This is a genomic window from Delftia sp. UME58 (genome assembly GCF_014170385.1).
GTDB classification, from domain to species: Bacteria; Pseudomonadota; Gammaproteobacteria; order Burkholderiales; family Burkholderiaceae_C; genus Comamonas; species Comamonas acidovorans.
The window spans coordinates 114,314-157,312 of sequence record NZ_LZZV01000017.1 but is presented as its reverse complement, the minus strand read 5'-3'; the positions used below and the strand labels follow the sequence as shown (position 1 = coordinate 157,312).

At 67.0% G+C, this 42,999-nt stretch carries 38 protein-coding genes, 1 tRNA gene and 1 pseudogene (1 of these 40 running past the window's edge); 19 read left to right on the top strand and 21 right to left on the bottom strand.

What is annotated here, in order from left to right; all coding sequences use genetic code 11:
* Positions 1-195: 195 nt before the first annotated feature.
* The 6 genes from A9976_RS07190 to A9976_RS07165 all read right to left on the bottom strand — a co-directional run bounded on the left by A9976_RS07190 (position 196) and on the right by A9976_RS07165 (position 6,816).
* The gene (locus A9976_RS07190; protein WP_183018430.1) at positions 196-1,344 is read right to left on the bottom strand and encodes a YhcG family protein; all 1,149 of its coding nucleotides are present in this window, start codon (positions 1,342-1,344) and stop codon (positions 196-198) included.
* Positions 1,345-1,818: 474 nt separating this feature from the next.
* Positions 1,819-3,312: a class I adenylate-forming enzyme family protein gene (locus tag A9976_RS07185; protein ID WP_183018429.1), complete on the bottom strand. Its 1,494-nt coding sequence runs from the start codon at positions 3,310-3,312 to the stop codon at positions 1,819-1,821.
* 23 nt (positions 3,313-3,335) lie between these two features.
* Positions 3,336-4,070, bottom strand: coding sequence for a CoA-transferase subunit beta (locus A9976_RS07180; RefSeq protein ID WP_183018428.1), 735 nt, complete (start codon positions 4,068-4,070; stop codon positions 3,336-3,338).
* Entirely contained in the window at positions 4,067-4,906 is an 840-nt protein-coding gene (locus A9976_RS07175) for a CoA transferase subunit A (protein ID WP_065347412.1), read from the bottom strand. The genes A9976_RS07180 and A9976_RS07175 overlap by 4 nt, the downstream gene beginning before the upstream one ends.
* A 27-nt stretch (positions 4,907-4,933) precedes the next feature.
* The gene (locus A9976_RS07170; protein ID WP_183018427.1) at positions 4,934-5,653 is read right to left on the bottom strand and encodes an enoyl-CoA hydratase/isomerase family protein; all 720 of its coding nucleotides are present in this window, start codon (positions 5,651-5,653) and stop codon (positions 4,934-4,936) included.
* Positions 5,650-6,816, bottom strand: a complete 1,167-nt coding sequence (locus A9976_RS07165; protein ID WP_183018426.1) for a CaiB/BaiF CoA-transferase family protein — start codon at positions 6,814-6,816, stop codon at positions 5,650-5,652. Before A9976_RS07165 ends, A9976_RS07170 begins: the two co-directional genes overlap by 4 nt.
* Before the next feature lie 213 nt (positions 6,817-7,029).
* Here A9976_RS07165 and A9976_RS07160 point away from each other — a divergent pair, with 213 nt between their 5' ends.
* From A9976_RS07160 to A9976_RS07150, 3 genes are all read left to right on the top strand, one after another.
* Complete coding sequence (locus A9976_RS07160) at positions 7,030-7,995, top strand: tripartite tricarboxylate transporter substrate binding protein (RefSeq protein ID WP_183018425.1); 966 nt, start codon at positions 7,030-7,032, stop codon at positions 7,993-7,995.
* The gene (locus A9976_RS07155; protein WP_310889374.1) at positions 7,901-9,553 is read left to right on the top strand and encodes an FAD/NAD(P)-binding protein; all 1,653 of its coding nucleotides are present in this window, start codon (positions 7,901-7,903) and stop codon (positions 9,551-9,553) included. The genes A9976_RS07160 and A9976_RS07155 overlap by 95 nt, the downstream gene beginning before the upstream one ends.
* Before the next feature lie 97 nt (positions 9,554-9,650).
* Positions 9,651-10,421, top strand: coding sequence for an IclR family transcriptional regulator (locus tag A9976_RS07150; protein WP_065347416.1), 771 nt, complete (start codon positions 9,651-9,653; stop codon positions 10,419-10,421).
* A 142-nt stretch (positions 10,422-10,563) separates the two neighbouring features.
* Here the strand turns inward: A9976_RS07150 and A9976_RS07145 are convergent, their stop codons facing one another.
* The 6 genes and pseudogenes from A9976_RS07145 to A9976_RS07120 all read right to left on the bottom strand — a co-directional run bounded on the left by A9976_RS07145 (position 10,564) and on the right by A9976_RS07120 (position 15,031).
* Positions 10,564-11,439, bottom strand: a complete 876-nt coding sequence (locus tag A9976_RS07145; protein ID WP_183018423.1) for an SMI1/KNR4 family protein — start codon at positions 11,437-11,439, stop codon at positions 10,564-10,566.
* Positions 11,440-11,444: 5 nt separating this feature from the next.
* Positions 11,445-11,977: pseudogene (locus A9976_RS07140) on the bottom strand (CbrC family protein).
* Between the two features lie 118 nt (positions 11,978-12,095).
* The gene (locus tag A9976_RS07135) at positions 12,096-12,413 is read right to left on the bottom strand and encodes a DNA-binding transcriptional regulator (RefSeq protein WP_183018422.1); all 318 of its coding nucleotides are present in this window, start codon (positions 12,411-12,413) and stop codon (positions 12,096-12,098) included.
* Positions 12,391-12,780 (bottom strand): type II toxin-antitoxin system RelE/ParE family toxin, encoded by a 390-nt coding sequence (locus A9976_RS07130; protein ID WP_043780869.1) that lies wholly within the window; start codon positions 12,778-12,780, stop codon positions 12,391-12,393. Before A9976_RS07130 ends, A9976_RS07135 begins: the two co-directional genes overlap by 23 nt.
* A gap of 220 nt (positions 12,781-13,000) precedes the next feature.
* Positions 13,001-14,095, bottom strand: a complete 1,095-nt coding sequence (gene ychF / locus A9976_RS07125; protein ID WP_183018421.1) for a redox-regulated ATPase YchF — start codon at positions 14,093-14,095, stop codon at positions 13,001-13,003.
* A 69-nt stretch (positions 14,096-14,164) separates the two neighbouring features.
* Positions 14,165-15,031 carry an MOSC domain-containing protein gene (locus A9976_RS07120; protein WP_183018420.1) on the bottom strand — a complete coding sequence of 289 codons (867 nt, stop codon included), beginning with the start codon at positions 15,029-15,031 and terminating at the stop codon, positions 14,165-14,167.
* Positions 15,032-15,205: 174 nt separating this feature from the next.
* On the opposite strand from A9976_RS07120, the gene A9976_RS07115 reads away from it, so the two are divergent.
* The 5 genes from A9976_RS07115 (at position 15,206) to A9976_RS07095 (ending at position 20,330) form a co-directional block, all read left to right on the top strand.
* Positions 15,206-16,351, top strand: coding sequence for an FAD-dependent monooxygenase (locus A9976_RS07115; protein ID WP_172642969.1), 1,146 nt, complete (start codon positions 15,206-15,208; stop codon positions 16,349-16,351).
* Positions 16,352-16,497: 146 nt separating this feature from the next.
* Complete coding sequence (locus A9976_RS07110; protein WP_034390564.1) at positions 16,498-17,214, top strand: DsbC family protein; 717 nt, start codon at positions 16,498-16,500, stop codon at positions 17,212-17,214.
* A 130-nt stretch (positions 17,215-17,344) separates the two neighbouring features.
* Positions 17,345-19,270 carry a M61 family metallopeptidase gene (locus tag A9976_RS07105; protein ID WP_183018419.1) on the top strand — a complete coding sequence of 642 codons (1,926 nt, stop codon included), beginning with the start codon at positions 17,345-17,347 and terminating at the stop codon, positions 19,268-19,270.
* Between the two features lie 74 nt (positions 19,271-19,344).
* A complete protein-coding gene (locus A9976_RS07100; RefSeq protein ID WP_183018418.1) occupies positions 19,345-20,124 on the top strand; it encodes an enoyl-CoA hydratase in 780 nt (259 codons plus the stop codon).
* A 129-nt stretch (positions 20,125-20,253) separates the two neighbouring features.
* Positions 20,254-20,330 (top strand) — tRNA-Met (locus tag A9976_RS07095).
* 94 nt (positions 20,331-20,424) lie between these two features.
* Here A9976_RS07095 and A9976_RS07090 read toward each other — a convergent pair.
* From A9976_RS07090 to A9976_RS07075, 4 genes are all read right to left on the bottom strand, one after another.
* Positions 20,425-21,627, bottom strand: a complete 1,203-nt coding sequence (locus A9976_RS07090; RefSeq protein WP_183018417.1) for a DUF1513 domain-containing protein — start codon at positions 21,625-21,627, stop codon at positions 20,425-20,427.
* Positions 21,611-22,696 carry an imelysin family protein gene (locus A9976_RS07085; RefSeq protein ID WP_183018416.1) on the bottom strand — a complete coding sequence of 362 codons (1,086 nt, stop codon included), beginning with the start codon at positions 22,694-22,696 and terminating at the stop codon, positions 21,611-21,613. Before A9976_RS07085 ends, A9976_RS07090 begins: the two co-directional genes overlap by 17 nt.
* Complete coding sequence (locus A9976_RS07080; protein WP_183018415.1) at positions 22,696-24,207, bottom strand: di-heme oxidoredictase family protein; 1,512 nt, start codon at positions 24,205-24,207, stop codon at positions 22,696-22,698. Before A9976_RS07080 ends, A9976_RS07085 begins: the two co-directional genes overlap by 1 nt.
* A 104-nt stretch (positions 24,208-24,311) precedes the next feature.
* Positions 24,312-25,508, bottom strand: a complete 1,197-nt coding sequence (locus A9976_RS07075) for an imelysin family protein (protein WP_183018414.1) — start codon at positions 25,506-25,508, stop codon at positions 24,312-24,314.
* Between the two features lie 726 nt (positions 25,509-26,234).
* Between A9976_RS07075 and A9976_RS07070 the strand changes: the two genes are divergently transcribed.
* Entirely contained in the window at positions 26,235-27,392 is a 1,158-nt protein-coding gene (locus A9976_RS07070) for an MFS transporter (RefSeq protein WP_259649132.1), read from the top strand.
* A gap of 94 nt (positions 27,393-27,486) precedes the next feature.
* Here A9976_RS07070 and A9976_RS07065 read toward each other — a convergent pair whose 3' ends face one another.
* The 3 genes from A9976_RS07065 to A9976_RS07055 form a co-directional block, all read right to left on the bottom strand.
* Positions 27,487-27,897 (bottom strand): hypothetical protein, encoded by a 411-nt coding sequence (locus A9976_RS07065; RefSeq protein WP_183018413.1) that lies wholly within the window; start codon positions 27,895-27,897, stop codon positions 27,487-27,489.
* A 101-nt stretch (positions 27,898-27,998) separates the two neighbouring features.
* A complete protein-coding gene (locus A9976_RS07060) occupies positions 27,999-28,274 on the bottom strand; it encodes a hypothetical protein (RefSeq protein ID WP_183018412.1) in 276 nt (91 codons plus the stop codon).
* 181 nt (positions 28,275-28,455) lie between these two features.
* Positions 28,456-29,283 carry a TOBE domain-containing protein gene (locus tag A9976_RS07055; RefSeq protein ID WP_183018435.1) on the bottom strand — a complete coding sequence of 276 codons (828 nt, stop codon included), beginning with the start codon at positions 29,281-29,283 and terminating at the stop codon, positions 28,456-28,458.
* Positions 29,284-29,386: 103 nt separating this feature from the next.
* On the opposite strand from A9976_RS07055, the gene modA reads away from it, so the two are divergent.
* From modA to A9976_RS07010, 9 genes are all read left to right on the top strand, one after another.
* Complete coding sequence (modA, locus tag A9976_RS07050; protein WP_183018411.1) at positions 29,387-30,148, top strand: molybdate ABC transporter substrate-binding protein; 762 nt, start codon at positions 29,387-29,389, stop codon at positions 30,146-30,148.
* Between the two features lie 151 nt (positions 30,149-30,299).
* A complete protein-coding gene (gene modB / locus A9976_RS07045; protein WP_013804076.1) occupies positions 30,300-30,980 on the top strand; it encodes a molybdate ABC transporter permease subunit in 681 nt (226 codons plus the stop codon).
* Complete coding sequence (modC, locus tag A9976_RS07040) at positions 30,977-32,107, top strand: molybdenum ABC transporter ATP-binding protein (protein WP_183018410.1); 1,131 nt, start codon at positions 30,977-30,979, stop codon at positions 32,105-32,107. The genes modB and modC overlap by 4 nt, the downstream gene beginning before the upstream one ends.
* Before the next feature lie 52 nt (positions 32,108-32,159).
* Positions 32,160-33,092: a formate dehydrogenase accessory sulfurtransferase FdhD gene (fdhD, locus tag A9976_RS07035; protein WP_183018409.1), complete on the top strand. Its 933-nt coding sequence runs from the start codon at positions 32,160-32,162 to the stop codon at positions 33,090-33,092.
* A 73-nt stretch (positions 33,093-33,165) separates the two neighbouring features.
* Entirely contained in the window at positions 33,166-33,564 is a 399-nt protein-coding gene (locus A9976_RS07030; RefSeq protein WP_183018408.1) for a hypothetical protein, read from the top strand.
* A 153-nt stretch (positions 33,565-33,717) separates the two neighbouring features.
* Positions 33,718-35,046, top strand: coding sequence for a tRNA (N6-isopentenyl adenosine(37)-C2)-methylthiotransferase MiaB (gene miaB, locus A9976_RS07025; RefSeq protein WP_183018407.1), 1,329 nt, complete (start codon positions 33,718-33,720; stop codon positions 35,044-35,046).
* 203 nt (positions 35,047-35,249) lie between these two features.
* Entirely contained in the window at positions 35,250-37,538 is a 2,289-nt protein-coding gene (locus A9976_RS07020; protein ID WP_183018406.1) for a tetratricopeptide repeat protein, read from the top strand.
* Positions 37,535-38,764, top strand: coding sequence for a hypothetical protein (locus A9976_RS07015; protein WP_183018434.1), 1,230 nt, complete (start codon positions 37,535-37,537; stop codon positions 38,762-38,764). The genes A9976_RS07020 and A9976_RS07015 overlap by 4 nt, the downstream gene beginning before the upstream one ends.
* On the top strand, positions 38,761-39,435 hold the full coding sequence (locus tag A9976_RS07010) for a DUF1266 domain-containing protein (RefSeq protein ID WP_183018405.1): 675 nt from the start codon (positions 38,761-38,763) through the stop codon (positions 39,433-39,435). The genes A9976_RS07015 and A9976_RS07010 overlap by 4 nt, the downstream gene beginning before the upstream one ends.
* 313 nt (positions 39,436-39,748) lie before the next feature.
* Here A9976_RS07010 and A9976_RS07000 read toward each other — a convergent pair whose 3' ends face one another.
* Together A9976_RS07000 and ffh are read right to left on the bottom strand one after the other, a co-directional pair.
* Complete coding sequence (locus A9976_RS07000) at positions 39,749-40,303, bottom strand: C40 family peptidase (protein ID WP_183018404.1); 555 nt, start codon at positions 40,301-40,303, stop codon at positions 39,749-39,751.
* Between the two features lie 106 nt (positions 40,304-40,409).
* Entirely contained in the window at positions 40,410-41,804 is a 1,395-nt protein-coding gene (gene ffh / locus A9976_RS06995) for a signal recognition particle protein (protein ID WP_012203439.1), read from the bottom strand.
* 255 nt (positions 41,805-42,059) lie between these two features.
* Between ffh and A9976_RS06990 the strand changes: the two genes are divergently transcribed.
* Positions 42,060-42,999, top strand: the 5' portion of a protein-coding gene (locus A9976_RS06990) for a response regulator (RefSeq protein ID WP_183018403.1). Its footprint extends 3,032 nt past the window's final position; 940 of the gene's 3,972 nt are visible here — the first part of the coding sequence; the start codon lies at positions 42,060-42,062; its stop codon lies off the right edge, out of view.

The following is a 42,999-nucleotide window of genomic DNA, read 5'->3' as shown; positions in this document are numbered from 1 at the left end:
GGTGGGGGCGGTCGGTTGGCGGGATGGGTGATTATGGTGGGTTGCAGGGGCAGCTTCGAGCCCGGCACAGCAGACCGCCACGGGCCATCAGACGGTCAAATTCAACCTGTTGAGCGCTGGCGGGTTTTTCTATCGCATGACTACCCGCGGCGTTCGAGCTGTCGCAGGTACTTTTCCAGCAGTTCGACGGTGTGCTCATTCATGCCCGCCGCCCAGCTCGCGCTCGATCTGTTCGATGCTGGGCAGGCTGCTTTGCAGGGTTTCCGGCAAGGCACGGGTGAGCTCGAAACCGGAAACGCCGATGGGCTTGTCCACGCCGCGCAGCGCATACTCGGCCAGCACGTGATTGGGTTTCTGGCACAGGATCAAACCGATGGTGGGTTGGTCGGTTGCGTGTCGCAACCTGTCGTCCACAACGTTGCAGTAGAAGTTCATCTTGCCCGCGTATTCAGGCTTGAAATCGCCCCGCTTGAGGTCGATGACCTCGTAACAACGCAGCTTGAGATGGTAGAACAGCAGGTCTATGTAGAAATCGTCTCCGGCAAGGTCCAGGTGATATTGGCGCCCCACAAAGGCGAAGCCCTGGCCCAGCTCCAGGAGAAATTTTTCCAGATGGGTGATCAGACCGGTTTCCAACTCACGCTCATGGAAACCTGATTCCAGCGTCAGGAAGTCGAACAGGTAAGGGTCCTTGAGCGTTTGCAGTACCAGATCGGAATCCGGCGGAGGCAGGCGCAAGGCGAAGTTGCTGGCAGCTCTGCCTTGTCGCAGGTGCGCGGCTGTTTCGATCTGCATCAGCAGGACACTTCGGCTCCATCCGTTTTCGATGGCTGCGCACATGTACCAATGGCGTGCGCCCGGCCCCTTGACCTTGGCGATCAGCTCGGCATGGTGGCCCCACGGCAGGGACAGCAGAACATCAGCAGCAAACACCTGTGCGCCATCTGCCGCCACCCCCGGTGTCTGGCGGCTTTGTGCCACAGCCTGTGGCACTTTTTCGCTGGGGGCAAGTTGTGCCACGGCCTGTGGCACTTTCTCTGTGCTCCCGGCTGTGGCAGCCAGAGAGGGATACTCGCGATAAAAAGCCAGCATTCGCTTGATGTTGCGCTCGGAAAAACCTTTTTCCTCCGGCAGTTCGTTGTGCAGATCCTTGGCCAGCCGAGGGATGACTGCGGCACCCCAACCTTCCCGTTTCTGGCGCTGGTCGATCAGTGCCCCGATATCCCAATACAGGCGGATCAATTCGGCATTGACCGCCAGCATGGCCCGCGTCTGGGCATGGCGGACACGCTGCTTGATATCGGCCAGCAGCGCCGGATAGTCGGCGGGCAGGTGGGTAGTCATACTTCGCCCCCGCTGGTGGCCCTGAGTGCGTCCGGAGGGAATTCTTCGCGCACCTCGGTCCGGGCGTCACATCCAGCCTTTTCCATAGCCTGCGTGATGAGCTTGGTACAGATATCGCGTTCGCCAAGCGCCTGCTTATCCATAGGACGTGATTCCTTTCTTGCTGGCGTTACCTTGCTCGGGCCTGTCTTTTCACCCTGCCGGGGTGACCACGGGTCATCTTACGGCGCTCGCTCCGAAACAGCCTGTGCCTCTGCAGAGCGATCCGGCACGATCGGAAGCTCAATGTCCAGGCACCCTGCGGGACATCTGCCTTGCATTCCCGCAGAAGAGTTCGGCACGGATGGGAGGGGCTGCAGGGCTGGTGGGGTGGGGCACGAAGGTGAGGGCAGTCTGTTGGCGGGATGGGTGACTATGGTGGGTTGCCACCGCTGCGGCCAGCTGTCGCGCTGCCCGCCCTGCTCACCCGGCCACTCAGGCCAGCGCGGCCTTGAGGATCTTCCTGTCCACCTTCCCTACGGAATTTTCCGGAAGGGCGTCAACGTAGTGGTAAGCGACGGGTGCATGCATCCGCGAGAGCTCGCCCAGCACCGCAGCGGCCAGGTGCTGTTCCGTGAGTGCACGTCCCGTTTCGTCGCCGGTTCTCACGACGAAGGCGCACGGAACCTCGCCCAGGTCGGCATCGGGCCGGCCCACGACACAGCAGGCGCGTACGCCCGGCACTTTCGCAAGCACACCTTCGATGAGGTTGGGAGACAGGTTCTCGCCGCCGCGGATGATCACGTCCTTGATGCGGCCCGTGATGTACAGATACCCCTGGGCATCGAAGCGCCCCAGGTCTCCGGTGCGCAGTGCCGGCCCGGGGGCGGCGGGCGCGCCTGCGGTCCCCTCCTCGAGATAGCCCAGCATGAGGGTGGGTCCGCTGATGCAGATTTCTCCTTCTTGCAGGGGATCTTCGATCTCGGCACCGCCCGGCCTGGCAAGAAAGACCCGCTGTCCCGGCAGCACCGTGCCCACGGAGCCCACCCTGCGCGCGAGCGGAGGATTCATCGTGGAGGTGCAGGTCGCTTCGGAGAGCCCGTACGACACGACCAGGGGCACGCCCAACTTTTCCTCGACCCGCCTGTGCAGCTCCTCGGTGATGGGGGCCGAGCCGCAGCGCGCCATGCGCAAGGCGGCCAGCGAGGCTGGCGGAAACTCGAACGCGAGCATGCGCGAGTACATGGTCGGCACTCCCGTGATCACGGTGGGCCGATGCTGCTCCATCAGCGCCGGCATGTCCTGCGCCTTGAAGCGCTCCGCCAGCACGACGGCCGAGCCCGCCAGCAGTGGGGCCAGCAATTGGTTGTTGACGCCATTGGTGTGGTGCAGCGGCATGGTGTGCAGCAGCCGGTCCTGCGGGCCGAGCCCCGTGTGCCGGACGATGCCGTCCGCGTTGACGCGCAGCCCGAGGTGGCTTTGCAGCACGCCCTTGGGCTTGCCGCTGCTGCCGGAAGTGAACAGCAGGTAGGCACAGTCCCGGGGACCCGATGTGCAAGCCCAGTACGGCCGCGCATCGGGAGCAAGGCTTTCCAATGCAATGCGCCGTACCTGCGCAACGGCCGCCAGACAGGGGTCGTCATGGTGGCTCCGGTCATGCACCAGCCAGGTCATGGCCGTCGCCGCAAAACGCCTTGCGGTCTCCTCGGCGCCAAGCCCGGGCTCCAGCACGCAGGGACAGGCGCCGGCCACCAGGGTCGCAAGCAGTGCGCAGGCCAGGTCCAGCGACCGCGGCACGGCAATGGCCACGCGGTCGCCCTCGCGTATCCCGGCAGCCCGCAGGCCACCGGCCAGCACGCCCACCCGCTGCGCGAGGGCTCCGTAGCTCAGGACACCGCCCTGCGCCACCAGGGCCGGCCTTGCGGCCCACCCTGGCGACTGCCAGCGGCGATGAAAGGCCGCGACCAGGGATTCGAATTCGTCGGTCATTGGCAGCTCCTGTCCGGTGCGGCTCAGCGCAGGCTCACGCGTGCATCGCGCTCGAACTGCCCGTCTGGGTCCAGCGAGGCCAGGGCCTGGAGCTCGCGCTGCGTTGGCAGGTCGGTGGGATGCGCCGTGCTGGCGTCAAACTCGAAACCCGTGCGCTCGCGCACTTCTTCGAGGGATGCCTGCGGGTGCCATGAATCCAGCGCCAGGCGTCCGTCGCGCTTGATGAAGGTCGCGATCGGAGTGACCACTCCATGAAAGCCTCCCCACGAGGTGCGAAAGTCGAGCTTGTTCACCAGGGTGCGCGTCGAATGCTCGGTACGCCAAGTGCACGCGCGCAAGGCGGTGGGAAGCATGACGGCGCCGCCGCCTCCACCGGGAAGGCGCACCTTGGGCCTGTGCCAGTCGCCGATCGCCGAGTTGTTGGCGCACCCCTCGCCGTCGATCTGCGCCGCGCCAAGAAACGTCAAATCCATGCGCCCGCGGCAGCACAGGTCGTAGAAGTCCTCGTTGGCGAAGATGGACGCGCTGCGCTGCGCGAGCACGGGGTCCGAGCTCGACAGCGGGACGCTGGACGGCTCGGGGTCCACGCCGCCCGCGACGTTGATGTAGATGAAGTCCTCATCCAGCGTCTTTTTGGCCAGCAGGCAGGCCAGCATGGGCAGTGTCGAATTGACGCCGCTGAACGTGATCTCGCCGGGCCGGATGAACCGGGCCAGGTTGATGGCGATGTATGAAAAACCGGACCAGTTCGCGCTCATCGTGCCTTCTCCTGTGTTGCTGCCTCGGGTGCTTTCGCCAAGTGCGCGGCCAGAGCTTCGTCGCCCTCGGCCAGATAGCTTTCGACTGCGGGGTAGTCGATCGGATAGCTGGGCCAGCATGAGCCTGGCCAGGCGCCGCCGGGGACGACGGAGAAGGCTTCGACCATGAAATACGGCACGACGGTGGACTCCGGGTTGTCCTGGAATACCTGCGTGTCCACCAGCTTTTCCGCCACCACCAGCACACTGCGTGAGGCACGGCTCATGATCCGGTCCCAATGCGGCGTGCCCGCAATGCGCACGTTCCCCTGCCGGTCGATCTCCGAGGCAAGCAGCACCGCATAGTCCGGCTCGATGGCCGGGATGGCGTACACCGGTGCGCGATCCGAGTACGGGTCCGGCAGGCTCACCCAGCCGTTCAAGGCGGGCAGGTCGCTTCCGTGCAAGCCCGCGCACGGCTGAAAGGGGATGCCGTACGCCGCCGCGCGCAGCCCGGCGGTCAGGCTCGCGCAGGCATGCTCTTCGAGAACGACTTCCTGGCGCTCGACGGCCCGGCGGTACCAGGGCGCCAGGCCGAAGTTGCCCTCCATCGCGACGATGCCGGCCCGCACCTTTCTGACGGCCCCGGCCCGGCAAAGAATGTCGATGTCGTAGCCGGGCGACTGCTTGATGATTTCAAGGCCGGTCCTGCCCTGGCGGATCAGTTCGCGCACGAAGGCGAACGGGCCACGGTGAAGAAAGCTCCCGCCGATGGCCAGGGAAGCCCCATCCGGCACGCGCGAGACGAGTTCCTGCAGGGGAACACATTTGTTTTTTCCGACGAATCCAGAAGGCATGGGTTGGTCCTTTTGAAAATTGCTCCACTACTGGCCCAGATACTTGCGCAGCCGGTCTTTCAACCCTGGCCGCGCGGCGGAACGCACCAGATGCGCCAGGTCGGCATCCGCCTGTACCGTATCGAGCGCGCGATACAGCGAGGCCCGGGCCTCGTCCTCGAGTTCAACGACCAGCGCTTCGCATTCCTGCACCACGCCCGGCCAATCCTCCTGGGCCAGGACCTGCTGGACGAATCCCATCTGCACGGCCTCGTCCGTGGAAAACGACCGGCTTGCGCCGAGGATGTCCAAGGCCTTCTGCGTTCCCACCAGGTCGGCGAAGCGCCGGGTTCCGAGCACCAGGCCGAACTTCAGGCCGGGCATGCGGAACATGCCCTGCTCACTGGCAATACGCCGGCGGCATGCGGCGAACAGGTCGACACCCGCCCCGTACACCTTGCCATGCGCCAGGGCAACGGTGTATGCCGGCGACGTTGCAAGCGCCTGGAGCAGCTGTTCGATGCGGATGAAGCGCAGGACCAGATCGCCTTCGCTCTGTGCCTCCAGGTCGGACAGATCGAAGCCGGCGCACAGGCTCTTTCCAGCGCCGCGCAGGACCAGCAGGCGAGCCCCCTGGGCATGGGCATGCCGTACCCCCTCCAGTAGTGCGTCGACCAGCTCCGCGTTGAGGGCATTGAGCTTGTCGGGGCGGTTGAGGGTGAAAGTCCAGCGGTGGCCGTTGACCTGGATATCCAGGACGCCGCTCATACCGTCTCCTTTGCGCCATCGCGCAGCGGACCCAGCACCTGCTCGTTGTGCTCGCCCAGAGAAGGCGGCCGCAGCCGCACCGCCAGCGTGCGGTCGTCGAAGCGGACGGGCGAAACAAAGGTCCTGGTCTTCACGCCGTTGGGCAGCTCCAGCGGCTGCACCCACTGCATGTGTTCGACCTGCGGGTCGGCGAGCACATCCGAGTACCGGTTGATGGGAGCGCACGGAACCCCTGCGTCGCGAAAGCGCTGCAGCCAGGTGGCCGTGTCGGCGCCCACGAACACCTCTTCGAGGATCTCCAGCAGTGCATCCTGGTGCTGGGCACGCAGCGGCGGCGTCAGGAAACGGGCGTCGTCCAGCAGCTCCATCTTGCCGACCACCTCGCAGACCGAACGCCACAGCGCGTTGTTGCCGGCGGCCATGCCGAAGTAGCCGTCGCAGGAGCGAAATACGCGGTACGGCGCGTTGCGGGGATGGGCCGAGCCCAGCGCGCGCGGGTCACGACCGCTGCCGAAGTACTCCGATGTCTGTAGCGCCGCGATACCCAGCGTGGCGCCCAGCATCGGCACATCCAGGTGCACGCCCTGTCCGCTTGCCTGCGCCGCGCGCAATGCAGCCGCAATGGAGAACGCGGCATACAGGCCGGCGGAGAAGTCGGCCAGCGGCACGCCGCATTTCACTGGCGCGCCGCCCTCCTCCCCGGTGATGCTCATGATGCCGCTCATGGCCTGGACGGTGAGATCGAACCCGCCTTCCCCGGACCGCGGCCCCGACTGTCCGTAGGCCGAGATGGAGCAGTAGACCAGGCGCCGGTTCAGGGCCTGCAGGTCTTTGTAGCCCAGCCCCAGGCGGTCCATGACACCGGGGCGATTGTTCTCGATGAGCACATCGGCACCCCGGACCAGCTCACGCAGCAGTTGCACATCGCCGGCCTCCTTGAGGTTGAGGGTGACCGACTTCTTGTTGCGATTGAGCGAGGCGAAGTTCTCGCTGTAACCGTCACTGATGGGAGGCCAGCTGCGCAGGGTGTCACCGCCTTGCGGGTTCTCCACCTTGATCAGCTCGGCCCCCAGGTCCGCCAGAAGCATTCCGCAAAAAGGCCCGGCCGCCACGTTGCAGATCTCGATCACTTTGATGCCGTCCAGCGGCAGTTGATGGCTCATGTTGTCTCCAGAAACGATGGGCGTGGTCCGCATGCGCGGCTGGTCGGGGATATCTCCAAGGTGTTGCCGCGTTGACAAATCCTACCAGCGGCGCCCATGATGTCAACAAATTATGAGATATCAATCCTAATTTTTAGGATTACAAGAAAAAGCCGACTTCAGATCGGCAGCGATCGGAAACCCACCGGCCCCAAGGGCAGAAGGAGACAAAAGATGATCCAAAGACGCCAAATCCTGGCAGGCCTCGCAGGCATGGCCTGCTCGGGTCCGCTGCTCGCACAGCAATGGCCGGCAAAGCCCGTGCGCGTCGTCACGCCCTACCCGCCCGGCGGCGCGACCGACATCACGGCACGCGTCTATGCGCAGTACCTGGGTCAATGGCTGGGCCAGCCCTTCGTCATCGAAAACCGTGCAGGCGCCGGAGGCGAGATCGGCGCCACGGCTGTGGCCAACAGTGCCGGCGACGGCTACAGCCTGCTATTCGGAGCGATTGGCAGCCTGGCCATCCACGCGGTCATCCCCACGCAAAAGCCTCCCTACGACCTGATGACGGCATTCACCGGCATCTCCATGGGCAGCTCGGTGCCTCTGGCCATCGCGGTGCGCAGCGATCTGCCCGCCCATTCCGTGGCCGAGCTGGTCAAGCTCGGCAAGGCCGGCGGCAAAGGCCTGACCTATGGTTCCGCGGGCAATGGTTCCACCCAGCACATGACGGGGGAGTACTTCCAGCAGACGGCCGGCATGAAACTGGTGCACATCCCCTACAAGGGAAGCGCGCCCGCTGTCGCCGATCTGCTGGGTGGCCAGATCGACCTGGTCTTCGAGACGCTGCCGGCACTGGCCTCGCAGATCGGCAGTGGCAAGCTGCGCATCCTGGCCGTGACCAGCGCCAGGCGCAGCGACATGCTGCCCGACGTGCCCACGCTCAAGGAATCGGGCTTCCCGGATTTCGAAGTCACGACCTACTACGGGCTGCTCGCGCCCAAGGCCACACCACCGGCCATCGTGGGCCAGCTCTCGAAGGCCATGCAGGAGATCGCAAAGATGCGCGAAGTACGCCAGACGCTGCAAAAGCAGGGCGCCGATGCCTACGCAAGCAGTCCCGAACACACCACCCGGCTCATCGAGGCCGAGCTGGCCAAGTGGGGCCAGGTTCAAAAGACTGCCCAGGTGCAGTGAACGCAACGGCACCCTCATGCAAAGCATGCGAATTGCCGTCGTGGGAGGTGGCTCCGTGGCCACATCCTTCCTGTTCCATCTGGTGCGTGCGCGAGTGCAGGCACAAAGCGCCCTCCCTCGGCTGCAGGTGCTGGTCTTCGAGCCGGCCCCTGCCGTCGGCCGTGGAGCGGCCTATGCCGACGACGCACCCACCAATCTTCTGAACGTCACGGCCGGCAGCATGTCCGTCGCCGAAGATGACCGGCAACACTTTCTGCGCTGGCTCCACCGCCAGGCAATCACCCATTTCCAGGGCGAGCAGATCACGCACGACTCGTTTCTGCCTCGCCCCCTTTTCGGCCGCTATCTGGAGGATGTGTACCGCGAAACCTGTGCCACCGGGGCCACGTTGGGCGTGGACATCCGCCACGTCCGGGAGGCCGTGCACGATGTCAGGGCGGACCCGCCGGCCGGCTACCGGCTCGTGACACAGCAGGCGGAGCATCTTGCACAACGGGTGATCCTCGCGATCGGCAACCTGGGCTCGGCCGCGTTCAAAGACCTGCACGGCCACGCCGGCTACTTCGACAGCCCGTACCCGGTCCGGGCGCTGGCCTGCGGCATCCCCCGCGATGCGACGGTGTGCGTGCTGGGCACGAGCCTGAGCGCCATCGACGCCGTGGTGGCGCTTGCCGATGTCGGCCACACTGGGCCGATGTACTGCATGTCCCGCAATGGCAGGCTTCCGTCGGTCAGGGGCCTGAAGAACCGCCCCGTCACACTGAGTCCGCGCCTTGTGGCCACCCTTGCCGAAGGGGTCGCCCAAGGCCACCGCCTGACACTGCGACAGGCAATGGGTCTGCTCGCAGACGAACTGGCGCACCAGGGCATAGCGTTCGACGAGGTCCTGGACCTGCAGGCTGCACCGCCCCCTGCCACGGACTATCTGCAAGAGGAAATCACGCTGTCCTCATCGCGCCCACGGCAATGGCAGTCGCTGGGCAATGCGCTCAACGCCGTCGTGGACGCCATCTGGCAGCAGCTCGACGAAGCCGGGCGCGAGCGCTTCGACGCCACGCTGCGCAGCATCTGGATGGCTCGCCGCGTGACCTTCCCCATCGAGAATGCACGCAGGCTGCAGGCACTGCTTCGTGCGGGGCGCCTGCAGGTGATGCCGGGCCTGCAGTCTGTAGCCCCGGTCCCCGGCCAGCACCACCGGTTCCGCATCCAGGCCCGGGACAGGGCCGAGCTGCAAGCGGACGTGGTCATCAATGCCACGAGCTTTTCCGCGGACGCCAGGCACTCGGACCTGCCATTGCTGCGCAACCTGCTGGACCGGGGCGAGGCCTGCCCTCACCGCTTCGGCGGCTTGTGCGTGGATTTCGCGACCGGAAATCTGATGCGGTCCGACGGCAGCATCAATGCGGACATCAGCGTGCTGGGAACCATGGCGGCAGGAACCTACTTCTGGACCAACTCCATGGATGTCAACGCACGGCTCGCACGGGGAGTGGCCGGCCGACTGGTCCAGGAGTTGTGCGCATCGGAAACTCGGGCCGAGCGCACCTGCCCCATCTGATCCCCGAGCACGGCGCGAGCGGGCTCGCAAAGATGCTGTCCGGGCCATGAGCGACGCCATGCGTGCTAAGCTCATCCCAACATTTGGGATTCATTGCATGGACAAAACGCTACTCAAGGGCCTGGCAGTGCTGGAGGCCATTGCAGAGATGCAGGGCGAGGCACGCGTCATCGACGACGTGGCGGCCCGCGTGGGCCTCACCCGAAGCAATGCGCACAGGACACTGCAGACCCTCATCCACGCCGGATACGTGGAGCGCGACCCGGCAGGCGGGGGCTTTCGCAGCACGACCAAGATGTATGCACTGGGCGTGCGCCAGCTGGGACAGCTCGACCTGCGCAAGATCGCCCCCTCTTTCATGGCGGTACTGGCCGAGGAAAGCGCGGAGACAGTCCATCTGTCGGTGCTTGAAGGGCAGGATGTCATCTACGTGGACAAGATAGACAGCGTCCAGCCCATACGCGCCTACTCGATGATCGGGGGCCGCGCCCCCGCCTATGCCGTGGCCACGGGCAAGGCCCTGCTGGCGGCGCAGCCCGCGCAGTACCTTGACCGGCTACCTGACCCTTTGCCGAGGTTCACGCCAAACACGATCGTGAGCAAGGAGCTTCTGAAGGCCGAATGCGCCAAGGCGCTTCGCGTCGGATATGCGGTCAATCGCGGGGAATGGCGCGAAGGCGTAGGCGGCCTGGCCGCAGCCGTGTACGACGCCTTCGAGCGTCCCGTGGCCGCCATCGGCATTTCGGGACCGCTGGACCGCCTGAGCGTGGCCCGCATGAAGGAGATGGCGCCGCGCGTCATCGACGCCGCCGCGCAACTCTCGAAGGCCCTGGGGTATACGCGCGGGTATTTCGGCGAATCGGTCTGAACGGACTCATAGATCCACTGACCCGTGGCCTGGAGGCTTGGCCGTTTGATCATCCCTGCATCCCAGTTCACGCTCGAGGTCGGGGCGGTCGGTTGGCGGGATGGGTGATTATGGTGGGTTGCAGGGGCCGGGTTGCCCGCGTTCACGCAGGGCGGTCCAAGCTTCCGATGTACTGGTCCACCATGGCCTTGGCCTGTCCCAGGCTGCAGCCATGCTCGCTCTGGCAGGCCCTGATGGCCGCCATCTTCTGCAGGGGATCGGCGGCAAGGGTGCGCCAGTCGATCTTTGCGGGCTCTGGCGCAGGGCCATGCCGCGCGTCTCCCTCCTCCACCGAACGCACCTCCCAGCGCGCCACGACGGGAAAGGAAAGGTCCACGGCAGGCAGCCGGTCCAGTTCGGCCGCCAGTTCATCCTGTGAAATCAATGAAGCCACCTGGCGAACCCGCGCCCGGGGCCCGTCGCGCCAAGGCCTGATCTCCAAGGGACGCCGGCAGAAATCCTGCAGATAGCCACCCAACTCCTGCGTCATGAAGCGCGCGGCCTGCGCGACATCGGCCTGCAACAGTTGCAAAGCCTCCGGCTGCGAGAAGTCATCCAGTTGATCGCTCAGGTCCGCAAAGACCTGCAGAAATCCCGCACAGACAAAGTCATCGAAGCAGGCGTGCGAAACACTGCTGGCCTCGTCATCGTGCAGCACCAGCGCCACGCCCACGCCATGCGCGTCCAGCGGCGTCAGGCACCAGGCATCGCCGGCGCCCGACTCGGCGAATGGCAGAAAGCTCCGGCCGTTCTGTGCGCCAGGATGAAGCCAGCCCTCGATGATTTCCCGGCTGGCTTCGGCGTCTATCCATTCGAAGTCCTGCCAACTCATGAACAAGGGCGGGTCCTGCAGACAGCGCTGGCGCCAGGTGGCGGCCCAACCCGGACCGTAGACGGTCTTTCCCGATGCCAAAAGGTCATTCAACAGCGGCGGCAGCGCAATGCCGGTCTGGGTGGAGAGGTTGGCGTAGGTGGTCATTGGATTCATCCCACGTCCATATGCAGCCGATGCCGGCCGCAATGCACGCACTGGAAAAGGCAGCCGGAAATCATGCCGTCCGTAGACATGCGCTCCAGCATCCACTGCGCATCGTTCCTGTAGCTGCCTTCGATGTCGGGCAGGACTTCAGCGAGGAAATGCTCGACGGCCTGCCTGTCGGCGTGACCCAGGAAGACACAGGGTGCGTTGCAGTGCGTGAGCCACACGGGCTGCTGTAGCCGGGCGTGCGCTGCGCGATCTCCAACAGCAGTTCCCTGGCGATGGTGGGCTCGGGGTCTGCCGGATCAGGCGACACGCCTTCGATATCGGTGTATCCCACACACTCGCCCGCGTATTTTTCGCAGGCCTGCCCGTTCGCAATGCACCAGGGACACAGGTAGTCCGGGCTCTGCTCGCTGTAGAAAGGGCCTTCGTACTTGAGGCTGCGGTTTTGTCCGCAGCAGGAACACACACCCTCTTCCTGCTCGAAGACGGTTTCGTAGGCGCCAGGATGGAATCTGAAATGCGGGCGGTCCATTGCACGGACTCTCTTTCCCGATTGATTGGAAAGGCGCCATTGTCCATGGACGTTCGGTGCGTAGGACCGAATCGATCCAGGCATGAAAAAACCGCGCACAAGCGCGGTTCATCCCCACTCAGGCAATCGCTTGGATGCCGCTCTTTTCCACAACCGTCAGCAAGCGCAAGGCAGGGCCACCAGGCTTCTTGACGCCACGTTCCCAGTCAGAGACCAGGTTCCTGCTCACGTTCAGATAGAGCGCAAAAACAGGCTGGGACAGATGTTCGCGCTCGCGCAAGGCCCGGATGCGTTCGGGAGGCATGGGGACCACAGGCGTCAGGCAGGCCGCATCGAACTCGCGCATGGTCTGCCTATCGATGGCGCCAACGCTGTGCAGTGCTTCCATGGTTTCATGGATGGCTGCAGAAGCATCACTTCGGTATTTCTTTGTCATGATCATGTACCTCTGAAAAATGCCCGTTGCCGATCAACACGGTCAGTTGCTCCTCTGACAAGCCCAGCACATGGCCTGCGGCCTTCCTGAACTGCGCTTCATCGTCCTTGTCAATGTTGTCGCGGTCACTCTTGGCGAACCCATAGACAAAGAACGCTCGTTCCGCCGTGCGGTATAGAACGACGGTACGAAACCCGCCCGACTTGCCCTGCCCAGGCCGCGCCACACGCTGCTTGATGACGCCACCGCCCAGGTCGGCGTCGATCAAGCCCTGCTCAGCCCGCTCTATGGCCTGCACCATCGACTTGTCCGATATGTCCTGCTTACGGGCATACCGCGCGAACCAAGCATTCTTGAAAATGCGCATACCGTACCCTCCAGGGATTTATATCACACTCAGTGTGATATATCAAATACCTCATCAGGCCGCCGTATCTGACAACAGCACAAGTACGTCACCATGAAAAACGGCGCTTCGTGTTGTTGCACGAAGCGCCGTCAGACAGCACCTGATCGATTGCCTTCAGCTCATCTTGCGCGAACCATCATGAAACAACGCGAGCAGTTGCGAACCATGACAGGAGCTATCACACGTTGAACAGGAAGTTCATCACATCGCCATCCTTGACGACATATTCCTTGCCTTCGGCGCGCATCTTGCCCGCGTCCTTGGCGCCCTGCTCGCCCTTGAAGGCGATGAAGTCGTCAAAGGCGATGGTCTGGGCACGGATGAAGCCGCGCTCGAAGTCGCCGTGGATGACGCCTGCGGCCTGGGGGGCGGTGTCGCCGACCTTGATGGTCCAGGCGCGCACTTCCTTGACGCCGGCCGTGAAGTAGGTCTGCAGGCCCAGCAGGCCGAAACCGGCGCGGATCAGGCGGTTCAGGCCCGGTTCTTCCAGGCCCAGTTCCTGCAGGAACATGTCGCGGTCCTCGTCGCTCATCTCGGACATTTCAGCCTCGATCTTGGCGCAGATGGCCACGACGGGAGCGCCTTGTGCCTCGGCATAGGCCTTGAGGCTGTCGAGCAGCGGGTTGTTCTCGAAGCCGTCTTCGCTGACGTTGCCCACGAACATGGCGGGCTTGGCCGTAATCAGGCAGAACTGCTTGAGCAGGGGCGCGTCTTCCTTGGAGACGGGCACCGTGCGTGCGGGCTTGCCCTGGTCCAGGGCAGCCTGGATGGGAGTCAGCAAAGCCACCACCTTGGCGGCTTCCTTGTCGTTGCCCGACTTGGCGGCCTTGCTGTAGCGGTTCAGCGCCTTCTCGACGGTGGCCAGGTCGGCCAGGCACAGCTCGGTCTGGATGACCTCGATGTCGGCGATGGGGTCCACCTTGTTGGCCACGTGGATGACGTTCGGGTCTTCGAAGCAGCGCACCACGTTGACGATGGCGTCGGTCTCGCGGATGTGGGCCAGGAACTGGTTGCCCAGGCCTTCACCCTTGGAGGCGCCGGCCACCAGGCCCGCGATGTCCACGAATTCGACGATGGCCGGGACGATGCGCTCGGGCGTGATGATGTCGGCCAGCTTCTGCAGGCGCGGATCGGGCACTTCCACCACGCCGGTGTTCGGCTCGATGGTGCAGAAGGGATAGTTCTCGGCGGCGATGCCGGCCTTCGTCAGCGCGTTGAAGAGAGTGGACTTGCCCACATTGGGCAGGCCCACGATGCCGCATTTGAGGCTCATGGCAGGGCTTTCTACAGGGATTCTGGGGACAAACCCCGTATTTTAGTCAACCGGGCATTTCCTGTCGTTTCAGGCGAACTGCCAGTCGCCGGCCACGGACTGGCCAACGACCAGTTCGGCCCCGTCGTGCAGGCCTTCCAGCACGGCATTCATGCCGAAGGTGATGGCGCCATCGACACGGTCGTCCTGGCGGTAGGTACGGATGGCGTCACCCACGGCGGTGCCCTGCACGGCCGTGACGGGGTCGATGTCGGGAATGGGGCAGCGTGTGCAGGGCTTGGCCATGCGCAGCCGCAGGCCCTGGGCATCGAGCACGTCGAACCCGTCGACCCGGTCCTCGTCATGGGCCTCCAGGCCTTCGATCACGATGTTGGGGCGAAAGCGCCGTGCGTCCACCGGGGCGTGGCCGGCCGTCTGCAGGCGCTGGTTGAGTTCTTCGATGGCGGCCTGGCTCAGTACCAGCAGCGGATAGCCGTCCGCGAAGTGCACAGGTGCGGCCTCGCCCCCGGTCCAGCGCTCGCTGGTGCGGCGCGGCGCCGCCGGGTCGAAGCGCACCAGGGAGCAGTCCGTGCCCAGGGCCTGCGTCAGCCAGCGGGCGGCCTCGGGGCCCATGTCCCAGGCCTGCACCCAGTCCGACCAGACGCGCGCCCGGCGCTCCGGCCCCGTGGCCTGCAGCGCGATGCGCAGCGGCGGCTGCTGAGGAAAATGCAGCACCAGGTGCCCGGCCTCCAGCTCAGGGCGTATCCAGGCCATGCTCGGATGGTCGCGCTGGGTCAGGAATTCGCCCTGCGCATCGACCACCATCCAGTGGCGGTCCCAGGCCAGGCCGGTGGCGCCGACGCCGCTGCTTTGCAGCGCGATGCCCGCGCAGGATTTGACGGGATATACCCACAACTGGGCAATGCGGCCCTGCACGTCTCTTTCTTGGTCAAACATCGGATAGCTCTTTTTGGGAAATCTGGAGTGTGTATGCCATCCATGGTGCGAATGGCGCCATGCGATGGGCGGCAATATGCCAGATGGCGACGCAGGCTGCGGCAGGTCATGCCAAAGCCGGAGTTTGCGCCAGTTGGAATCCCCGGCATGGCCCGGACTCCTACAATGCCGGCCATGGCGCAAACCTTTGATGTATGTATACGCGGGGCCGGCATTGCAGGCCGGACCCTGGCTCTCCTGCTGGCCCGGGAACGGCTGCGCGTGGCCCTGGTGGTGGCCGCGCCGACCGGCAACGCACCCGATGTGCGCGCCTACGCGCTCAATGCCAGCGCACGCGGCCTGCTGGACAGCCTGCGTTGCTGGCCCGATGACCAGCACGCAACGCCCGTGACGCAAATGGAGGTCTTTGGCGACCTGGACGGCCATGTGCTGTTCGACGCAGCCAGCCAGGATGTCGAGGCCCTGACCTGGATCGTCGATGTGCCCGCGCTGGAGCAGCGCCTGGCCGAGGCCGTGCGCTACCAGCCCATGGTCGAGGTGGTGGACCAGCCCGTGGCGGCGCCGCTGACGGCCATCTGCGAGGGCCGCGCCAGCCGCACGCGCAGCGAGTTCGGCGTGGACTTCGCCGTCACGCCCTATGCACAGCACGCCATCGCCACCCGGCTGCACTGCGAGCTGCCGCACGGACAGGTGGCGCGACAGTGGTTCACGCCCGAAGGCATCCTGGCCCTGCTGCCATTGGACGGCCCGCAAGGCCACAGCGTGGCCGTGGTCTGGTCCATCGCCCGCGAGCTGGCCGACGGCTGGCTGGCCGCCGACACACAGGATTTCACCGCGCGGCTGGAAGCCATCAGCCAGGGCGCGCTGGGGCGGCTGGAGCTGAGCGCACCGCGCATGGCCTGGCCGCTGCAGCAGGCCGTGGCCGACCACTGGTGCGGCTCCATGCCCGACGGCGATGCACGCTCGGCCCGCAGCTGGGTGCTGGTGGGCGATGCCGCCCACAACGTGCATCCGCTGGCAGGCCAGGGCCTGAACCTGGGCCTGGGCGATGTGCAGGCGCTGGCACGCGTGCTGCAGGAGCGCGGCTACTGGCGCAGCACCGGCGACCTGCGCCTGCTGCGCCGCTATGAACGCGAGCGCAAGGCCGCGCTGGCGCCCATGGGCCTGGCCATGGACGGGCTGCAGCAGCTGTTCAGCCGCTCCGAGGTGCCGGTGCAGATGCTGCGCAACTGGGGCATGAAGGGCTTCGAGCGCTTCGGCCCGCTCAAGGACTGGATGGCGCGCCAGGCCATGGGCCTGGACCCGCGCAGCGGCGCCTGAGCCTGGAGCCAAGCCGATCCCGTGCCGTTGAACCCTTTGCCGTTTTGCGACTCGTACCCCTGCTCCGTGGCGCCCCGCGCCGCGCAATCCCCCTCAACCACGGCGCGGCCGGCCTGAACGCGGCCCCGCCCACCCACCGCATTGCCATGAAACTCTTCGCCTGCCTGCTGACGGCCGCCAGCCTGACCTGGAGCCTCGGTGTCCACGCCCAGGACGCCAACCTGCGCAAGACGCTGACCGAGCGCATTCCCCAGCTGGAAAAAATCGACGAAATCCGCCCCACGCCCATGTCCGGCCTGTTCGAAGTGCGCATCGGCACGGACCTGTTCTATACGGACGCCAAGGGCAACTACCTGATCCAGGGCGAGCTGATCGACACCAAGGCACGCCGCAATCTCACCGAAGACCGCATGAACCAGCTGACGGCGGTGGACTTCAAGCAGCTGCCGCTCAAGGACGCCGTGACCATCGTCCACGGCAAGGGCGAGCGCAAGATGGCCGTGTTCGAAGACCCCAACTGCGGCTACTGCAAGCGCTTCGAGCGCGACCTGCAGACCGTGGACAACGTCACCATCTACCTGTTCCTGTACCCCATCCTGAGCCCCGACTCGGCCGAGAAGTCGCGCAACATCTGGTGCGCCAAGGACCAGGCCGGTGCATGGGCCGACCACATGCTGCGCGACAAGGTGCCGGCCGCCGCCCAGTGCGACACCTCGGCCGTGCAGCGCAACCTGGCCTTTGGCCGCAAGTACAAGATCACGGGCACGCCCACCGTCATCTTCACCAACAACACCCGCGTGCCTGGCGCCATCAGCGCCCAGGAAGTCGAGAAGAACCTGGCCGCAGCCGCAGCCGCGCGCTGACCGCCACCGGGCGGGCCCGGCGCCATGGACGCCGGGCCCGCCCAACTGATCCCCCTCGGCCGGAGCTTCCCGGCTCCAGCCCGCCGCAGCGGGCCCGGGCAGCCTCCAGGCCACACCTGCAGGAGCCCGAATGACCTCTCCCCTCGCCGCCACCGCCGATGCCACTGCCGCAGCGGACATCCACTACCGCGTGCAGGCGCTTGATGTAGACGCGCACCTGTTCAGCGTCCAACTGCACATCGCCCGCCCGGCCGCCGGCCAGACCCTGTCGCTGCCGGTCTGGATTCCCGGCAGCTATCTGGTGCGGGAGTTCTCCAAGAACCTCCAGGGCCTGTCTGCCGAGCAGGACGGCTGCCCCGTCGCGCTGACCCAGCAGGGAAAGAACCTCTGGCAGGCCGATTGCGCAGCCGGCGCTCCCCTGGTGCTCCACTACCAGTTCTGCGCCTATGACAGCTCGGTCCGCACGGCCTGGCTGGACCGCCGCCGCGGCTTTTTCAACGGCACCAGCCTGTGCCTGCGCGTGCACGGCCAGGAAGATACGCCGCACATGCTGCAGCTGCTCGCGTCGGATGCCACGGCATCGTGGCAGGTGGCGACCGGCCTGGACGCCGTGGACACCGATGCGCGCGGCTGGGGCCTGTACCGCGCCGCCCACTACGACGAACTGGTGGACTGCCCGGTGGAGATGGGCAACTTCTGGCGCGGCGACTTCGTGGCCGCGGGCGTGCCGCACAGCTTCGTCGTCGCGGGCGCCGCACCCAGCTTCGACGGCGCGCGCCTGATTGCCGATGCACGCAGGATCTGCGAGACCGTGCTGGCCTTCTGGCACGGCGAGGGAGAGCAGGCCACGCCCGCGCCCATGCAGCGCTATGTGTTCATGCTCAACGTCGTGGATGACGGCTATGGAGGCCTGGAGCACCGCAATTCCACGGCGCTGATCTGCGGCCGGCGCGACCTGCCGCGCGTGGGCGAGCGCAAGGCCGCCGAGGGCTATACCACCTTGCTCGGCCTGATCAGCCACGAGTACTTCCACACCTGGAACGTCAAGCGCCTGCGCCCGGCCGAATTCGCGCGCTACGACTACGGGCAGGAGAACTACACCGAGCTGCTGTGGTTCTTCGAAGGCTTCACCAGCTACTACGACGACCTGCTGCTGCGCCGCGCCGGCCTGATCGACAACGCCCAGTACCTCAAGCTCATCACGCGCACCATCAACCAGGTGCTGCAGACGCCGGGCCGGCGCCTGCAGTCCGTGGCCCAGGCCAGCTATGACGCCTGGGTCAAGTACTACCGCCAGGACGAGAACACGCCCAACCAGACCGTCAGCTACTACACCAAGGGCTGCCTGGTCGCACTGGCCCTGGACCTGCAGCTGCGCCGCGAAGGCCGCAGCACGCTGGACGACGTGATGCGCGCGCTGTGGCAGCGCTGCCAGGGCGGCCCCATGCGCGAGACCGACGTGCTGGCCGTGCTGCAGGACCTGGGCGGGCGCAGCTTCGCGCCCGAAATCACGCAATGGGTGCACAGCACCGACGACCTGCCGCTGGCCGAACTGCTGGCCACGCACGGCGTGCAGGCCAAGGCCGAACCGGCGCAGACTGCCCAGCGCCTGGGCCTGCGCGTGCTGGAAAGCCAGGGCATCACCATCAAGACCGTGCTGCGCGGCAGCCTGGCCGAGCGCGCAGGCTTCATGGCGGGCGACGAATGGCTGGCCATCGAGCTGCCCACCGGCGCCGAGGATTCACAGCCCGCGCGCTGGCGCATCACCCGGCTGGACGATGTGGCGCTGTACGCAGGCACGGCCCTGGACATCGTCGCCTGGGTGGCCCGCGACCGGCAGATCCTGGCCTTCACCCTGCCCTGGGGCTCGGGCCTGCTGTCCGAGGCCGCCGCCGTGGTGGAGAAAACGGACAACGGCGGTGCAAAAGCTGCCACATCCGGCACCCTGGCGGCGCCCGCCCCCAGCAATCTGGGACTGGAAATCACGGACGAGGAGACCGCTGGACGCTGGCTGGCCGGGCACACGGGCAGCGCGCAGACGCCTGCCACGCCCTGAACCGCGCATGCCGTCCCACGCCGCCAGCCGGTTATTCTTGAGGATCACGACGACAACCCCAGCAGGAGACTCCCTTGGCCTACGAAATGATTGAAGTTCGCGTCGAAGCCGACAAGGTCGGCATCATCACCCTCAACCGCCCCAAGCAGCTCAACGCGCTCAATGACCAGCTCATGAACGAACTGGGCCAGGCCCTGCAGGCCTTCGATGCGGACGAGTCCATCGGCTGCATGATCATCACCGGCAGCGAGAAAGCCTTCGCGGCTGGCGCCGACATCGGCGCCATGGCCAAGTACAGCTTTGCCGATGCCTACAAGGGCGACTACATCACGCGCAACTGGGAAGCCATCCGCTCCATCCGCAAGCCCGTGATCGCCGCCGTCAGCGGCTTTGCCCTGGGCGGCGGCTGCGAGCTGGCCATGATGTGCGACTTCATCATCGCCGCCGACAACGCGAAGTTCGGCCAGCCGGAAATCAAGCTGGGCGTTATCCCGGGTGCCGGCGGCACGCAGCGCCTGCCGCGCGCCGTGGGCAAGTCAAAGGCCATGGACATGGCCCTCACGGCCCGCATGATGGACGCCACCGAAGCCGAACGCGCCGGCCTGGTGAGCCGCGTCGTTCCCTTCGACAAGCTCATGGACGAGGCCCTGGGCGCCGCCATCATCATCAGCGGCTTCTCGCAGATCGCCGTCATGGCGGCCAAGGAATCGGTGAACCGCGCCTTCGAGGGCTCGCTGGCCGACGGCGTCATGTTCGAGCGCCGCCTGTTCCACGCGCTGTTCGCCACGCAGGACCAGAAGGAAGGCATGGACGCCTTCGTCAACAAGCGTCCCGCAAACTTCAAGCATCTCTGAACGGGCTGAAAGTCGCGCTACAATGCGCGTCTTCCGGCAAGGCGCAGCAAGCCTCTCGCAAAGAAATTTCGAGAAATTTGCACAACTTGCCGGATCGGCCAAAAATTCTGCATATAATTTAGGTCTTACGGCGCTTTAGCTCAGTCGGTTAGAGCGATGGAATCATAATCCACAGGTCCGCGGTTCGAATCCGTGAAGCGCCACCAAACAAAGCAAAGGGTCTACGTGCAAACGTAGACCCTTTTTGCGTTGGCGCTGCACTCCGCCAGAGCGCGCCGCTTGCGGCGCCGCCTCCGGCTGCTAGCTGCCGCGCTCCAACACAATCCAGTGATTGTCCAGCGCCATGCCGGGAACCGCCACCGTGCGCAGCACCTGGCCGCGCTGGCGCAATTGGGCCTGGCGTGCGCCGCCCATCCACAGCGCGGGCTCGGCAGGCAGGGGCCGGCCCTTGGCATCCAGCGAGACACTTGCGTTGGCCACGCAGTACACACCCGGCATGGCATCGCCGCGCAACCAGCGGCCGCTGGCCTGGTCGCTATCGGGCACCTGCCACCAGGTGACGGTGTTCACGCGCGGGCAGCTGACGGCGAAGAACTGGCCGTCGCAACCGATATCGCCGCCATAGCCGGCCAGGGGCTCGCGCCCTTCGGGCAGGGGCACGGCATGCAAGCGGTGGCCATCGAACAGGGCCAGCACGGGGGCGGCGGCGCGCGCTTCGGTGTCGCGGTGCTCGGCCTGCAGCGCAATGCCCAGCCATCGGCGCGCGGGCGCGTGGGCGACCTGCGGGCCCCAGGCCAGGTGGCGCAGGCTCAGGCGGCTGTCGTCCAGCTTCCACAGGCCGGCACGGGCGCCGCCTTCGGCCGGCAACAGCCGCGCGATGGACGAATCCATGTGGTCCAGCTGCAGCTTGCGCCGGCCGGTTTCGGACTGCGTCGGAATGCCGCCGTTGGCGACCATCAGCGTGCCGTCGGCGTCCAGCAGCAGCTGGTGCGGGTCCATGCCGCCCGTGCGCCATTCGGCGATCTTCTCCAGCGTGATGGCATCGCGCACGCCGATCAGGCCCTGGGCATCCTCCAGGTCGGTCTCGGTGGTGTAGAGATGGCGGCCATCGGCGCTTTCGATGACATGGCCGTTGAAGAAGCGGTCGGGCTCGATCCACTGCCACTGCGCATCCTCGGCGGCCTGGCCCGGCTTCAGGCGCACCAGCCAGTCACCGGGGCGGCGACTGGCGAAGACCACGGAGCCGTCGCGCAGCGCGGCCATGCCATGGGCGCGCGTGGGCACATCCAGGGCCTGCAGCACCTGCAGCGGCCTGTCCACCTGCGCACTGGCCTGCACGATGCCGACACGCATCTGATCACCCTGCATCCAGGCTGCAGCCAGCGACCGTGCCGGTCCGGACGGCCTGGCCGCATGGGAGGTTGCCAGCGGCATGGCAGCCAGCAGCCCCATGCCCTGCAGCCAGCGGCGGCGATTCAGCGCCTGCTCAATCCCCGTCGGCATCCGAGAACCCGATGTTGACTTCCAGCGCAGGCGCCACCTCGCCTTCCATGAGGCGCTTGAGGCGCGACAGCGACTTGGTGGCGGCATCGACGGCCTTGGCGCTCGGCCCGGTCAGGGCGCGCATGCCGGCATCGGCCTCGTTGACGGCCTTGAGCCAGCGGTCGGCCAGCCGGTTGAGGCCACGGCCGCGCAGGTAGGACTCGATGGGCACGATGTCCACGCCGGGCTGGGGCACCTTGCGGTCCACGCTCACGGCCAGCGTGCGCAGGCCCTGCCAGTGCGCACGCCAGATCTCCAGCGTGCTGCCGCTGGCGAGATGCTCCCAGGCGGGCGGTTTGCTGCCCGCGCTGCCCGCACTGCGCAAAGGCTTTTCCATGTCCGCCCAGCGCAGGCGCTCCAGGCCGCCCACCCACTGGTTGATGAACTCGGCCATGGCTTCGGTGGTGGCATCGCCATCCTCGGACCAATCCTGGGCCGCGAGCTTGGCGAAGCCGTTGCTGAGGATGCCCATCTCGGCGCCCATTTCCTCGGCCACCAGGGTGGCATAGGCGCAGGCCGGCGTCTGCGGCTCCACGGGCTGGGTCCACAGCAGGTTCTCGAGCGCGGGATAGCCTTTGGCGGGTGCGCCGATGCGCTCCATGGCGGCCAGATCGGCGGGGGCCGACTGTATGGCCTTCTTGAGCAGGGCCGGACGCATGGGGCGGAAGTCCACCAGGCGTGCCGAGCGGCGCTCCACCAGCGGCCCCAGGGCCACGGCCGAGAGGCTGCTCCACTGCCGCGACGATTGCACATAGGCCTGGCGCGCCGTCTGCAGCGTGGCGGCAGCCGATCCCGCAGGTGCCGCGCAGTGCGCGCGCAGCGCCTGGTTCAGCGCCTGGGCGGATGCCTGCGCGGCCTTGGCCTGGGGCGAGAACCATTGGCCGTACAGCCCCTGCACGGCGTGGGCCGTGTTGTAGAAGGGAATGGCCATGTTGGCATCCACTTCCTGGGCATGGAGCGGGGCGGCGGCCAGCAGCGCCAGCGCGGCGGCACAAAGGATTTGGCGAGGGGTCATGCGCATGTCTTGCATCAGAGGGACTCCACAAATTTGACCAGGGCTTCACGGTCTTCCGCGCTGAACTGGCGCACCTGTTCGCGCGCGGCTTCGGCCTCGCCGCCGTGCCAGAGGATGGCTTCCAGCACGCCGCGCGCACGGCCGTCGTGCAGCAGGCGCTGGTGGTTGTTGACATCGGGCAGCAGGCCTATGCCCCACAGCGGCGGCGTGCGCCATTGGCGGCCTGAGGCCTTGAAGTCGGGCCGGCCATCGGCCAGCGCATCGCCCATGTCGTGCAGCAGCAGGTCGGTATAGGGCGCAATGGTCTGGCCCGACAACCCCTTGCTGCTGAGTGCCGGCGACAGCGCGGGGAACAGCTCCCCGCCGGTCTTGTACGAGGGCCGGTGGCACTGCGCGCACTGGGCCTGGTGGAACAGTGCCTCGCCACGGCGCACGGCCGGGTCGCCGGCGTTGCGCCGTGCAGGCGGCGCCAGCGTGGCCTGGTAGAAGATCACGTCGTCCAGCACGCGGTCCTCGATCTCCACGCCCTCGGCGCCATTGCCGCTGGGCGCGGCCAGGCAATCCTTTTGTGCGGGCGTGCAGGTCTGGTGCGGGAAACGCTTCGATGTGATGCCGATATCGCCCAGGAAGGCCGAAGCCGTCTGGTGGGCAATGGAGGCCACGTTGGCCTTCCAGCCGAAGCGGCCCAGCATCATGCGTTCGCCGTAGGCATCCCAGACATAGTTGGGCTGGCCCTTGATGGGGCCGCCCAGGGCCGCCTGGGCGGCAACGTTGGCCAGGATCTCGGACTCCGGGATGTGCTCCAGCAGGCCCAGGCCGATGACCTGGGGCGCAATGCGCGGGCTGGTCATCAGGTTGGCAGCCAGGGGGCCGTAGTTGAGCGCGGCCAGCTCGTAGACGGGCTTTTCCAGCGTGTAGGCCGTGCCGTCGGCAAAGCGGCCATGCACCTGTTCATAGCGGATGCGCAACTGGCCCTCGCCCTTGACTCCCAGCACGCCTTCGGTGTTGAACTGGTCGCCATAGACCGGGTCCGGCACCGGGCTGCCATGCGGGCCTTCGCCCGGAATGGACAGCCGCATGAGCAGGCCCGCAAAGGGCTGGGGCTTGAGCGGGTTGTGGAAGTCGGGCGGCTGGGCTCGGCCGTCCTGCACATGGCAGCCGCCGCAGGAGCGCGCCAGGAAATGCGGGCCCAGGCCATCGCGCGCCGTGGTGGAGGCCGGGGCCTGCACCCAGTTGCGCTTGAAGAAGGAGTTGCCGATGACGAAGCGCGTGCGCTCTGCATCCTCCAGGTTGGCGGCGGGCAGCGAGAAGGCGTTGCGGCCCGTGGCGTGGACCGTGGTCTGGCCGCCGGGGGGCAGCGGCTCGCCAGGTGCAGCGAACAAAAGGGCTGGATCGGGAGCTGGATCGGGAGCAGGCTGCGGTGCTGGCGCGCGCGCTGGAGCGGCAGCCACCGTGTCCTGCTGTTGGGCCGAGCAGCCCATCAGGACCAGGGAGGCAGCGACCAGCAGCGAGGGGGAGAGATTCATGGATGGGGACGTCCCTGGAAAAGCCAGGGCCGCCGAACCCTTTCGGGGGCGGCGGCCTTGGCACATGGGCGCAGGAATGGATGGACGCTGGCGTGGATGTTCTTTTAGTTGGCCTTGGGGTCCACCAGGTTGAGCTGGGTGATGCCGACGGCGTTGGCCGCCTCCACCAGGTCCTTGCTCTGCTGGACCAGGCTGTCGATGGTGGCCTGAATCTTGGCGCGCGAGGCCGAGTCGCGCGCGCCCTGGATGGCCTGGTCGAACGGCGCGGGAATGGCCTGGGCCGCCTGCACCGACTGCATGATCTGGCGCGTGGTCCTGTCGGCCAGCGCGCTGTCCTTGGAGGCCACCCAGTCCTTGATGCCAGGGCCTTGCAGCTCGCTGCCATCCAGGCGCTTGTAGCTGCCCTGCCAGACGTTGAGGATGCCCTGGGCATTGGTCACCGCATCGCGGTGCGTGTTGTCCGAGAAGCAGGAGTGCTCGTCTTCCTGGTCGCGGCTGGCCAGGGCCACTTCCAGGCGCTCGCCGGCCAGCTCGCCGCGCGACAGCGAACCCAGGCCCACGAAGATGCGGCGCAGCGCGTCGTCGGGCTTTTTCTCGAACTGGGCGCGGAAGTTCTTGGGCGAGCCGGGCTTCCACTGGTCGGCCACGGATTGCAGGTCCTCGATCAGCAGCGCGGTCACCACCTTCAGGTACTCGCGGCGGCGGTCGGCATTGGACTTCTTGCCATCGACAAAGTCGGTGTACGGACGCGCGCCCGGCCCCTTGTCGTCCAGGTCCTGGCCCCAGAGCATGAACTCGATGGCGTGCCAGCCGGTGGAAACGTTCTCCTCGCCGTCATGCTCGTTGAGCTCGGCCAGGCGCTTCTTGGTGATGGCTTCCTTGCGGTTGTTGATGATGCCGGCGTCGGGATTGCCTTCCACATAGTCCACATAGGACTCGTCCATGGGCCAGGCGTTGATCTGGCCTTCGGGGCCTTCATCGTTGTCGATGGGGCCGGCGTAGAAGCGGAAGGCCTCGGTCTGGCCGTAGTACTCCCGTGCATCCAGCCAGGCCTTGCGTGCCTGGTTCAGGCCCTGCTCGCTGGGCGCCGCCAGAAAGGCCGCAATGGCTTTCTGCATGGTCTTGGCGGAGCTGATGGAGTCCGAGTAGTTGGCGTGCACCAGGGTGCCGTAGTGCTTGACCACCTCCGCAACGGAGAGGCTCTTCTTCACGGGCTGTTGAACGGTGCCGGCGGCTGCGGCCTGGCTCATCGGGGCGGCCGCGCCCAGGGCCAGGGCGGCTGCAATCAGGATGGGATGCATGGCAGAAAGAATCGGAGGTTGAAGACTCGGAATGCCAAAATGTAATGAGAATTGTTTTTATTGGCAAAACCTACGAGATATCGCCGCACTGCGCAGCAAGGTCATAGACGGACCCGGGCAGAAACGGGGCGCGCCGGCGGCGCAATGGCCGCAGCGGGCGCCAGCCTAGCACGGGGCACCCTTGTCGCCCCGGCCAAAGACCCGGCTCCCTGGCATAAGCCCCGCAGCTTGCCTTGGCTGGCGACTTGCCTTACCATTGCGCCCGCTCGCATGGGCCGCCCTCTCCTCGCAGGGCCTGCCCACGGCCTCCAAGCCCTGATCGCCCAGCCGACTTCAGGGCTTTCGCTTTTTGCAGAAGCGGTCTTTTTGGCGCTGCGCCTTGCGCTCAGCCTTTCGCGCAGCCCCTGCCATGCTCCGGCATGCCGGCCGCCCAGCTTGTTTTCCCACCAGGATTCCCGTGCCCATCGCCACTCCAGGATGCCGCACACGCGCAGCGTGCCCGCACGCCGGCCCAGCCGGCAGCGCAGGCGCTTTGCGTTGTGCCGCACCCCAGCGAGAGCGCGCGCCGTCCTGGCTTTCAAGGATTTTCACGTGACCACCACTTCCTCCGGGGCGCTCGCAGCCAATGCTGCCGGTGCCAGCACAGACACGCATGCCGGCACCCACGCCAGCCAGGTCAACGGCTACAGCTGGAAGGCCCTGGCCGGCTCGGCCGTCGGCTATGCCATGGACGGCTTCGACCTGCTGATCCTGGGCTTCATGCTGTCGGCCATCTCGGCCGACCTGCACCTCACGCCGGGCCAGGCCGGCTCGCTGGTGACCTGGACGCTGATCGGTGCCGTGTTCGGCGGCATCTTCTTCGGCCTGCTCAGCGACCGCTACGGGCGCATCCGCGTGCTGACCTGGACCATCATGCTGTTCGCGGTCTTCACGGGCCTGTGCGCCTTCGCACAGGGCTACTGGGACCTGCTGGCCTACCGCACGATTGCGGGCATCGGCCTGGGCGGCGAGTTCGGCATCGGCATGGCGCTGGCCGCCGAGGCCTGGCCTGCACGCCACCGCGCCCGCGTCTCGTCCTACGTGGCCCTGGGCTGGCAAATGGGCGTGCTGGGTGCGGCGCTGCTGACGCCGCTGCTGCTGCCCCTCATCGGCTGGCGCGGCATGTTCCTGGTGGGCGTGATACCGGCCGTGGTGGCCTGGGTGATCCGCAACAAGCTGCACGAGCCCGAAGTCTTCGTGAAGCGCCAGCAGTCCGCCACGCCCTCGGCCCGCGTGCCGGTGCTGCAAAGCCTGAAGCTGCTGGTGAAGGACCGCGCCACGGCCAAGGTCAGCCTGGGCGTGATCGTGCTGACCTCGGTCCAGAACTTCGGCTACTACGGCATCATGATCTGGATGCCCAGCTTCCTGTCCAAGCAACTGGGCTTCAGCCTGACCAAGTCCTCGATATGGACTGCCGTGACCGTGGTGGGCATGATGGTCGGCATCTGGGTCTTCGGCCAGCTGGCCGACCGCATCGGCCGCAAGCCCAGCTTCCTGATCTTCCAGCTGGGCTCGGTCATCATGGTCGTGCTCTATTCGCAGCTGTCCGATCCCACGGCCATGCTCTGGGCAGGCGCCCTCATGGGCCTGTTCGTCAACGGCATGATGGGCGGCTACGGCGCCGTGATGAGCGAGGCCTACCCCACCGAGGCGCGCGCCACCGCGCAGAACGTGCTGTTCAACATCGGCCGCGCCGTGGGCGGACTGGGCCCGGTGGTGATCGGTGCGCTGGCCATGAGCTATTCGTTCCAGGTGGCCATCGCCCTGCTGGCGGCCATCTATGTGCTGGACATGCTGGCCACGGCCTTCCTGATCCCCGAACTCAAGGGGCGCGAGCTGTCCTGAGCGGCTCAGATCCTCCGGCTCAGAACGATGTCCCACAATGCAAAGAGCTGCCGATGGCAGCTCTTTTTCTGTCCGGCAACCGGCGTGCCCAGGCTCAACCGCCTTCGCTGCACTCCAGGTTTTCGATGCGCTCTGCCGCCTCGCGGACGTCTTCATGGAACATCTGGTCTCCCAGCTTCACGGAGACCTGGCCCTCAAAGCCGCGCAGCTTGACCAGCGCAGCCTCGTAGCCTCCGCTGCCCATGCGCTTGAGCCCGCACAGCGCATAGAGCTTGGCCACGGGAGATCGGCGCGGGTCGTCGATCACCGACAGCAGGACGGCATTGGCCTCGGGCCGCCTGAGCATGGCCTCCAGGTGCCGCTCCGCAGGCGAGATCTCGCCTGCGAACCCGACCAGTCCCAGGTTGAACTGCGAGGCGTCCAGCGGCGCCGGGTCCAGCGGACGGGCCATGGCCGCAGTGGACAGGAGCAAGCAGATCAGGGCGGCGGACAGGGTGGTCTTCATGGCAGAGGCAAGGCCGTGGATGGCCTGATGAGGCAGTGGAAAAGGATCTTCGATGCAAAGCGTGGCGGCAGGTTCCCCCATCGCCGCCTTCACCGCCATCGTCATCCGCCAAGCAGCCAGCCTGCGGCCAGCGTCCCGGCATAAAACAGCAGCAGGGTCACAGGCACCAGATGCCAGCCCCAGACCCGGAACCACCAGTGATTGAACCAGGTCACCAGCGCACCGATGACGGCGCAGATGGCCAGCGCATCCAGCCGCTGCTGAAAACTGTCGGCAACACCTTCGGACGCGAAGAAGATGAATGCCGCAATGAAGGAACACAGCAAGGCGGTGTAGAGCGCCACTTTCTCTTGCCTGCGGAATTTCAGGATGCTCATGGAGGGCCAGGGAGGGTTCGATGATTCGGTCGCCAGAAAAGCCCGCGCCGCCAGAGCGCGCAGGTTTCACAGCGGCACAATTCTTCGTATAACGCCCTGAATGCGCCATCGGACCCGTCCGAATCTGCGGCCACTGCCGCGCATGCGCAACCCGCTGCGACTCCTTCAACGCTCCATCAGCTCAATCGGCCACGGCCAGCACCACGGCGGACTCCGACACCGTCAGCCAGACCTTGCGCCCTGCGCGCAAGGTCCAGGACTCGCCCTCGGCCGGCTCGGCCGCGTAGCCCACGCCGCTACCGCCCCAGGGCAGTTGGGCCACCACTTCACGCGGCCCCGCACTGTCTCCCCGGGCCACGCGCTGCACCTGGGCGGGCCAGGCATTGGCCTGGGCATGCACATCGGAGCGTGGCGCCGAAGGCAGCACCTGCACGGCTGCGGCCTTGCACAGCGCCATCACGGGCAGGCCCGGCGCCAGGCCCAGCAACTGGGCGCTTTCTTCGGTGATGCGTGCGGCAATGCCTGATGCATCCCCGCCGCCGTCGGGCAGCAGCCAGACGCGGACCTGGGCGCCCTGCGCCTGCAGGGCACCAACCCGGCAAGGCCACAGATTGCGCATGCTGGTGCGCAGGCCCAGCCCCAGCCCGGGAGCCGCCGAAGAAACGCCGGCGAGCCCGCCAAAGCGCTGCAGCACCTGCGCGCGCGCCTGCTCCAGCGCATCGGCCATGGCCAGCAGGGACTGCCCGGCCTCGGTGATGCGCGCGCCACCACCGCCGGCGCCGCCCACCGAGCGCTCCACCAGGGCACGGCCCGCCAGATTGGTCAGCACATCCAGCGCCTGCCAGGCCGCCTTGTAGCTGACACCCGCCTCGCGCGCGGCCTGGGAAATCGAATGCCCTGCCGCGATATGCCGCAGGATGGCGATGCGCCGGTCGGCCAGGTCATGGCCCAGCGCGGGCACCAGGTCTGAGGGAGAAGCGGGGGTTGCGGCAGTCATGCGCAGCATCATGCCCGCCAAGCGTTATTTCCCGCCAAGCAAAACGCCTGCACCCTGCATGCGCATTTTCAGGTCGTTACACTGCGCTATTCACCAACGGAATAGCGAGAGACCCATGAACGTGAACCAGCCCCTGCGTGCCACCGCCTTCGCCGCCCTTGCCCTGTTCGGCTGGGCCGCCGTGCAGGCCGCCGAAGTGTCGGTGGCCGTCGCCGCCAACTTCACGGCGCCCATGCAGAAGATCGCCGCCGAGTTCGAGAAGGACACCGGCCACAAGGCCCTGCTGTCCTTCGGCGCCACGGGCAAGTTCTATGCGCAGATCGTCAACGGCGCGCCCTTCCAGATCCTGCTGGCCGCCGACGACACCACGCCCGAGAAGATCGCCAAGGAAGGCCGCGGCCTGCCCGATTCACGCTTCACCTACGCCATCGGCCAGCTGGTGCTGTGGAGCCCCAAGGCCGGCTATGTGGACGACAAGGGCGAGGTGCTCAAGACCGGCGACTACAAGCACATCGCCGTGGCCAACCCGAAGCTGGCGCCCTACGGTACCGCAGCCATGGAGGTGCTGAACAAGCTGGGCATCACGGCCCAGGTGCAGCCGCGCATCGTCATGGGCGAGAACATCGCCCAGACCTACCAGTTCGCGGCCACGGGCAATGCCCAGCTGGGCTTTGTGGCCCTGTCGCAGGTGATGGAAAACGGCAAGCTGCGCGAAGGCTCGGCCTGGCAGGTGCCCGGCGCCATGCACGAGCCCATCCGCCAGGACGCCATCGTGCTCAACAACGGCAAGGACAACGAGGCCGCCACCGAGCTGATGAAGTACCTGCGCGCCGACAAGGCCCGTGCCATCATCCGCTCCTACGGCTATAGCTTCTGACACCTGTTGAGGCGCGCTTGCGCGCCTTCCCTCTCTCCTGGGGAGGGGTCGGCCGGCACGGGCCCGTGCTCAGCGTCGCTGAGCCGGGCCGCGCCGGTTTCGTGCGTTGAGTGAGATCCAACAGCGCTGCGAACCACTGAATTCTTCCCGCATGATTCTTACCGCCGACGACTACGCCGCCATACGGCTGACGCTGAAACTTGCCAGCGTGACCACGGTGCTGCTGCTGACGCTGTGCACGCCGCTGGCCTGGTGGCTGGCGCATACGCGCTCGCGCTGGCGCGGCCCGATTGGCGCCGTGGTGGCGCTGCCCCTGGTGCTTCCGCCCACGGTGATCGGTTTTTACCTGCTGGTGACCATGGGCCCCAACGGCCCCGTGGGGCAGCTGACGCAGGCGCTGGGGCTGAGCACCCTGCCCTTCACTTTTCCGGGCCTGGTCATCGGTTCGCTGGTCTATTCCATGCCGTTCACGGTGCAGCCGCTGCAGCGCGCCTTCGAATCCCTGGGCACGCGGCCCATGGAGGCTGCGGCCAGCCTGGGCGCGGGGCCGCTGGACCGCTTCTTCACCGTGGCGCTGCCGCTGGCGCGCCCGGGCTTCATCACGGCGGCCGTGCTGACCTTTGCGCACACCGTGGGCGAGTTCGGCGTGGTGCTGATGCTGGGCGGCAATATTCCCGGCGTGACGCGCGTGGTCTCGGTACAGATCTACGACCATGTGGAGGCCATGGAGTACGCCCACGCCCACTGGCTGGCGGGTGGCATGGTGGTGTTCTCCTTCCTGGTTCTTCTGGCCCTGCACCTGTTGCAGCCGCGTGAGGAGCGCCGCGCATGATGACTGCCTTCTCTGCCTCCCTGATGTCCGACGCAGCGCACACCCATCCCTCCTCGGAAATCATCGCGAACCTGGCGCTGGAACGTGCCGACTTCCGCCTTGACGTGCAGCTGCAGTTGCCCGGGCGCGGCGTCACCGCCCTGTTCGGCCCCTCGGGCTGCGGCAAGACCACCTGCCTGCGCGCCCTGGCGGGACTGGAGCGCGCGCGCGGCCGCGTCGCCGTCAACGGCGAGGTCTGGCAGGACGATGCGGCCAGCCAATGGCTGCCCACGCACCGCCGTGCGCTGGGCTATGTGTTCCAGGAGGCCAGCCTGTTCCCGCACCTGACCGTGCGGCGCAACATCGACTACGGCATGCGGCGCACGCCGGCCGCACGGCGCAAGGTGTCCCAGGACCAGGCCGTGTCCCTGCTGGGCATAGGCCATCTGATGGACCGCATGCCCTCCACCCTGTCGGGCGGCGAGCGCCAGCGCGTGGCCATTGCGCGGGCGCTGGCCACCAGCCCCCGCGTGCTGCTGATGGACGAGCCCCTGGCCGCGCTGGACGCCCAGCGCAAGGCCGAGGTCCTGCCCTACCTGGACCAGCTGCGCCGCGAACTCGACATTCCCGTGGTCTACGTCAGCCACTCCATCGACGAGGTCGCGCGCCTGGCCCAGCACCTGGTGCTGCTCAAGGCTGGTGGCCTGGTCGCCGCCGGCGCCACCAGCGAGCTGCTGGCACGGCTGGACCTGCCCCTGAGCATGGGCGACACGGCAGCGGCCATGGTCAGCGCACAGGTCCAGCAGCACGATCCCGATGCACACCTGAGCACGCTGTCCTTCGATGGCGGGCGCCTGCGTCTTGTCATGGCCTCCCCGCGCCCCGTCGGCGAAACCGTGCAGTTGCGCGTGCAGGCACGCGATGTGAGCCTGAGCCTGCAGCACCCGCAAGACAGCAGCATCCTCAACATCCTCCCTGCCACCGTGCAGGAGCTGCGCGAGGACGGCCCGGGCCAGGTCATGGTCTCGCTGCAGCTGGGCCCGTCCCGCCTGCTGGCGCGCATCACCCTGCATTCCGCCCGGCAGCTGGGCATTGCGCCAGGCATGCATGTCTTCGCCCAGATCAAGGGCATGGCATTGCTGGACTGAGCACGCGCGGCGGCGCCGATATCATGCGGAAGCCGCCTGAGCGGCCCACGCCATGAACGCCACCACCGAACACGCCCCCGCACCCGTCCCCACCCCAGACGCAGGCCCCGGCGCAGCAGATGCTGCATGCGCCGCCCCGCCTGCCATTGCCGCGCTGCGCACGCATGCGGTGGCGCGTCACCGGATCGAGCACGGGGGTGCGGTCAGCATCCAGGCCGAACCGCAGGTGCTTGCCAGCGAAGTCCCCATCGCCCTGGTGTTCAATGGCATCTCCCATGCCGTGATGATGGGCACGCCCTCGGACATGGAAGACTTTGCGCTGGGCTTTGCGCTCACCGAAGGCATTCTGGACAGCGCTGCCGACTGCTACGGCATCGAAGTGCGCGCCGTGGCCGCCGAAGCCGCAGGCCTTCCGGCCGGCATGGACGGCATCGAGGTGCAGCTGGACGTGGCCTCGCGCTGCTTTGCCCGCCTCAAGGACCGGCGCCGCAGCATGAGCGGGCGCACGGGCTGCGGTGTCTGCGGCGTGGACAGCTTCGCGGCGCTGGATCTGTCCTTCGACCCGCTGCCCGCGCATGACTGGATCGCCCGCGTCGATGCCGCCACCGTCTGCGCAGCCATCGCGGCACTGCCGCCATTGCAACGGCTCAACGCCGAAGCCGGCGCCGTGCATGCCGCTGGCTGGGCAGGGCTGGACGGGCAACTGACGGATGTGCTCGAAGACGTGGGCCGCCACAACGCGCTGGACAAGCTGGTCGGCCGCCTTTCCCGCACAGGCCGCCTGGGCAAGGCCGGCTTTGTCGTGCTCTCCAGCCGCGGCAGCCATGAGCTGGTGCGCAAATGCGCCAAGGTCGGCATCGCCGCCCTGGCCACCATCTCCGCACCCACGGCCATGGGCGTGCAGATGGCCGAGCTGACCGGCCTGCGCTTCTGGGGCCTGTGCCGGCCACCCAAGGCGGTGCTGTATGCGCCGGGCCGCGCCTGACCCAATGCCCGAGTGCCGTGCCCGCGCAGCGGCAAGTTCGTAGAATCGCGGGTTCAGCCCCTGGATGTACACCATGAACCGCTGCAAGCCCCATTTCTCTCCCGTCCGCCGCCTGTGTGCCGGCGCCCTGCTCGCCGGCCTGGCCTGCGCCAGCCTGGGCGTGGCCGCGCAGGGCCTGCCGTCCAACGAGACGCGCAATTTCCCGCCGCAGGCCCAGTTCGGCGAGCTGGTCGTGACCCAGTTCCCCGAGGTGGAGATCGACGGCAAGACCATTCGCACCAGTCCGGGCTTTCGCCTGTTCAGCCCTGAACGCACGCTGGTGCAGGCCATCAACTACCAGGGCAGCAAGCTCGTGGTGGGCTATGTGATCGAGCCGCAGACGCAGTGGCTGCACCAGGCCTGGATCCTGACCAAGGCCGAGGCCGACAAGCACTACAAGCCCAAGTCGATGCTGCAGCGCATCCTCAACTGAGGCCGAGCGCACGGCAGGCATCCGACGCACCCGGCCTGCGCCTTGCAGGCCGCACTGCCGGCGCCTGGAGCGTTGCTTGCGCCCTGGCCCGGCCCTCTTCATTTTTCGCAGACCACTGCTTGCAGTGCGGTGGCTGCCTGACGGAACCCCACCATGTCCAAGAAAGTCTTTATCAAAACCTTCGGCTGCCAGATGAACGAGTACGACTCGGACAAGATGGCCGATGTGCTGGGCGCGGCCCAGGGCTACGAGTCCACCGACGACCCGGAGCAGGCCGACCTGATCCTGTTCAACACCTGCTCGGTGCGCGAGAAGGCGCAGGAGAAGGTGTTCAGCGACCTGGGCCGCTACAAGCACCTGAAGGAACGCGGCGTGCTCATCGGCGTGGGCGGCTGCGTGGCCAGCCAGGAGGGCGAGGAAATCATCAAGCGCGCGCCCTATGTGGACGTGGTCTTCGGCCCGCAGACCCTGCACCGCCTGCCCGAGCTGCTCAATGCACGCGCCGCCAGGCACAAGCCCCAGGTCGATATCAGCTTTCCCGAGATCGAGAAATTCGACCACCTGCCGCCCGCGCGCGTGGAAGGCTCCTCGGCCTTCGTCTCCATTATGGAAGGCTGCTCCAAGTACTGCAGCTACTGCGTCGTGCCCTATACGCGCGGCGAGGAAGTCAGCCGCCCGTTCGAGGACGTGCTGATCGAGGTCGCCGGCCTGGCCGACCAGGGCGTGAAGGAAGTCACGCTGCTGGGCCAGAACGTCAACGCCTACCTGGGCAAGATGGGAGACACGGCCGAGATCGCCGACTTTGCCCTGCTGCTGGAGTACGTGTCCGAGATCCCCGGCATCGAACGCATCCGCTACACCACCAGCCATCCCAACGAGTTCACGCCGCGCCTGATCGAGGCCTACGCCAGGCTGCCCAAGCTGGTCAGCCACCTGCACCTGCCCGTGCAGCACGGCAGCGACAGGATCCTCATGGCCATGAAGCGCGGCTACACGGCCATGGAATACAAGAGCACCATCCGCAAGCTGCGCGCCATCCGGCCCGAGATGGCCATGAGCAGCGACTTCATCGTGGGCTTCCCCGGCGAGACCGAGGAAGACTTCCAGAAGATGATGAAGCTCATCCACGACGTGCGCTTCGACAACAGCTTCAGCTTCATCTTCAGCCCGCGCCCCGGCACGCCGGCCGCCAACCTGCACGACGACACGCCGCACGAGGTCAAGCTGCGCCGCCTGCAGGAGCTGCAGGCCGTGATCAACAACAACATCAAGGACATCAGCGACGAGCGCGTGGGCACGGTGCAGCGCCTGCTGGTGGAAGGTCTGTCCAAGCGCGATGGCAGCGAACTCATGGGCCGCACCGAGTGCAACCGCGTGGTCAACTTCCCGGGCAACGAACGCCTGATCGGCCAGATGATCGATGTGAAGGTCACCGAGGCCCGCACCTTCACGCTGCGCGGCGAAGTCGTGGTGCGCCACTGACCGCAACCCGGCCCCGGCGGCCCAGCGACCTCCTGCGTCACCAAAGCCCGGCAATGCCGGGCTTTTTTGCATGTAACAGGACGTGAAAACAGCCCGGCCACTCTGGCATGGTGCCGGCTGGGCCGCTAGCATCGCGGGGTCGCCGCCCTGAGGTCCGTCGGCCTGCATGGCTTTTCCAGCTTCGCTTGCTTGCTATCGATTCCATGAACACCTCCCAGCCCGCCACCTCCCAGGCCGTCCTTGAGGGCGAAGCCCTGCATGCCTTCATGGACCAGGCGCACGAACTGCTGCAGCAGGAGGAGGATGCCAGTCCCATCGCCCCGGCCGAACGCCAGGCGGCCGTCATGGAGCTGCTCTCGCAGCAGCGTTTCGCCCCGGCCACAGTGAGCGAGCTGGAGCGTCTGCACGATCTGTGGCTGGACCTGGAACGGCCCGAAACCGCCAACGCCCTGCTGCGCGAACACCGCGCTGCCACGCTGCAGCCCTTGCAGGGCGACGACAACCTGCTGGCCACGGCCAGCCTGGCGCTCAGCGACATCCAGAGCCGGCTGCGCTTTGACCGTGAAGGCGGCGTGGCCCTGCTCGCGCCCGCTGCCGATCTCATGGGCCGGCTGCCGCATGCCAGCGAGCCCTATCGCTACTGGAACGGCTGGCACTACCTGGCCCGCGAAGCCCAGGCCTGGGCGCTGGCCGAGCAAGGCGTGGACCTGCAGCGCCAGCATGAACGCAGCGACCCGGATGGCGAGGCCTCCCCCGCGCGCCGCGATGCGCGCGCCTGCCTGCGCAAGGCCGAGCTGGCCCGCCTGCGCGGCGATGTGCCCGCCACCGTGCGCCAGGTGCAGGCCGCCACGGCGCAGCTGACCCAGGCCGATGCAGAGCAGAACGTGGACTTCGACGACTGGCTGCACCTTGCGCGCGAGGTCCTGCCGCTGGCCCCGCAAAGCGTTCCGGCCGTGCTCATGGCGGCGGAACAGCACCTGGCCCGCACCGAAAGCCCCGCCGCATCGCAGGCGGTGCGCACGCACCGCAAGGTCCATGCGGCCCGGCTGCAGGCCATGGCCTGCCATGCCATGGGCCAGCCCGAGGCCGCGCTGCAGCTGGCCGCGCTGGGCCGCTTCGGCCTGGTGGATGACTCCGACGATGCCTTCAGCGGCCTGGTGCTGCAGTGGCTGGAAGAGGCGGGCCGCCTGGCCGATGCGGCAGACCTGGCGCTGGAAAGCGTGCTGCACGGCCGCCCCGGATCGGCCCGCCAGGGCTATGAGCTGGCACTGCGCAGAGTGGACAGCGACACCGCCCATGCACCGGCCTGGGCACTGATCCTGGCCTGGGCGGGACTGGATTCCGACATGCAGGAGATCCTGGAAGACAGCCCGGCTGCTCCGCGCAGCGCAGACGACTACCTGGCCCTGGCGCGCACCCAGGCGCCCGGTCACCCGCTGCTGGACCTGATCGACGGCTGGCGCCTGGCAAAGGTCCACCAATGGGAGCAGGCCCTGCCTCTGCTGGAGCGCGGCGTGACCGACCAGCCCCGGCACGCCAACTCCGAACTGCTGCCCATGCTCTGGGCCGCACGCTTCGCCGTGCTGCCCGCCGCGCAGGCGCTGCAGCGCCCCTTCCCCCAGGGCCATGGCGCCCACTGGTGCTATGCAGCGGGCGTGACACTGGATGACGAGGACGACCTGGCCGCCATCATGGGCGAAGGCCGGCAGGTGCCGAACGACGAGCTGCGCGAGCCGCTGGTGCAGCGTTACTACGAAGAGGGCCTGGCCCGCTTCGAAGCCTTTTGGGCCAGCGGCCAGGGCCGGTACAAGGATGCGCACCTGCACGTCTACTCCATGCTCTGCAACAACCTGGCCATCAAGTACCGCTCGCAGCAGCGCTATGACGAGGCGGCGGCCCTGCACCACAAGGGCCTGTCCAGCAGCCCCTTCGCCGAACACCATGACGGCCTGCTGTGGTGCGCCATCCGCCGTGACGACCGCCCCGGCATCGTCACGGCGGCCGAGCAGCTGTGGCACTTCACCCAGGACTACGGCTACAGCCGCCACTGCCCCACGGACTACTTCCCCAGCGCGGCGCTGGCGCTCTACCAGCTGGGCCGCGCAGGCGAGATCGGCATCTGGCTGGAACGCCTGGACCAGTGGTTCGAGGAACTGGACGAGGACGACCAGCGCGAACAGCGGCGCGACTACCTGGCCTCGCTGATGTCCCTGCTGGACTTCTTCTCCGAAAACCATGGTGAAGTGGTGCGCCCGCGCCTGGACGCCCTGCTGCCCGAAGTGCGCGCCCTGGGCGAGTGCTACACGCTGCGCCGCCTGGCCTGCGCCATGGAAAGCTGTGGCCCCATCGACCAGGCCGTGGCCCTGCACCGCGAGGCCATCGCCAAGCTCACGCCCGACGACAGCGAGGCCGAGCACAGGATGGCCCAGGACGGCCTCAAGCGCTGCCTCCGGCTTCGCCCGGACAGCAAGCCCTGGTGGAAGCTGTGGTGAACCCGGGCGCCGGTGCCAACACCGCCAGTGCCTATCGGCCGCGCGACGTGGTCAATGCGCCGGCCATCAAGCAGCGCATCCGCGAGCGCAGCGCGGCACGCGGCGACAGCGAGGAGATCGCCGCCTGGCTGGCCAACCACTTCTACCGCCATGTGATCGGCAACCTCGACGCCGATCCGCCTGCCGTGCAGCCCGTGTCCACGCAGGCCGAGCTGCAGCGCCTGCACCGGCGCGCCGAGCCTGCCGCCTGGGCGCTGGAGCGCCTGCGCGAACATGCGGCCCGCCAGCCGCTGTCACCGGACAGGCCTGCGGCCGAGGGCAGCGCGCCGCTGTGGTGGGTGGAGCCCGACAGCGCACCCCTGCTGGCGCTGGAGAGCCGGCTGCTGGAGTTCCTGTCCACCCGGTGCGGCACCGCGCTGGAGGGCAAGCTGCAGCGCATCAACTGCCCGCAGGCACTGGCGCGCTGGACGCTGGAGCACCTGGCCTTCGCCCGGAAAAGCGACAGCGGCTGGGCCGAACACCGGCCCGGCGCCGTGCGCCCGCTGCTGCGCGGCCAGCTGGGTGTCTTCGTCGAATTCGATGCAAGGAGCCCGGACCTGCGCGCCGAAATGGCCTATGAAAGCCAGATGATGCGCCACTGCCTGGGCCAGTTCAGCGAGCGCGGTGCACTGCGCGGCGGCTATGGCGAGCACTACGCCGAAGCCTGCGAGCAGGGCCGGCTGCGGCTGTTCAGCTACCGCACGGGCACGGCCCAGCCGCGCATCACCGTCAGCGCCCAGGTGCGGGACGACGGGCGGCTGCGCATCGACCAGATCAAGGGCAAGCAGAACCGCCCGCCGATTGCGCGCTACCTGGCCGATGTGCTGGCGCTGCTCAACCACCTCGATACCGATGGCGAGGCGCCAGCCGACGCCCTGGCCATGGGCATCGTGCGCCGACCGGCACAGCCGCTGGCCACGGGCAGCGCAACTGCCTGGTGCGCGGCCAGCGAGCTGCACACCGAGGCCGAACAGCTGTGGCTGCTGCAGTCCCACCCGGCGCTGCTGGAGCAGTTGGACATCCGGTCGCCCCTGATGCAATGGCTGGTTGCGGCACGCCGCGACACCGTGCCCGTGCCCGCCTTCGAGCGCATGCCGCGCAGCGCGGCCCTGCAGCAGTCGCTGGAGCTGGCGCGCCGCCGGGCGGGATCGCCGGCAGCACCGGGCAGGACAGGAAATCCGCGATGAACGCCTTCACCCTTGTTGTGCTGTCCGCACTGCTCTGGTGGGCAGTGCGCGCCGGCCTGCGGCGCCTGCGTGCGGCGCGCCGACGCGGGGACTTCAGCAGCTACCGCAGCGGTGACGCGGCACTGGACTGGGCACTGGCCCTGGCCCATCCCATGGCCTTTCACGCCATCCAGGGCGGCTTTGCGGACCGGCAGCTCAACGGCGCCGACTCCGCCCTGGCCACCCAGTTGCGCCCCATGGTGCTGCACCACCTGGGCCTGCGCACCGACCTGGACGATGCCCAGATCGCACGCCAGTTGCCCGACGGCCTGCGCCAGCGCTGGTTCACACTGGACCTGCAGCGCCTGCAGGCCGGTGACGATCCCCATGCCGCCATGGCCTTTGCCTGCGCGCGCGTGGCCTTCCATGTGCGCTGCGCCTGGCTGCTGGGCTGGGTGGACGAAGCCCTGCACCAGCAGATCCTGCACCTGAACGCATGCCGCGCGCGGGATTGCTTTGACAGCTGGCAGGCCTTCGGCCAGGCCTATGCACGCGGCCGCAGCCAGTGGCTGGCCCGTGGCCGCGCCGACGTGCTGGGGTGCAGCGTGACGCCCGAGCAAGTGCAGCAATGGGTGGCCGATCCGCGCCACCCCTGGCATGCCATGCCCTGGCAGCAGCAGGCCGTCCGGTGACTGCCGCCAGGTGCGTGCGCCGCCTGCCCTGCCCGGTGCTCAGCCTTCGCCATGCACCTTGGCGAAGGCGAGGAGCACTTCCCGCATCATCTGGCGCTGCAGCGCGGGCAGCTTCAGAAAGGCATCGAAGGTTTCGCGTTCGAGATAGGCCACGCCCTGTTCCCTCGGCCGAGGCCCGAGGCTCCAGTCCTGGCCTGGTGCAGGCGCAGTGCGAATTCGAGCTTGATACGCATTCCGAAACCCTGGATTTCCCTGGAGTCTTGATTGACTCATCGATTGACGACCCGGCTCAAACCCGTCGCCCGGCCAGCGTTCAGGCGAAGATGCTGCGCGCCTCGGTGAAGCGCTTGGCGAAATAGGTGTTGTCCATGCGCACCCGCTGCACCGTGCCGCCGCTGGACGGTGCGTGCACGAACTGGCCGTTGCCCACGAAGATGCCCATGTGCGAATAGCGCGCGCCCAGGGTGTTGAAGAACACGAAGTCACCGCGCTGCAGGCTGCGGCTGCCCACGGGATTGCTGAACTGCGCCCACTGCGCCGTGGTGCGCGGCAGGCGGTTTTCGGTGATGCCGCCCACGGCCCACTGGATCAGGCCGCTGCAGTCGAAACCGCCTTCGGGCGAATTGCCGCCATAGGTATAGGGCGTGTTGACCACAAGCATGGTGCGCGCCAGCAGCGCCTCGCGCAATTCGCCATCCAGATTGAGCGCCTGCGGCGAAGGCACCGGCGCCGGGCCCGCGCCCCTGCGGGGAGCGGACGAGCAGCCAGCCAGCAGCGCGGCGGCCGCCACCAGACCCCAGTCACGGCGCGATAGCCGCGCCCCGGTCATCGGAGACACCGCAAGGGAAGTCGAAACACCAGCCTTCATGGCGCTGCATGTTCTCACAAAGCCCCAGCGGCCAAAAGAAAAGCCGCAGGCTGCGCTGCGGCTTGGCGTGAAGGAGCGCGCGGCCCGGCGGCTCAGGCGGTGCCTATCAGAACGGCAGCTTCGGCATGCCGCCACCACCGCCCATCATTCCCTTCATGGCCTTCATGCCGCCCATGCGCTTCATCATCTTCATGAGGCCGCCGCCCTTCATCTTCTTCATCATCTCCTGCATCTGCTCGAACTCCTTGAGCAGGCGGTTGACTTCCTGGACCTGCACGCCCGCGCCATCGGCAATGCGCTTCTTGCGCGTGGCCTTGATGATCTCGGGCTTCTTGCGCTCCTTGGCGGTCATGGAGCAGATGATGCCTTCCTTGCGGCGGATCTCGCGCTCGGCCTTGTCCATGTCCACCTGGCCGGCCTTGGCCGTGAGCTGTGCCGGCAGCTTGTCCATGAGGTTGGACAGGCCGCCCATCTGCTTCATCTGCTGGATCTGGGCCAGGAAGTCGTTGAGGTCGAAACCGTCGCCGCTCTTGACCTTCTCGGCCAGCTTTTGCGCGGCCTCCATGTCCACGCCCTTGGTGACCTGCTCGACCAGGGCCACGATGTCGCCCATGCCCAGCACGCGCTGCGCGTGGCGGTCGGCGTCGAAGACCTCCAGGCCGTCGATCTTCTCGGACACGCCGGCGAACTTGATGGGGGCGCCCGTGATCTGGCGCACCGACAGCGCCGCGCCGCCGCGCGAGTCGCCGTCGAGCTTGGTCAGCACGATGCCGGTCAGGGGCAGCGCTTCCTTGAAGGCCTTGGCCGTGTTGATCGCATCCTGGCCCTGCATGGCATCGACGACGAACAGGGTCTCGACCGGCTTGAGCGTGGCGTGCAGATCCTTGATCTCGGCCATCAGCAGCTCGTCGATGGCCAGGCGGCCGGCCGTATCGACCAGCAGCACGTCAAAGAAGTGGCGCTTGGCGTAGTCCAGCGCGGCCACGGCGATGTCGTGCGGTTTCTGGTCGGGCGTGGAGGGGAACCACTCGGCACCGGCCTGGGCGGTCACGGTCTTGAGCTGCTCGATGGCGGCGGGGCGGTACACGTCGCCCGACACGGTGAGCACCTTCTTCTTGCGCCGCTCGATCAGGTGCTTGGCCAGCTTGGCCGTGGTCGTGGTCTTGCCGGCGCCCTGCAGGCCGGCCATCAGGATGACGGCAGGCGGCTGGGCGTTGAGGTTGATGTCGGCCACGCCCTCGCCCATGGTGGCGGCGAGCTCCTTGTTGACGATGGACACCAGCAGCTGGCCCGGCTGCAGCGAGCCCAGCACCTCCTGGCCCAGCGCCTTTTCCTTGACGCGCGCAACGAAGTCGCGCACCACGGGCAGGGCCACGTCTGCCTCGAGCAGGGCCATGCGCACTTCGCGCAGCATGTCCTGCACATTGGATTCGGTGATGCGGGCCTGGCCGCGCATCTCCTTGACGAGTCGCGAAAGTTTGTCGGTCAGTGCGGAGGCCATAAGCGGGGGAGGAGCTGGAGTCGTCGGAAAGGAAAAAGGCGTGCCGCAACCAGACAGCCGGGGCCCGGAGACAGGGCGGGGCCGGGTCGCGGCGCGGACCCTGCAGATCCCGGCAATTCTACCCGCTGCCCCTGGCGGGGTAAGTACCGGCCTTGCATGCCCCACGGCGGGCCCTGGCCAGCGGTAACATCACGTTACCCCATAGCTTGCGCCTATCACCCCGCAATGCGGGCTTGCCACCGCCTAGGAGTCTTCATGCCCGATACGCCGTATCGCCAATTCCTGGACCGTGTGCCCGACGGTTTTCTCCTGTTTGACGACCAGGGCTGCCTGCTTGACGCCAACATCCAGGCCTGCTCCCGCCTGGGCCACGACAAGGCAGCACTGCTTGGGCTGCGCCTGACGGACATCGGCCTGGACATGTCCGGACAACCCTTGACCGCGCTGTGGCAGGACATGGCCGTGGACAGCCAGGCCTGCATCGCCGGCCGATTGCTGTGCAGCGACGGCAGCAGTTTCCCGGCCGAGATCCATGTCTACTGCCAGTCGCCATCGGGAAGGCGGCTGTTCTTCGCCACCCTGGACGACATCAGCGAACGTGTGCGCCATGACGAACAGATCTGCCAGCTCAATATGCAACTGGAGCAGCGTGTCAAGGAGAGCACGCAGCTGTGGCAGGACTCGACGCGCCTGCTGGCGGCCGTCATGAGCGAGACGCCCGACCTGGTATTCGTCAAGGACCTGCAGGGCCGGTATGTCTTCGTCAACCCCGCGGCGGCGCGCTTTACCCAGCGCACGCCCGAAGACATCGTGGGGAAAACCGACCAGGAGCTCTTTCAGGACAGGAGCAACTTCAGCGACAGCGATCGCCGGATGCTGGACAGCAACGTCCCCGTGGTATCGGACGAGCATCTGCAGGTCGGCGGACAGCACCGCATCTTCCAGGCCATCAAGAGCCCCTACCGGGATGCCCGGGGCAACACCGTGGGCTTGCTGGGCATTGCGCGCGACATCACGCAGATACGCCAGACCGAGGCCCAGCTGCAAAAAAGCTATGACGTTCTGCGCCAGGCCGAGCAGCTGGCCCGCATAGGCAGCTGGACGCTGGATCTGGAGACCGAGCGCTTCCAGGCCTCGGAGATGATGTATGTGATGAACGGACTGGACCCCAAGGGCCCGCCGCTGACACGCCAGG

Coding starts and splice junctions, on each gene's coding strand:
- A9976_RS07120 (WP_183018420.1), bottom strand. CDS start 15,031: ATGTTTGACCAAGAAAGAGACGTGCAGGGCCGCATTGCCCAGTTGTGG.
- modA (WP_183018411.1), top strand. CDS start 29,387: ATGAACGTGAACCAGCCCCTGCGTGCCACCGCCTTCGCCGCCCTTGCC.
- A9976_RS07135 (WP_183018422.1), bottom strand. CDS start 12,413: ATGACAAAGAAATACCGAAGTGATGCTTCTGCAGCCATCCATGAAACC.
- A9976_RS07115 (WP_172642969.1), top strand. CDS start 15,206: ATGGCGCAAACCTTTGATGTATGTATACGCGGGGCCGGCATTGCAGGC.
- A9976_RS07165 (WP_183018426.1), bottom strand. CDS start 6,816: ATGAGCCATCAACTGCCGCTGGACGGCATCAAAGTGATCGAGATCTGC.
- A9976_RS07170 (WP_183018427.1), bottom strand. CDS start 5,653: ATGAGCGGCGTCCTGGATATCCAGGTCAACGGCCACCGCTGGACTTTC.
- A9976_RS07145 (WP_183018423.1), bottom strand. CDS start 11,439: ATGACCACCTACGCCAACCTCTCCACCCAGACCGGCATTGCGCTGCCG.
- A9976_RS07030 (WP_183018408.1), top strand. CDS start 33,166: ATGAACCGCTGCAAGCCCCATTTCTCTCCCGTCCGCCGCCTGTGTGCC.
- A9976_RS07075 (WP_183018414.1), bottom strand. CDS start 25,508: ATGCATCCCATCCTGATTGCAGCCGCCCTGGCCCTGGGCGCGGCCGCC.
- A9976_RS07175 (WP_065347412.1), bottom strand. CDS start 4,906: ATGCCTTCTGGATTCGTCGGAAAAAACAAATGTGTTCCCCTGCAGGAA.
- A9976_RS07180 (WP_183018428.1), bottom strand. CDS start 4,070: ATGAGCGCGAACTGGTCCGGTTTTTCATACATCGCCATCAACCTGGCC.
- A9976_RS07150 (WP_065347416.1), top strand. CDS start 9,651: ATGGACAAAACGCTACTCAAGGGCCTGGCAGTGCTGGAGGCCATTGCA.
- A9976_RS07160 (WP_183018425.1), top strand. CDS start 7,030: ATGATCCAAAGACGCCAAATCCTGGCAGGCCTCGCAGGCATGGCCTGC.
- A9976_RS07190 (WP_183018430.1), bottom strand. CDS start 1,344: ATGACTACCCACCTGCCCGCCGACTATCCGGCGCTGCTGGCCGATATC.
- A9976_RS07065 (WP_183018413.1), bottom strand. CDS start 27,897: ATGAAGACCACCCTGTCCGCCGCCCTGATCTGCTTGCTCCTGTCCACT.
- A9976_RS07155 (WP_310889374.1), top strand. CDS start 7,901: ATGCCTACGCAAGCAGTCCCGAACACACCACCCGGCTCATCGAGGCCG.
- A9976_RS07010 (WP_183018405.1), top strand. CDS start 38,761: ATGAACGCCTTCACCCTTGTTGTGCTGTCCGCACTGCTCTGGTGGGCA.
- A9976_RS07000 (WP_183018404.1), bottom strand. CDS start 40,303: ATGAAGGCTGGTGTTTCGACTTCCCTTGCGGTGTCTCCGATGACCGGG.
- A9976_RS07055 (WP_183018435.1), bottom strand. CDS start 29,283: ATGATGCTGCGCATGACTGCCGCAACCCCCGCTTCTCCCTCAGACCTG.
- miaB (WP_183018407.1), top strand. CDS start 33,718: ATGTCCAAGAAAGTCTTTATCAAAACCTTCGGCTGCCAGATGAACGAG.
- A9976_RS07080 (WP_183018415.1), bottom strand. CDS start 24,207: ATGAATCTCTCCCCCTCGCTGCTGGTCGCTGCCTCCCTGGTCCTGATG.
- A9976_RS07060 (WP_183018412.1), bottom strand. CDS start 28,274: ATGAGCATCCTGAAATTCCGCAGGCAAGAGAAAGTGGCGCTCTACACC.
- A9976_RS07130 (WP_043780869.1), bottom strand. CDS start 12,780: ATGCGCATTTTCAAGAATGCTTGGTTCGCGCGGTATGCCCGTAAGCAG.
- A9976_RS07105 (WP_183018419.1), top strand. CDS start 17,345: ATGACCTCTCCCCTCGCCGCCACCGCCGATGCCACTGCCGCAGCGGAC.
- A9976_RS07090 (WP_183018417.1), bottom strand. CDS start 21,627: ATGCCGACGGGGATTGAGCAGGCGCTGAATCGCCGCCGCTGGCTGCAG.
- fdhD (WP_183018409.1), top strand. CDS start 32,160: ATGAACGCCACCACCGAACACGCCCCCGCACCCGTCCCCACCCCAGAC.
- A9976_RS07085 (WP_183018416.1), bottom strand. CDS start 22,696: ATGCAAGACATGCGCATGACCCCTCGCCAAATCCTTTGTGCCGCCGCG.
- ychF (WP_183018421.1), bottom strand. CDS start 14,095: ATGAGCCTCAAATGCGGCATCGTGGGCCTGCCCAATGTGGGCAAGTCC.
- modB (WP_013804076.1), top strand. CDS start 30,300: ATGATTCTTACCGCCGACGACTACGCCGCCATACGGCTGACGCTGAAA.
- ffh (WP_012203439.1), bottom strand. CDS start 41,804: ATGGCCTCCGCACTGACCGACAAACTTTCGCGACTCGTCAAGGAGATG.
- A9976_RS07070 (WP_259649132.1), top strand. CDS start 26,235: ATGGACGGCTTCGACCTGCTGATCCTGGGCTTCATGCTGTCGGCCATC.
- A9976_RS07185 (WP_183018429.1), bottom strand. CDS start 3,312: ATGACCGACGAATTCGAATCCCTGGTCGCGGCCTTTCATCGCCGCTGG.
- modC (WP_183018410.1), top strand. CDS start 30,977: ATGATGACTGCCTTCTCTGCCTCCCTGATGTCCGACGCAGCGCACACC.
- A9976_RS07110 (WP_034390564.1), top strand. CDS start 16,498: ATGAAACTCTTCGCCTGCCTGCTGACGGCCGCCAGCCTGACCTGGAGC.
- A9976_RS07020 (WP_183018406.1), top strand. CDS start 35,250: ATGAACACCTCCCAGCCCGCCACCTCCCAGGCCGTCCTTGAGGGCGAA.